This window comes from Neorhizobium sp. T7_12, assembly GCF_002968535.1.
Lineage (GTDB): Bacteria > Pseudomonadota > Alphaproteobacteria > Rhizobiales > Rhizobiaceae > Neorhizobium > Neorhizobium tomejilense.
Map to the genome: position 1 here is coordinate 777,055 of NZ_PVBK01000001.1, position 56,680 is coordinate 833,734.

Annotated in this window: 55 protein-coding genes, 1 tRNA gene and 1 riboswitch (1 of these 57 cut by a window edge); of the genes, 25 read left to right on the forward strand and 31 right to left on the reverse strand. The window is 62.0% G+C overall.

The genetic code is table 11. The features are described 5' to 3' along the window. Positions 1-155: 155 nt before the first annotated feature. The 3 genes from C5J26_RS32520 to C5J26_RS03970 all read right to left on the reverse strand — a co-directional run bounded on the left by C5J26_RS32520 (position 156) and on the right by C5J26_RS03970 (position 3,113). Positions 156-629, reverse strand: a complete 474-nt coding sequence (locus C5J26_RS32520) for a hypothetical protein (protein ID WP_172745743.1) — start codon at positions 627-629, stop codon at positions 156-158. A 350-nt stretch (positions 630-979) separates the two neighbouring features. Further along, a tRNA-Gln gene (locus tag C5J26_RS03965) sits at positions 980-1,053 on the reverse strand. Between the two features lie 167 nt (positions 1,054-1,220). Continuing rightward, positions 1,221-3,113, reverse strand: a complete 1,893-nt coding sequence (locus C5J26_RS03970; RefSeq protein WP_105400943.1) for a PBP1A family penicillin-binding protein — start codon at positions 3,111-3,113, stop codon at positions 1,221-1,223. A gap of 651 nt (positions 3,114-3,764) precedes the next feature. On the opposite strand from C5J26_RS03970, the gene C5J26_RS03975 reads away from it, so the two are divergent. Continuing rightward, entirely contained in the window at positions 3,765-4,019 is a 255-nt protein-coding gene (locus tag C5J26_RS03975) for a DUF982 domain-containing protein (RefSeq protein ID WP_105400585.1), read from the forward strand. A gap of 49 nt (positions 4,020-4,068) precedes the next feature. On the opposite strand, the gene C5J26_RS03980 is transcribed toward C5J26_RS03975, so the two are convergent. Both C5J26_RS03980 and C5J26_RS03985 read right to left on the reverse strand, forming a co-directional pair. Further along, on the reverse strand, positions 4,069-5,154 hold the full coding sequence (locus C5J26_RS03980) for an ornithine cyclodeaminase (RefSeq protein WP_105400586.1): 1,086 nt from the start codon (positions 5,152-5,154) through the stop codon (positions 4,069-4,071). 87 nt (positions 5,155-5,241) lie between these two features. Next, positions 5,242-5,478, reverse strand: coding sequence for a BrnA antitoxin family protein (locus C5J26_RS03985; RefSeq protein WP_105400587.1), 237 nt, complete (start codon positions 5,476-5,478; stop codon positions 5,242-5,244). Between the two features lie 139 nt (positions 5,479-5,617). Here C5J26_RS03985 and C5J26_RS03990 point away from each other — a divergent pair, with 139 nt between their 5' ends. The 19 genes from C5J26_RS03990 to C5J26_RS04080 all read left to right on the forward strand — a co-directional run bounded on the left by C5J26_RS03990 (position 5,618) and on the right by C5J26_RS04080 (position 26,017). Beyond that, positions 5,618-6,148 (forward strand): RidA family protein, encoded by a 531-nt coding sequence (locus tag C5J26_RS03990; RefSeq protein WP_245441046.1) that lies wholly within the window; start codon positions 5,618-5,620, stop codon positions 6,146-6,148. A gap of 148 nt (positions 6,149-6,296) precedes the next feature. Next, entirely contained in the window at positions 6,297-6,443 is a 147-nt protein-coding gene (locus C5J26_RS03995) for a DUF1127 domain-containing protein (RefSeq protein ID WP_080951260.1), read from the forward strand. A 742-nt stretch (positions 6,444-7,185) separates the two neighbouring features. Next, positions 7,186-7,914 carry a septum site-determining protein MinC gene (minC, locus tag C5J26_RS04000; RefSeq protein ID WP_046668565.1) on the forward strand — a complete coding sequence of 243 codons (729 nt, stop codon included), beginning with the start codon at positions 7,186-7,188 and terminating at the stop codon, positions 7,912-7,914. Between the two features lie 31 nt (positions 7,915-7,945). Continuing rightward, on the forward strand, positions 7,946-8,761 hold the full coding sequence (gene minD, locus C5J26_RS04005) for a septum site-determining protein MinD (protein WP_038543948.1): 816 nt from the start codon (positions 7,946-7,948) through the stop codon (positions 8,759-8,761). Continuing rightward, positions 8,758-9,018: a cell division topological specificity factor MinE gene (minE, locus tag C5J26_RS04010; RefSeq protein ID WP_007759331.1), complete on the forward strand. Its 261-nt coding sequence runs from the start codon at positions 8,758-8,760 to the stop codon at positions 9,016-9,018. The genes minD and minE overlap by 4 nt, the downstream gene beginning before the upstream one ends. A 151-nt stretch (positions 9,019-9,169) precedes the next feature. After that, on the forward strand, positions 9,170-10,153 hold the full coding sequence (locus C5J26_RS04015) for a LysR family transcriptional regulator (protein WP_172745744.1): 984 nt from the start codon (positions 9,170-9,172) through the stop codon (positions 10,151-10,153). 141 nt (positions 10,154-10,294) lie between these two features. Then, complete coding sequence (locus tag C5J26_RS04020; protein ID WP_105400589.1) at positions 10,295-11,809, forward strand: class I adenylate-forming enzyme family protein; 1,515 nt, start codon at positions 10,295-10,297, stop codon at positions 11,807-11,809. Between the two features lie 22 nt (positions 11,810-11,831). Beyond that, complete coding sequence (locus tag C5J26_RS04025; RefSeq protein WP_105400945.1) at positions 11,832-12,647, forward strand: creatininase family protein; 816 nt, start codon at positions 11,832-11,834, stop codon at positions 12,645-12,647. Positions 12,648-12,651: 4 nt separating this feature from the next. After that, positions 12,652-14,283 (forward strand): CocE/NonD family hydrolase, encoded by a 1,632-nt coding sequence (locus C5J26_RS04030; RefSeq protein ID WP_206051151.1) that lies wholly within the window; start codon positions 12,652-12,654, stop codon positions 14,281-14,283. After that, entirely contained in the window at positions 14,273-15,298 is a 1,026-nt protein-coding gene (locus tag C5J26_RS04035; protein ID WP_105400590.1) for an ABC transporter ATP-binding protein, read from the forward strand. The genes C5J26_RS04030 and C5J26_RS04035 overlap by 11 nt, the downstream gene beginning before the upstream one ends. 21 nt (positions 15,299-15,319) lie before the next feature. After that, on the forward strand, positions 15,320-16,369 hold the full coding sequence (locus C5J26_RS04040; RefSeq protein WP_105400591.1) for a PotD/PotF family extracellular solute-binding protein: 1,050 nt from the start codon (positions 15,320-15,322) through the stop codon (positions 16,367-16,369). Further along, positions 16,366-18,054 carry an ABC transporter permease subunit gene (locus C5J26_RS04045; RefSeq protein ID WP_105400592.1) on the forward strand — a complete coding sequence of 563 codons (1,689 nt, stop codon included), beginning with the start codon at positions 16,366-16,368 and terminating at the stop codon, positions 18,052-18,054. Before C5J26_RS04040 ends, C5J26_RS04045 begins: the two co-directional genes overlap by 4 nt. A 67-nt stretch (positions 18,055-18,121) precedes the next feature. Next, positions 18,122-18,225, forward strand: a riboswitch (TPP riboswitch). 135 nt (positions 18,226-18,360) lie between these two features. Beyond that, positions 18,361-19,155: an ABC transporter permease gene (locus tag C5J26_RS04050; RefSeq protein ID WP_105400593.1), complete on the forward strand. Its 795-nt coding sequence runs from the start codon at positions 18,361-18,363 to the stop codon at positions 19,153-19,155. Next, positions 19,152-20,096, forward strand: a complete 945-nt coding sequence (locus tag C5J26_RS04055) for an ABC transporter substrate-binding protein (protein WP_172745745.1) — start codon at positions 19,152-19,154, stop codon at positions 20,094-20,096. Before C5J26_RS04050 ends, C5J26_RS04055 begins: the two co-directional genes overlap by 4 nt. A 98-nt stretch (positions 20,097-20,194) precedes the next feature. Continuing rightward, positions 20,195-21,097, forward strand: a complete 903-nt coding sequence (locus C5J26_RS04060) for a hypothetical protein (RefSeq protein WP_105400594.1) — start codon at positions 20,195-20,197, stop codon at positions 21,095-21,097. 68 nt (positions 21,098-21,165) lie between these two features. After that, entirely contained in the window at positions 21,166-22,137 is a 972-nt protein-coding gene (gene nadA / locus C5J26_RS04065; protein ID WP_105400595.1) for a quinolinate synthase NadA, read from the forward strand. Continuing rightward, on the forward strand, positions 22,134-23,675 hold the full coding sequence (locus C5J26_RS04070; protein ID WP_105400596.1) for an L-aspartate oxidase: 1,542 nt from the start codon (positions 22,134-22,136) through the stop codon (positions 23,673-23,675). Before nadA ends, C5J26_RS04070 begins: the two co-directional genes overlap by 4 nt. A gap of 1 nt (position 23,676) precedes the next feature. Next, positions 23,677-24,534 carry a carboxylating nicotinate-nucleotide diphosphorylase gene (gene nadC, locus C5J26_RS04075; RefSeq protein ID WP_105400597.1) on the forward strand — a complete coding sequence of 286 codons (858 nt, stop codon included), beginning with the start codon at positions 23,677-23,679 and terminating at the stop codon, positions 24,532-24,534. Positions 24,535-24,619: 85 nt separating this feature from the next. Continuing rightward, complete coding sequence (locus tag C5J26_RS04080) at positions 24,620-26,017, forward strand: dipeptidase (RefSeq protein WP_105400598.1); 1,398 nt, start codon at positions 24,620-24,622, stop codon at positions 26,015-26,017. Between the two features lie 25 nt (positions 26,018-26,042). Here the strand turns inward: C5J26_RS04080 and C5J26_RS04085 are convergent, their stop codons facing one another. After that, on the reverse strand, positions 26,043-27,845 hold the full coding sequence (locus C5J26_RS04085; protein WP_105400599.1) for an adenine deaminase: 1,803 nt from the start codon (positions 27,843-27,845) through the stop codon (positions 26,043-26,045). 196 nt (positions 27,846-28,041) lie between these two features. Here C5J26_RS04085 and fdxA point away from each other — a divergent pair, with 196 nt between their 5' ends. Next, a complete protein-coding gene (gene fdxA, locus C5J26_RS04090; protein ID WP_105400600.1) occupies positions 28,042-28,380 on the forward strand; it encodes a ferredoxin in 339 nt (112 codons plus the stop codon). On the opposite strand, the gene C5J26_RS04095 is transcribed toward fdxA, so the two are convergent. From C5J26_RS04095 to C5J26_RS04130, 8 genes are read right to left on the reverse strand one after another with little or no spacing between them, the layout of a single operon-like run. Continuing rightward, positions 28,377-29,780: an amidohydrolase family protein gene (locus tag C5J26_RS04095; RefSeq protein ID WP_245441051.1), complete on the reverse strand. Its 1,404-nt coding sequence runs from the start codon at positions 29,778-29,780 to the stop codon at positions 28,377-28,379. The genes fdxA and C5J26_RS04095 overlap by 4 nt on opposite strands. Then, positions 29,777-30,700 (reverse strand): LysR family transcriptional regulator, encoded by a 924-nt coding sequence (locus tag C5J26_RS04100; protein WP_105400949.1) that lies wholly within the window; start codon positions 30,698-30,700, stop codon positions 29,777-29,779. The genes C5J26_RS04095 and C5J26_RS04100 overlap by 4 nt, the downstream gene beginning before the upstream one ends. Positions 30,701-30,735: 35 nt before the next feature. Continuing rightward, positions 30,736-31,512, reverse strand: coding sequence for an enoyl-CoA hydratase-related protein (locus C5J26_RS04105; protein ID WP_105400601.1), 777 nt, complete (start codon positions 31,510-31,512; stop codon positions 30,736-30,738). Then, a complete protein-coding gene (locus C5J26_RS04110) occupies positions 31,509-32,666 on the reverse strand; it encodes a CaiB/BaiF CoA-transferase family protein (protein ID WP_105400602.1) in 1,158 nt (385 codons plus the stop codon). The genes C5J26_RS04105 and C5J26_RS04110 overlap by 4 nt, the downstream gene beginning before the upstream one ends. After that, positions 32,663-34,021 (reverse strand): FAD-dependent oxidoreductase, encoded by a 1,359-nt coding sequence (locus C5J26_RS04115; protein WP_105400603.1) that lies wholly within the window; start codon positions 34,019-34,021, stop codon positions 32,663-32,665. The genes C5J26_RS04110 and C5J26_RS04115 overlap by 4 nt, the downstream gene beginning before the upstream one ends. 54 nt (positions 34,022-34,075) lie before the next feature. Beyond that, entirely contained in the window at positions 34,076-34,909 is an 834-nt protein-coding gene (locus C5J26_RS04120; protein ID WP_206051152.1) for an ABC transporter permease, read from the reverse strand. Beyond that, on the reverse strand, positions 34,906-35,700 hold the full coding sequence (locus C5J26_RS04125; protein ID WP_245441070.1) for an ABC transporter ATP-binding protein: 795 nt from the start codon (positions 35,698-35,700) through the stop codon (positions 34,906-34,908). Before C5J26_RS04125 ends, C5J26_RS04120 begins: the two co-directional genes overlap by 4 nt. A 26-nt stretch (positions 35,701-35,726) precedes the next feature. Then, on the reverse strand, positions 35,727-36,761 hold the full coding sequence (locus C5J26_RS04130) for an ABC transporter substrate-binding protein (protein ID WP_046603970.1): 1,035 nt from the start codon (positions 36,759-36,761) through the stop codon (positions 35,727-35,729). A 364-nt stretch (positions 36,762-37,125) separates the two neighbouring features. On the opposite strand from C5J26_RS04130, the gene C5J26_RS04140 reads away from it, so the two are divergent. Then, positions 37,126-37,554, forward strand: a complete 429-nt coding sequence (locus C5J26_RS04140) for a helix-turn-helix domain-containing protein (RefSeq protein WP_046633205.1) — start codon at positions 37,126-37,128, stop codon at positions 37,552-37,554. 15 nt (positions 37,555-37,569) lie between these two features. On the opposite strand, the gene C5J26_RS04145 is transcribed toward C5J26_RS04140, so the two are convergent. From C5J26_RS04145 to C5J26_RS04200, 15 genes are all read right to left on the reverse strand, one after another. After that, positions 37,570-37,818, reverse strand: a complete 249-nt coding sequence (locus tag C5J26_RS04145; protein WP_046633207.1) for a hypothetical protein — start codon at positions 37,816-37,818, stop codon at positions 37,570-37,572. Beyond that, positions 37,815-38,555, reverse strand: a complete 741-nt coding sequence (locus C5J26_RS04150) for a TfuA-like protein (protein WP_105400607.1) — start codon at positions 38,553-38,555, stop codon at positions 37,815-37,817. Before C5J26_RS04150 ends, C5J26_RS04145 begins: the two co-directional genes overlap by 4 nt. Next, entirely contained in the window at positions 38,552-39,823 is a 1,272-nt protein-coding gene (locus tag C5J26_RS04155) for a YcaO-like family protein (RefSeq protein ID WP_172745746.1), read from the reverse strand. The genes C5J26_RS04150 and C5J26_RS04155 overlap by 4 nt, the downstream gene beginning before the upstream one ends. 271 nt (positions 39,824-40,094) lie before the next feature. After that, the gene (locus tag C5J26_RS32525; RefSeq protein WP_172723825.1) at positions 40,095-40,250 is read right to left on the reverse strand and encodes a hypothetical protein; all 156 of its coding nucleotides are present in this window, start codon (positions 40,248-40,250) and stop codon (positions 40,095-40,097) included. A gap of 94 nt (positions 40,251-40,344) precedes the next feature. After that, positions 40,345-42,285 (reverse strand): BTAD domain-containing putative transcriptional regulator, encoded by a 1,941-nt coding sequence (locus C5J26_RS04160; RefSeq protein ID WP_105400609.1) that lies wholly within the window; start codon positions 42,283-42,285, stop codon positions 40,345-40,347. A 250-nt stretch (positions 42,286-42,535) separates the two neighbouring features. Next, positions 42,536-42,685 (reverse strand): hypothetical protein, encoded by a 150-nt coding sequence (locus C5J26_RS32530; protein WP_172723826.1) that lies wholly within the window; start codon positions 42,683-42,685, stop codon positions 42,536-42,538. Positions 42,686-42,861: 176 nt separating this feature from the next. Further along, complete coding sequence (locus C5J26_RS04165) at positions 42,862-43,725, reverse strand: carbohydrate ABC transporter permease (protein WP_105400610.1); 864 nt, start codon at positions 43,723-43,725, stop codon at positions 42,862-42,864. Further along, on the reverse strand, positions 43,722-44,642 hold the full coding sequence (locus C5J26_RS04170; RefSeq protein WP_105400611.1) for a carbohydrate ABC transporter permease: 921 nt from the start codon (positions 44,640-44,642) through the stop codon (positions 43,722-43,724). Before C5J26_RS04170 ends, C5J26_RS04165 begins: the two co-directional genes overlap by 4 nt. Before the next feature lie 61 nt (positions 44,643-44,703). After that, the gene (locus C5J26_RS04175) at positions 44,704-45,942 is read right to left on the reverse strand and encodes an extracellular solute-binding protein (RefSeq protein ID WP_105400612.1); all 1,239 of its coding nucleotides are present in this window, start codon (positions 45,940-45,942) and stop codon (positions 44,704-44,706) included. Positions 45,943-45,985: 43 nt separating this feature from the next. Next, a complete protein-coding gene (locus C5J26_RS04180) occupies positions 45,986-47,056 on the reverse strand; it encodes an ABC transporter ATP-binding protein (protein WP_105400613.1) in 1,071 nt (356 codons plus the stop codon). 18 nt (positions 47,057-47,074) lie between these two features. Continuing rightward, positions 47,075-47,692, reverse strand: coding sequence for an HAD-IA family hydrolase (locus C5J26_RS04185; protein WP_105400614.1), 618 nt, complete (start codon positions 47,690-47,692; stop codon positions 47,075-47,077). Between the two features lie 85 nt (positions 47,693-47,777). After that, on the reverse strand, positions 47,778-48,074 hold the full coding sequence (locus C5J26_RS32535; protein WP_172745747.1) for a hypothetical protein: 297 nt from the start codon (positions 48,072-48,074) through the stop codon (positions 47,778-47,780). Between the two features lie 325 nt (positions 48,075-48,399). After that, the gene (locus tag C5J26_RS04190) at positions 48,400-49,179 is read right to left on the reverse strand and encodes an ATP-binding cassette domain-containing protein (protein WP_046633225.1); all 780 of its coding nucleotides are present in this window, start codon (positions 49,177-49,179) and stop codon (positions 48,400-48,402) included. Between the two features lie 2 nt (positions 49,180-49,181). After that, positions 49,182-50,246 (reverse strand): ABC transporter permease, encoded by a 1,065-nt coding sequence (locus tag C5J26_RS04195; protein ID WP_046668591.1) that lies wholly within the window; start codon positions 50,244-50,246, stop codon positions 49,182-49,184. 142 nt (positions 50,247-50,388) lie between these two features. Beyond that, the gene (locus C5J26_RS04200) at positions 50,389-51,414 is read right to left on the reverse strand and encodes a sugar ABC transporter substrate-binding protein (protein WP_046603982.1); all 1,026 of its coding nucleotides are present in this window, start codon (positions 51,412-51,414) and stop codon (positions 50,389-50,391) included. A gap of 316 nt (positions 51,415-51,730) precedes the next feature. Here C5J26_RS04200 and C5J26_RS04205 point away from each other — a divergent pair, with 316 nt between their 5' ends. Then, on the forward strand, positions 51,731-52,975 hold the full coding sequence (locus C5J26_RS04205; protein ID WP_105400615.1) for an ROK family transcriptional regulator: 1,245 nt from the start codon (positions 51,731-51,733) through the stop codon (positions 52,973-52,975). 26 nt (positions 52,976-53,001) lie between these two features. Here the strand turns inward: C5J26_RS04205 and C5J26_RS04210 are convergent, their stop codons facing one another. Together C5J26_RS04210 and araD are read right to left on the reverse strand one after the other, a co-directional pair. After that, the gene (locus C5J26_RS04210; RefSeq protein ID WP_105400616.1) at positions 53,002-53,727 is read right to left on the reverse strand and encodes a ribonuclease activity regulator RraA; all 726 of its coding nucleotides are present in this window, start codon (positions 53,725-53,727) and stop codon (positions 53,002-53,004) included. A gap of 26 nt (positions 53,728-53,753) precedes the next feature. Then, complete coding sequence (gene araD, locus C5J26_RS04215) at positions 53,754-55,484, reverse strand: L-arabinonate dehydratase (protein WP_105400617.1); 1,731 nt, start codon at positions 55,482-55,484, stop codon at positions 53,754-53,756. 164 nt (positions 55,485-55,648) lie between these two features. On the opposite strand from araD, the gene C5J26_RS04220 reads away from it, so the two are divergent. Then, positions 55,649-56,326, forward strand: a complete 678-nt coding sequence (locus tag C5J26_RS04220) for a GntR family transcriptional regulator (RefSeq protein WP_105400618.1) — start codon at positions 55,649-55,651, stop codon at positions 56,324-56,326. A 187-nt stretch (positions 56,327-56,513) separates the two neighbouring features. Beyond that, positions 56,514-56,680 carry the 5' end (the start) of an ABC transporter substrate-binding protein gene (locus tag C5J26_RS04225; RefSeq protein ID WP_105400619.1) on the forward strand. It continues 745 nt past the right edge of the window, so the window shows 167 of its 912 coding nt (coding positions 1-167); it begins with the start codon at positions 56,514-56,516; the stop codon falls past the right edge of the window.

A 56,680-nucleotide genomic window follows, 5' to 3' on the forward strand; every position in this document is an offset into this window, starting at 1 on the left:
TTTCCTCTTACTCTGGCAATCCGGGCGGGCTTTACGAATAGTCGGTCCAAAAGATCAACTGTAAGGTCTTCAAGCGCCTCAGATTCTTGCCCGGTATATGGGTCTTCATCATGCGCGGCGTCATTTCCGTCGATCAGGGCGACATCAGCTAGCTCTCAGATATCTTCATCAATAATTTTGAGATTTTTCAATCCCTCGACCCGAGAGCGAGGCGCAGTTGCGGGCTGTTTACCGGCAAGGCGCAAATCTGTGCTGTAGATTAGCTTGGTAGCAACATCGATAGTTTTTCGAAACATTGCTCCCGCAGCATCATGCAGCGCTAACTTGCGGCATAGCGCAGCTTGATGGAATATTGCTCTAGCTCTTTCGGGAATATCATCCGATAGCTTCGGCATTTCGGGAATGGCAACGATAGGTTCGCTGCCATACCAGCGACCCGTATCGTCAAGATTGCCGCTTAGATCAGACAATCGGCCATGAGGTTGCCCCGGATAGATACTGCTTTGCTTACAAGCGGTGCACACGAAGAATATTTCTGAATTGGTGCCGTCTCTGTTCCACGCGATGCTTTGGGCGTCTAACTGTGCCGTAACAGAGCAGCGAACACATTTCCGAACTATGAAACTCATGGCAGCCTCGAATCGCAAATAACGAGCAATGATAGCTCCACCTGCAACCGAAACCCCTATGGATATTTTGCATACCGTCACAAAATATACCGCCGTCACAATGTCACAATTTAGCCGCATCTAATTTTAATTTTGTTACTTTTTTTCAAATGCTTAGATTGCCGGACGATGAGAGTTTCGAGTTTTCGAGTCTCTCATCGGCATACCAGCCTGCTCAAAGCACTCAGGCAGGTAGACAACTCCAATAAGCCATGAGCAGCCGGTGAGCCGTTTTTATGCACCGGGAGAGTGTTCCGGTTTCGCAGATGCTAATGTAGGTAAGTCTTTGAAAATCTTCAATAAAAATGCAGTGGCTGGGGCGCCTGGATTCGAACCAGGGATGACGGTACCAAAAACCGTTGCCTTACCGCTTGGCGACGCCCCACCATGATGGCGGCGATGGTGCCGCTCAGGGAATGCGAGTTGCTCTAGCAAAGCTTCATTCGCCGAGCAATCACAGAGCGGTCGTTTTTTGTTAAATCTCATACTTTCATTCGGCTCTGGAAATTTACTCGAGGGCGATGTGCCGCCGCTCGTGCCCCGAGTGCCGGTTTACCTTTCGCAAAGCCTGCGCTCGCCGCGAAAAGGTTGATAAGTGCAGTCGGAGGCCCGGAAAGATCGGTAGCTTCGGGAGCAGGCAGTGATGTTGCAGGAGGGCGCGGTCCCCGGTTCGCCTGTCGCCAGCCCCTTGTCCAGATCGAAATCAGGAGCGGGCTCGGCCATCGCCGCGCGGACGAATTCCCGCCAGATCCGAGCCGGAAGCGAGCCGCCCGTCACGCCTTTCATCGGCGTGTCGTCGTCATTCCCGACCCAGACGCCGACGACCAGCGGCTCGGTGAAACCGACAAACCAGGCATCGCGATTGTTCTGGCTGGTGCCTGTCTTGCCGGCGGCGAACGTGCCGGGATCCGCGTCGCGGCCCGTGCCGCGTTCGACGACGAGCTGCAACAGGCCAAGGAGGTCGGACTGGTAGGGCGACAGATCGATCGAGGGCGCTGTCTTTTCGCCCACCCTGAAGGCCTGCGATTGGCCCGCCGCCTGAAAATCGATAATCCCCCAAGGTTCGACCGGCGCTTTCCCGAGGCGAACCGATGCATAGGCGCTGGTGAGATCGAGCAGATTGGTCTCCGAAGTGCCGAGCGCGAGGGATGGCGTCTGCGCGAGCGGCGTGTCGATGCCGAGTTCCTTGGCAGCCGCGATGACGTTGTCGAGCCCGACTTCCTGCGCCAGGGCGGCGGTTGCGGCATTCAACGACCGGGCGAAAGCTTCCGCCAATGTGACCCAGCCGCGGTAACCGCCGCCGGAGTTTTCGGGCGACCAGCCGTCGATCTCGATCGGGGCGTCGAGGACGCGGTCGGAAAGGGTCAGTCCCTTTTTCAAGGCCGCGTAATAGACGAACAGCTTGAAGGTGGAGCCCGGTTGCCGCATCGCCGTAACGGCGCGATTGAACTGGCTCGTCTTGTAGTCATGACCGCCGACCATGGCGACGACCGCGCCTTCGGGTGTCATCGCCACCAGCGCCGCCTGGCTTGCGCCGAGCGTCTTTCCGTCCTCGTCCAGAGCCTGTGCAACAACCCTTTCGGCAATGCGCTGCAGGCGGGGCACGAGCGTTGTGCGGACCGTCGTCGATCCCGGCGAGGTGCCGGCGATCTCGCTTGCCTGCGGCGATATCCAATCGGCGAACCAGCTTCCCGAGCGGGGCGTCGGTGTTGTCGGCCGAAGTTTGCCGAACTTCGCCTTGGCGGCCGCGGCTTCGTCGGGCGTCAGCTTGCCATTGGCGACCATTGCGGTGAGCACCGTCGCGGTTCGCTGGCGGGCGCCTTCGAAATTGGCGATGGGGTTCAGCTGGCTCGGCGCCTTCAGGAGGCCGGCGAGCATGGCAGATTCGGAGACGTCGAGGTCTCCGATATCCTTGTTGAAGTAGATCCGTGCGGCGGCCGGCATTCCGGTAGCACCGGAGCCGAGGTAAGCCGCGTTCAGATACCGGGTCAGGATTTCCCGCTTGCCGAGCTTCCATTCCAGCCAGAATGCGATGACCACCTCCTGGATTTTCCGCTTCAGCGTTCGGTCGCTTTCCAGATATTGCACCTTGATCAGTTGCTGCGTGATTGTGCTTCCGCCCTGGGCGACCGAGCCCGCCTGGAAATTCCGGATCAGCGCACGGCCGATACCTTTCGGATCGATGCCGTAGTGGCTCATGAACCGCCTGTCCTCGATCGACAGGACGGCCTCGATGAGAGACGGCGGAAACTGGTCGTAAGCGGCATACGGCCCCTGATAGGGACCCTGCCGGACAAGCGGGGCGCCATCTGCCGTTTCCAGCACGATGACCGGCTTCAGCGTGCCGGCGGCAATCTCCCGCCATGGCACGTCCTTCAATGCCCACGTCAGGACGCCCGCCAGGAGAAGGACGCAGGCGAATGATGCGAGGGCGGCAACGGTTATCCACGACCACCGCCTTGAGGGCCGGTCCTGCGGTGAAGAGCGCTGCCGATGCCGCCAGGCCTTTATCTGGAAAAGAACTTTACTGCGGAAGGCTGAAAAGCGCTCGGCCGTTCCGGATGTCGGATTTGGTTCCTGCTCTTTCGGCCGTGCGTATTTCTCCCGAAGAGCGGCAGCGGCGTTGCTTATCCAGAGGGAGCCCGATTGCCACGACGTTCCGAGATCATGGCGGAGCGCTGCCAGCAATTCACGGATGGCCCGTCCGCTTTGCCCGAAAGCCGGAGCGGACTTGTCGCCCGCTTTCGGTTCGTCCGGAGGTGTGCCCGGATGCGAGCGTTTGTCGCGAAGCCCATCTGTTTCAGGCGCGCCTTCCGGTACCGCCTCTCTGTCAGTCACGCGCGCAGGCTCGCTGGGGGCATGTTCATCCGGGTTCTTGGAGCTGTCCTCAGGGCGGGTCATTCACTGCGTGGCTGTTGGATTTTGAATAAGGGAACTAGTGCATCATAGCGCAAAAGGAAGATGCTGTGGCGCCTGTCGGTGATCACAAGCAGTGACGTTCTACTCCCAATGAGGTAAGTCAGGTCAAATAGATAGGCGGCGGAAGCCGTGCCACACTCCGATCTGCAAGGTTTGGCCTGCAGGCGGAGGAAACGCATGAAAAAACGGGTGAAAAGCGATCCGAACTGGCCGGAGCCGGTGGTCGTGGCGGTCGGGCGGCGGTCTCCGGAGATTATTCGAACGCCCGCAGAGGCCTTGATCTATCTCACCAACAAATGGCCCGCGGCGCGCAACGAACGCTACAGAGCGGCGACCGAGGTCTGTTCCGCCGCGCTGCGCAGGCAGATAGACGCGGCGGCTGCACGTGAGACGTTTCTATGCGCCGCACTCGAGGCGGGAATGCTCCAATAAGCCTGCTGGGCGTGAACGGCATGAAATCCGATGCGCCCACGTCGCACGGTTACCCGTTCGGGATCGAGTTCCGCATCGTGGCCTTCCGCGAGACTTCCCGCCGGAGCAGCATGCCGAAGAGGTCGCGCGGCTCGTCGGGGTCTGCCAGGAGGTCGAGATTTTCGTAAAGCCCGGTGCCGGCGAGCTTGTCGCGGATATAACGAAGCGCCGAAAAATCCTCGGTCGCAAAACCGACGCTGTCGAACAGCGTCACCTGAGCGCTGCTCGTCCTGCCTGTCGTCAGACCGGAAATCACCTGCCAGAGTTCGGTGACCGGATAGTCCGCCGGCATTTGCTGGATTTCGCCTTCGACACGGGTCTGCGGCGGATATTCAACGAAGATGTCCGAGCGCAGTAGGATATCCTTGTGAAGCTCGGTCTTGCCGGGGCAATCGCCTCCGACGGCATTGATATGGACACCCAGTCCGACCATGTTGTCGGTGAGGATGGTGGCGTTCTGCTTGTCTGCCGTCGCGGTGGTGATCACATGGGCACCCTCGATGGCCTCCTGGGAGGACTGGCATCGGATGATCTCAAAGCCCATCCCGGAAAGATTTTTGGCGCATCGTTCGGTAGCATGCGGGTCTATGTCGTAGAGCCGCAGTTTCTTGATACCGACCAGTGCCTTGAAGGCGATCGCCTGGAACTCGCTCTGCGCGCCATTGCCGATGATCGCCATGCAATCGGCGCCTTCCGGCACCAGATATTTGGCCGCCACGGCCGAGGTCGCCGCGGTGCGCAGTGCCGTCAGGATGGTCATTTCGGAAATGAGGAGCGGATAGCCGCTGTCGACATCGGAAAGCACCCCGAAGGCCGTCACGGTCTGGCGGCCGGTGCGGGTATTCTTGGGGTGACCGTTGACGTATTTGAAGCCATAGAGCGCGCCGTCGCTGGTCGGCATCAGTTCGATCACGCCTTCCTGCGAGTGGGAGGCGATACGCGGCACCTTGTCGAACGCCTCCCAACGGCGGAAATCCGCCTCGATATAGGCTGAAAGCTCCGTGAGGAAATTTTCCACGCCGACGTTCAGGACGAGATCCATCATGTTCTCGACGCTGATGAACGGCACGATGTTCAGGTTGGGCAAAGCTGGCATGGTTGGCTCCTTAGAAGGGATCATATCCTTTTCAGGCAACGCACGCCATGCATGCCGAAGCAGCTCCCGTCGTTCAGCCCCTGTCGTTCACCCCTTGTCGTTCATCGCTTCACGGAGCGCATCGTTGATGCGATCCTGCCAGCCGGGGCCATCCTCCTGAAAATAGGCGAGCACGTCGCTGTCGAGCTTCAGGGACACAAGTTCCTTGACGTTCGGCGGCGCGCGCCGCTCGACCGCGGGAGCCGGGGTGGTCTTCTTGGCCGGCGCAAACAGAGCCTCTGCGGCCTCGAGCGGATTGACGGGCCGGCGCGGGGGACGTGTCATGATCATCTCCGTAGAAAGGGAAGGGGTCCGTCGCAGTTGTTTCTGTCTGCAGACGCGGCTCCCGCCTCGAACTATCAGCAAGCGCGGCGAAATAGCAATCGCCGAGCAGGGGGGGCTACCCGACCAGTGCTGGATCCCGATGCCGGCCGAGACCTTGACGATCGAACCGGGTGGCGTCTATCCCACTCCGAAAGCTCATTCCCGTCGTTCGAAGACATCGGGGGAGGACACGCTTCATATCCTGACCATCTCGTTTACCGTTCAAAACCAGTACAGGCTTGTCATGATCCAGGACTTCTCTTCCATCATCCAGCGTTTCGGTGTCGGCAGCCGTGGAAGTTCGGCTGTCGTGCACCAAGGCACCGGCTATTTCGCGGTGACGCCCCAGTCGCCCTATGACGGGGATCTGAGTGTTGCGGAGCAGACCCGGCAATTGTTGGCCAAGGCTGAGGCGCGGCTTGCCGAAATCGGCAGCGCCAAGCAGGGCCTGATCTTCTGTGCCATCATGCTTGCCGACATGGACGGTTATGCCGAAATGAACGAGGTCTGGGACGCCTGGGTTTCGGGCATGGCCCCGCCCGCCCGAGCCTGTTTCGAGGCGCGGCTTGCCAATCCCGTCCTCAAGGTCGAGATGATCATGGTGTGCGCTGCGGCATCGGCCGAGGCTTAGTCTCAGGATCGATGCACGTTATGCATGGGTGACCTGAGGTATTGTTGCTTTTCCAGGCAGTTCCGAGCGCCTATATCATCGTCATCGAACGACGCCGGAGCCAAGAACGGATGCTGACGTCAGACAGTCTCAGGAAAGGGACCTGATCATGAACGTAGCACGCTCTTTCAATAACTGGCGCAAGTATCGCCAGACCGTCTCCGAACTCGGCCGCATGACCAGCCGCGAACTGCAGGACCTCGGCATCGACCGCGCCGACATCCGTAACGTCGCCCGCGCAGCCAGCGCTCGCTGACCTCAATATCTCTGCCGGAATTTGCATGACGCCCGCCATTGCCGCGGGCGTTTTTGCGTCGGGCGCCTGCTCTGGTCCGGACTTCCTTCGAGTTCCGTGTGCCGGTATGCGTTTTTCGTATAGCTGCACTGCAACATAATGGGTATCAATCGAGCCTGACGGGTGTATAGTCATACTTATCGAAGCGATGCACCTCCTCCCGCAGAGCTTCGTGTTATCAGACGGCCCACTCCTCCTCCCAGGGACGTCTGTAGGAACGGCGGCACTCCTCCTCCCAGCCGCTGTTCGGTTCTTTTCGGAAAGCCTGCCGCACCTCCTCCCGCGGCAGGCTTTTTCGTTTTGGGGCTGAGGGTTTTCCGAACATCAAGTTGCGCGTCTTTGGCCGTGTCCGCCCGGTGCGGGTATCCGGCGATCTCGATTCGTGCCTAGCGGCGCCTTCGAGTGGGAGGAAGCCGCGTGCGGACCCTCATGGCGAGACAGAATCCCCTTTGGCGGCCAGAATCATAGCCGTCACCGAACCGCCAGAAGAGATGGCTCGTGTGCTGGCGCTGTCGTTTCAGTGTGCCCTTTTTTCTCCTTGCGCCCGGTATTTTCTTCATCGTGAAGCCAATGTCCTACGAGACGAGCTCGATGGAGAGGAAGATCGTAACGATCGGTTAAAACCAGGCTCTTTGCGAGGCTTACGTTTACCATTTGTTAACCATGTCGGCGCTAGAAATCAGTCAACGATTTCTTTACGCAGATGACCAAAATGCTAACAGACGCTCGCTCTATCCGCATCAAGGGCCGCTCTTTTCTGGCGGTCGTCCTTGCCCCTGATCTTCCCTTCGACGACTGGCTCATCCGGCTGGATGACCTTGCGGCACGTTCCGCGGGTTTCTTTCTGGGCCGGCCTGTCGTGCTCGACGTGACCGATCTGCCGATCGACCGCGCCCAGCTGAAGGATCTGATCACCGAATTGGCCGGACGCAACGTCAATATCATGGGCATCGAGGGCGGTCGCCCTTCGATCCTAGGTCCCGGCATGCCTCCGGCACTTAAAGGTGGCCGGCCGGTCTCCGACGAGGCCGTCGCCAAGGAGCCGATCATCGAGCTGCGCAACGGCGAGCAGAAGCCGGTCGCGCCGGAGGTTCGGTCCGCGTTGCAGTCAATTGTCATCCGCGAGCCGGTCCGTTCCGGCCAGTCGGTCATCTTTCCGGAAGGCGACGTGACGATCATAGGCTCGGTCGCTTCAGGTGCCGAAATCATCGCCGGCGGATCGGTGCATATCTACGGGACCCTGCGTGGCCGGGCCATGGCGGGATCGCTTGGAAACGCGTCGGCGCGCATCTTCTGCCGCAAGCTCGAAGCCGAGCTGGTGGCAATCGACGGCATCTACAAGATGGCGGAAGACATGGCCCCGGGCCTTCGCGGACAGTCAGTCCAGCTTTGGCTCGAAGGGGATTCGATCATTGCAGAGAAACTTATTTGAGCCGAAGCCGGCCAGCAAACAGGAGAGCAAGATGGGGAAAGTCATCGTAGTCACTTCAGGCAAGGGCGGGGTTGGCAAGACGACCTCGACTGCCGCATTGGGAGCGGCTCTGGCGCAGCGAAACGAACGGGTTGTCGTCGTCGATTTTGACGTCGGGCTGCGCAACCTCGACCTGGTGATGGGCGCCGAGCGCCGGGTCGTTTACGACCTGATCAACGTCATTCAGGGCGAAGCCAAGCTTTCGCAGGCACTGATCCGTGACAAGCGGCTGGAGACGCTGTTCCTGCTGCCGGCCTCGCAGACGCGCGACAAGGACAACCTGACACCCGAGGGTGTGGAGCGGGTCATTACCGAGCTGAAGCGGGTCTTCGACTGGGTCATCTGCGACAGCCCGGCCGGGATCGAAAGCGGCGCCACGCTCGCCATGCGCCACGCCGACATGGCGGTGGTGGTCACCAATCCGGAAGTCTCGTCGGTTCGCGACTCGGACCGCATCATCGGCTTGCTCGACTCGAAGACGATGAAGGCTGAGCGCGGCGAGCGCATGGAAAAGCACCTGCTGCTGACGCGCTACGACGCCAACCGCGCGGAGCGGGGCGACATGCTGAAGGTCGAGGACGTGCTAGAGATCCTCTCCATCCCGCTCATCGGCATCATCCCGGAAAGCATGGATGTCCTGCGCGCATCGAACATCGGCGCGCCGGTCACCCTGGCGGACGCACGCAGCGCACCGGCCATGGCCTATTTCGATGCCGCACGCCGGCTTGCAGGAGAAGTTCTGCCGATCACGATCCCCGGGGAAAAGCGGGGGATATTCGGCAAGATCTTCGCACGGAGGGCCGCATGACTATATTCAACCTTTTCCGCAAACAGCGCTCCGCACCCACGGCCCGCGAACGCCTGCAGGTGCTTCTCGCCCACGAACGCTCGTCGAACGGCTCGGACCTCGTATCCTTGCTTCGCGAGGAGATTCTTGCGGTAATTGCCAAACACGTGCAGGTCGACAGCGACAAGGTGCAGGTCAAGATGGACCGTGACGAGAACGTCACGATCCTCGAGATCGACGTCGAGATCCCGTTGGGTGCCGTCAGCCAGGCTGCCTGAGCCGGCAGACTCAGCAGGGTCATGAGTTTCGAAACGCGGACAATCCGGTTGTCCGCGTTTCGTGTTTCGCGCCTGCTTGCGCGAACGAAGACGGCATGCCTGGCACGTCGCTTGCTTCGTAAAACGGTTGCCCCTGCAAAAGGAAACGGCCGTGTACGCGAACATAAATCCCTCCATCGACGTCAGGTTGCTGCGCACCACCTATCTGCTGCTCAGGGAGCGCAATGTCTCCAAAGTCGCGGTGCTGCTCGGACACAGCCAGCCGGCGGTCAGTGCCTGCCTCAAGAAGGCACGGGAAATCTTCTCCGATCCGCTTCTGGTGCGCAGCGGCCAGAAACTGGTGCTCACCGAGCGCGGTGAAGAGGTGATGACCTCGATCGCGGCGATGCTCGAAGGCCTGCTGGACACGCTGAACCGCAGCAGCCAGTTCGATCCCGGCATGGTCCACAGCCGGATGCGGATCGCCGCGGTCAATTGTTTCGGCACCTTCCTCATTCCGCCGATCGCCACCAGCATCCGGCGCGAAGCGCCCGGCATATCGGTCGACTTTTTTGCGCCCTCCGAGCAGAGCGATCTCATCGAGGATCTGGGGTCTGGCCGGGTGGACATGGTGATCGGCAACTGGCCGGCTCCGCAGCAGAGCCTGAAGTCGAGCACGCTCCTGCATTGCGAAATTGCCTGCGTGGTCCAGAAGTCGAACCCCCTGGCGAAGCGCGGCCGCCTTCTTCTCGACGACTATCTCGATGCCGACCACGTCTCGCCGACGCCGGGCTCGAATGCGGTCTACAGCCCGATCGATGGGCGGCTCGCGCAGCTCGGGATGCGCCGCCGCATCGCCATGTCTGTTCCCGAATACGCGCTGATCCCGGCAATCCTTGCCGAAACCGACCTGATCTTCACGACGGCGCGTCCGTATGCCGAATATATCGTCGCAAACGCTCCGGCCAACCATCTGCAACTCGTCGAGGCACCGCGGGAATTCGACCAGATGAACCTCTACCTTCTATGGCACGAACGGGCCCATAACAGCGGCGCCAACCGGTGGCTGCGCAATGTCATCCGCACCGTCGCGCGGCGCTTCGACCAGACGCTTCATCCGGTTCCGTCCGAAATGCCTCTGCGGGCGGTGTCCTGAAGTCGCCGAGTATAAGCAAACGGATATACCCGCTATCGACGGCCGTGGCATTCACCCGCGGACAAAATTTGCCCATGCTGCAGGCAGGATTTACATCTGCCAAAGAATTGAGCAGGCAGATTTGGCGCCGGGGAATTTCGAATGCTGATGCACACCCTTATCGTGGATGGCGCCAATCGCGATCCCGACCACGCCTGTTTCCATTGGGTCGATCGCGACAGGAGCCTGACCTATGCCGGGGCTGTCGAAGCGATGGAGCGCGCCGCGGGCGCGTTGCATAGTCTCGGGGTCAGGCCGGGCGACCGGGTGACGATCTTTGCCCACAATGGCATGGACTATCTGACGACGATGCTGGGCTGCTGGCGGCTTGGGGCGATTTCAGCCCTCGTAAACGTCAAATTCGCCGACGAACTTGCCTATTATTTCGGCGATCACCAGCCGACTGCGGTCGTTTATACCCATGACAAACATGAACAGGTGAGCGCTGCAGCCGCCGGCGTGCCGACAATCCGGGCATTGATCTGCATGGACGGGCCGCAATCGGGCGCTCACTCTCTGCCGGAGTTGATGGCGGCTGCCCTGCCGGTGCCCGCCGATCCGGGCAACGAAGATGCGATTGCCCATCTTTCCTATACGTCCGGGACCACCGGCAAACCGAAGGGCGCCTGCCTCAAGCATGAGCCGACGGTGCGCGCGACCCGCTGCATCGCCGAGCGGCTGCAGATCACGGCGGACGACGTTTCGTTCGGCCCAAGCGCCTTGTCGAGCTCTTATCAACTAGTCGGAAATCTTCTGCCGCAGCTGTCGCGCGGCGCGGCGATCAACGTGATGGGCCGCTGGACGCAGGAGACCGGTTTCGATGCTCTGGAGGCCCGCGGAGCGACCATGCTGATCGCCAACCCTCCGATCCTGACCGATCTCCTCAACGAGGCCGCGATCCGCGGCCATGCGCCGGCGAAGCTGCGCATGAGCATGTCCGGCGGCGGTCCGGTTCCGCCGGTCCTCAAGGCCGGCTGGCTGGAAAAGCTGAAGCTGCCGCTGGTCGAAAGCTATGGTCAGTCGGAACTAGGCGGTTTCGTGGCGCTCGGTTTCCCGAAGCTCGATAGCGCCGACATCGAGACCCGTCGTGCTGGCATGCCGCTGCCGGACAAGGAAGTCCGCATCCTCAATTCCGACGGTTCCGAACTTCCCTGTGGTTCGGTCGGCGAGATCGCGCTTCGCGGCGGTTTCATGTGGGGTTACTGGGGCAAGCCCGAAAAGACCGCCGAGACGTTGCGTGACGGCTGGCTGTGGACCGGTGATATCGGCACGATCGACCGGCACGGCTTTGTCACCATGATGGGACGTCGCTCCGAGCTTCTCGAAGTCGGCGGCAAGACCTGGTATCCGCGCGATGTGGAAGAGGCGCTATCGACGGTCGCCGGCATCGAGCAGGCGGCAGTGGTCGGCGTCCCGGATCCGACCATGAAGACGCGGCCGGTCGCCTTCGTGCAGGCCGCCGCACCGGTTGACGGCGAGGCCGCCAAGGCGCAGATCGCAGCGACACTTCCCTACGACCTCTCCGTAATGACGGTGATCTCGCTTGCAGAGCTGCCCATGACCCCCACCGGCAAGATCGCCAAGGCGGAGCTGGCGGCACGCGCCGCCGCGGCCTGACAATGAAACCGAGGATATGTCGATGAAGCTGAAATCGCATTGGTGGTGGGATCATACCGCAAAGGACTTCTCCGAGTTCGAGATGGAGAAGTTCGTGGCGATCCTGCCGATCGCCGCCATCGAGCAGCACGGGCCACACCTTCCGGTCCGCGTCGATGCCGCGATCAATGCCGGCATCGTCGCCCGCACGGTCGAGCTGATGGAAGACGACCTGCCGGTTCTGGTGCTGCCGATGATGCCTGTCGGCAAGTCGGTCGAGCATACTGCCTATCCGGGGACGCTGACCTTCAACTACGACACGCTGGCCAAGATGTGGTTCGAGCTCGGCGAGAGCGTCAACCGGGCCGGCTGCCGCAAGATCATCTTCGTCAATTCGCATGGCGGCCAGCCGCAAGTGATGGACATCGTCTGCCGCGAGCTGCGCATCAAGCTCGACATGTTCGCCGTCAGCGCCTGGGCGAGTGCCGGCGGCGATTTCTCCGACCTGTTCAGTGCCCATGAGATGAAGCACGGCATTCACGGTGGCGAAGCGGAGACCAGCGTGATGCTGCATCTGCATCGCGAGCTGATCGACATGCAATATGCTGAGGATTTCGTGCCGGTCTCCGTCGAGCTCGAAGCGGCCGGCGGGTTGCTGATGCCGGAAGGCCGGATCGGTTATGGCTGGCAGACCCAGGACGTGCAGCCCTCCGGCGCCTGCGGCAATGCGGCTGCCGGCGATGCCGAACGCGGTCGTCTCTATGTCGAGCGCAGCGCCGTCAACCTCCTGAAGCTGATCAAGGAAGTCCTGGATTTCCCGCTCGCCCGGATCACCTCCAAAACCATGTACAAGGGGTGATGGCTTGACGACCCCACGCGCACCATATGGCGTAGCAGGCCCCGAAAGGGGCGAGCTTCTGCTCGATGATGGCGTCGTGCTGGCGTCGGATATCTATCGTCCTCTGGGGGAGGGCAGGTTCCCGGTGCTGCTGATGCGCCAGCCTTATGGACGTGCCATCGCCTCGACATTGGTACTCGCGCACCCCTCCTGGTACGCCGCGCATGGTTATATCGTGGTCATCCAGGATGTGCGCGGCTGCGGCGATTCCAGTGGTGTCTTCGAGGCCTTCGTCAGCGAGATCGCGGATGGCGCGCACACTCTGGAATGGGCTGTCGCATTGCCTGGAAGCAACGGCAAGCTCGGCCTCTATGGCTTCAGTTACCAGGCGGTGACACAGTATTTTGCCATTGCCGGCAAGGGAAGCGTGCGGCCGGATGCGATTGCGCCTGCGATGGGCTCCTGGATGCCCGGTGACGACTGGGCCTATGAGGGCAATGCCTTCCGGCTCGGGCTCAATGCCGGCTGGGCGGCGCAGATGGCTCGGCTGACCGCGGCGCGGCGGGAGGATGCCGGGACCTTTTCTGCCCTCGGCGGCGCGGCAGATGATGCGGCCCTTCGGGACCTGCTCGTCTCCCGGTCCGACATATCGCATCTCGCCAAATGGGTGGCGGACGAGAGCGACTATTGGGACGCGGTTTCGCCCGGCGTGCTGCTGGCCGACGATCCCCTCGATATTCCGGTTCTTCATACAGGCGGCTGGGCCGACTTCCTGCTTCAGGGAACCTGGGCCGCCGATGCAGCCTTTCGGCGGAAGCATCCGGAGAGCTCACATCTGGTGATCGGCTCTTGGGCGCATGCGCCGTGGAACCGGGCATGCGGTGCCACCGACATGGGGCAGGCGGCGGAATTCTCGGTCGATCGCGCCCAGCTCGCCTTCTTCGATTTCTATCTCAAGGGGCTCGGCGAACGACCGCAGCCGGTGCGGCTGTTCGACATGGGTCGGCGCTGCTGGCTCCACCTCCCTGGTCGGCCCGAGGCATCGGACGCAGACTTCTTTCTCTCTTCGTCGGGTCTCGGCGCGGCCATGGTCAGCGATGGTAGGCTGTCGAGGGGGAGCGGTGCTGAGGGGCGGGACACGTTCGTCCACGATCCCACGCGCCCGACAGTGCTTGTAGGCGGTCATCTCGGCACACCTGCCGGTTTTGCGGATCGCAGTGGCCACGACAACCGCGCCGACGTTGCCGTCTACACAAGCGCGCCCTTCGACGCGGCGAAGTCCTATATCGGGGAAGCCTTTGCCGAGATTGAGGTCGAGACGCAGTCCCAAGGTTTCGATCTCTGCGCGACGCTGTCGCTCGTTGGCCCATCGGGAGAGGCGAGGGTGCTCAGCACCGGTTATGCGCGACTCGCAGGCGGCCGGCAGATTTTGGCACGCATCAGCCTTCGCCCGATCTGCATCACCGTCCTGGAGGGTTTCGCGTTGCGGCTTTCGCTGCAGGGCGCCGGCGTGCCGGTCTTCGAAGTTCATCCCGGCGACGGGCCGTTCGCGTCCGTGTCTGAGATGGCGCGGCGACCGATCACGATTTCCATCTGCCATGGCGGAACGACGCGTTCCCGCCTGATCATGCCCGAGGCTCTCGACCATGTCGCATAAGCATTACCTGACGCTCGACAACATCACGGCCACCTACGGCGATTCCGTCGCCGTCAGCGGCCTCACGATCGAGGTCGCCAAGGGCGAACTTCTGTCGCTGCTCGGGCCTTCCGGCTGCGGCAAGACGACGACGCTGCGGATGATCGCCGGTTTCGTGCAGCCGTCGGAAGGTCGCGTCATCCTCAACGGCGAGGATATCAGCAAGCGGCCCGTCCATACCCGCAATATCGGCGTCGTCTTCCAGTCCTACGCTCTGTTCCCGCACCTGACTGCGCTCGACAATGTCGGTTTCGGCCTGCGCATGCGCCATGTCGGCAAGGCGGAATGCCGCGCCCGGGCCGCTGCCGCCCTCGATACGGTCGGGCTTGGCGGCTATTACGATCGGTATCCCGGCCAGCTTTCCGGCGGCCAGCAGCAGCGCGTGGCGCTTGCCCGCGCGCTGGTGATCGAACCGGACGTGCTCCTCCTCGACGAGCCGCTGTCCAATCTCGACGCTCATCTTCGTGCCGACATGCGTACCGAAATCCGCACGCTGCAGCAGCGGCTTGGCATCACCACCGTCTTCGTCACGCACGACCAGCAGGAAGCGCTTGCCATGTCGGATCGCGTCGCGGTGATGAACAAGGGGTTGCTCGCCGAGATCGGCACGCCGGTCGGGCTCTGCGACCGGCCGCATTCGCCGTTCACCGCCTCCTTCCTCGGCGCCCGCACGGTGATCGAGGGGAAGACCGAGAACGGCCTGTTCTCCGCGCCGGGGCTCACCTGCGAGGGCGCACCTTCCGGCGCTACCCGCCTCGTTCTGCGTGCGTCGCGGCTCAGGCTCTCGGACGGGCCGGGGCCGCTCAATGTCGCCGGCACGCTCGTCAATGCAGCCTTCCTCGGCGACACCTACGAAGCCGATATCCAATCCGCATGCGGCATGATCCGCCTGATCGTGCCTTCGGATATGCCGCCTCCGCCCCTCGGGACGCCGTGCAGCATCCAGACCCAGCCGGGTGGCGCCACATTCATCTGACCGAAAAAGGGGAACCAAGACATGAACGTCTCGCGTCGTACATTCAACAAGCTCATCGCCGGTGCCGGTCTCGCCGCACCGTTCCACATCATCCGTCCCGCCTCCGCCCAGGAGCCCAAGAAGGGCGACGAACTGGTCGTCGGCATCTGGGGCGGCGCGCAGGAAAAGATCGTCAGGGAACATGTCGAGAAGCCGCTCGTCGAGAAATACGGCTGCAAGGTCAGCTACGTTCTTGGCGGCACCGGCGACCGCCGTGCCCGCGCCTATGCCGAGCGCGGTCGCCCGAGCTTCGACGTCCTCTACCTGAACATCTTCGAAAGCCGCCAGGCCGTGAAGGACGGCGTGACCCAGGCGCCGACGCCTGCCGTCAAGAACTTCGAGGCGCTCTATCCGAGTGCGCGAAAGGGTGGTTACGGAGTCGCCTTCAACCCCTGCACGATCGTCTATGACAAAACCAAGGCGTCGAAGCCGATCACCTCGTGGAAGGACATGTGGAACCCGGAATGGAAGGGCCGTATCGCCTGGCCGGATGGTCTGGGCGCCGAAGGCATTTCCGCGCTGATGATGGCCGCCCGCGTCTGGGGCGGAGACGAGAAGAACGCCGACATCGGCTTCGAAAAGGTCAAGGAACTGAAGCCGTTCGCAGCGATCCAGGGCAGCCAGGCCCAGCTCTTCGAAATGTTCGACCAGAAACTCGCCGATCTTTCGGTCGAGTTCGGCAGCTTCACCCAGTCTTATGTCGAAACGCGCAATCCCAATATAGCGATCGCCAAGCCGGTCGAGGGGCAGGCGCTTTCGATGAACGTTGCCTGCATCACCGAAGGCACGAAGAACCAGAAGCTCGCCGAGGAATGGATCAACCTGCACCTCTCCGAACCCTGCATGCTCGCCTACGCGCGCCAGATCTACTATTCACCGACCGTCAGCAACATCACGGTCCCGGACGACATCAAGTCGAAGCTCGTGCTCGGCGATGCCGATGTCGCCAAGCTCGTCGATTTCGATTGGGACGTGATCAATGCCAGCCGGGCCAAATGGCAGGCAAAATACGATCGGGAGATCGCAGGATGAACCGTTGGATCGGGCCGGCGCTTGCAGCGCCGGTCACCCTTTGGCTGCTTCTGTCCTTCGCGGCGCCGATGTTCGTGGTACTCGTGCTCTCCTTGCACGAGTATCCCGATCCTTTCGGCCCGCTGTTCATAACGCCGTCGATCGCGCAGTTCCGGGATATCGTCTCCGACGGCTTCTATTTCGGCGTCGTCTCCGAAACCATCCTGCTTGGCCTCGGCGTGACCGTCATCACCGCGCTTCTCGGTTACCCGCTTGCCCACTGGCTGGCACGGATGCCGGTGAAATACCGCGCGGCCGCATTCGCCGTCATCCTCATTCCGCTGCTGACCAATGTCGTGGTGCGCTCGCTCGGCATCATTCTCCTGCTGGCACCCGAAGGGCTGATCAATTCGGTCACCGGGCTGATCGGCATTCCGCCGGCCCGGTACATGCTGTTCACGCACGGCGCGGTCGCGGTCGCGCTGGCGCAGGTCTTCCTGCCCTTCATGGTGCTGGCGCTCTACGATAACCTGCAGAACACTTCGCCGCGCGTGCATGAAGCGGCCCAGAGCCTCGGCGCCTCTCCCGCGGTCCGGTTTCTCACCGTCGACCTGCCGCTTTCGCTGCCCGGCCTGCGCTCCGGCACTGTGATCGTTTTCCTGATGGCGACCACGGCTTACGTTTCCGCCTCCCTGCTCGGCGGAAAGAAGGTCTGGACCACGGGCATGCTGGTGCTGCAGGAAGCGATCAAGAACCTCAATGCGCCGCTTGCCGCAGCACTTGCTATCATCATGACCGTCACCGGTCTCGCGTTTGCGGCGCTCTGCGCCTATTCGCTCAACCGCCTGATGCCGTGGCTGAAGGGCAAGCCCAGCAATCCCTGGAGCATACCGCGCTGGTTGGTGCCGATCATCAACATCCTCGGGCCGATCGTCTCGAAACTGCTGCTCGCCATCTCGCTGCTGCTCCTGCTGCTGCCGCTGGTGCTGGTCTGCATCCAGAGTTTCAACGACGTGCCGCAGGCGACCGCTTCCGGCTTCCGCGGTTTCACCCTCAAATGGTACGAGGCGGTGTTTTTTGCCGGAACCTACGCGGATGCCTTTTGGGTGTCGGTGCGGCTTGCCGTCACCTCGATGCTGGTGGCGCTTTCGCTTTCGCTGCCGGCGGCCTTCGCGCTCGCCCGTTATCCGTTCAAGGGTCGCTCCGCGCTCCTGGCTTTCTGGCTGCTGCCGATGTCGCTGCCCCACGTGGCGATCGGGGTCGGAATGCTGCGGCTCTTGCAGATCTACCTGATCATTCCGCCCTTCCTCGGCCTCGTGGCGATCCACGTGATCGTCATTCTGCCGTTTGCGATCACGCTTCTGACCACCTCGGTCATGGGGCTCGACCGGGCGCAGGAGGAGGCGGCGGCGAGCCTCGGCGCAAGCCCGGTGCGGCGCTTCTTCCTGATCATCATGCCAGGCCTGGCGCCGGGGCTGTTCGCAGCCGGCATCGTCGGCTTCCTGCTGAGCTTCGGCGAGGTGACGGTGACGAGCTTCCTCACCACCGCCCGACTGACGACGCTGCCGGTCCGCATCTACGCGGAATCGACCTTCAGCCTGGAGCCGACCGCGCATGCCATCTCGGCCGTCCTGATCCTCTTCACCGTCATCGCGCTGGCCCTGCTGGGCAGGGTGGTCCGCCTCGACCGTCTCTACGCGCGGTGAGTTGGAAACGATAGCGGGCGGACCGTCCGGTCCGCTTGACAGACATAGCGAAAACCGACAGTTATCGTGTTCTTCCGAGGGGGGCATCTTGACGATGCTGAGATGGCGGTGAGCCGGACCCTTGAACCTGATCCGGGTCATGCCGGCGTAGGAACGGAAATAAGCGTCATTCGACGATACTTTCTCTTCTCCGCTTTACCTGGATCTCCGTGATTGACTGATCTGGAGATCGACCGATGACATCCATTCTTCCCGTTGTCCCGAAAGGGCATCCGGTCCCGGCGTGCAGGTTCGGCGCGTAGCATCATGCGCGCGTCCCATGCGGTCATCGGCCTCGTCCTGCTTGTCGCCCTCTGGCAAGCGGGCGTCTGGCTGTTTGCTCCGCCCCGCTACATTCTGCCGTCTCCGATTGCCGTCGCTTCCGCCTTCGGGCGGCAGCCGGGTTTCCTGCTGCAGAACGGCCTCGTCACGCTGACGGAAATCGCGCTGGGCCTCGCGATCGGCGCAGGCCTCGGCATCGCCACGGCATTCGGGGTCGCCGCGTTGCCGCGGCTTGGCCGTCTCGTCTGGCCGATGGTGCTGATCCTGCAGGCCTTTCCCGTCTTCGTGCTGGCGCCGATCCTGGTTCTCTGGCTGGGTTTCGGGCTCGCCTCGAAGGTGGCGATGACGACGATCATCATCTTCTTTCCGGTCGCCTCCGCCTTTGCCGACGGTCTTCGCCGCACCGATCAGGAAATCCTTGACGCCGTCTCGCTGGAGGGCGCGAACCACTGGCAGACGCTGGTGTCGATGCGCGTGCCGCTGGCGATCCCGAGCCTCGTCTCCGGTCTTCGGGTCGCTGCCCCGCTTGCGCCGCTTGGAGCCGTGGTCGGCGAATGGGTGGGCGCGTCCGGCGGGCTCGGCTTCGTGATGGTCCAGGCCAATGCCCGCATGCAGACCGACACCGTGTTCGCGGCGATGACCATACTGGCAATCCTTACCCTCATTCTAAGGCTTCTCATCGACCGGCTGACCGCCGGGCTCGCCCCGTGGGCCAGCGAAGCCGACCTCTCATCTTCATCCTCATCCCAGTTCGCATCAAGGAGTTCCGTCCGATCATGATCCGTATCCTCACCGCGTCCTTCATCGCGCTAGCCAGCCTTGCCACCCCGATTTCTGCGCAGGCCGCCGACAAGCTCAGCGTGCTGCTCGAATGGTTTGTCAATCCGGACCATGCGCCGATGGTCATCGCCCAGCAACGCGGGCTGTTTGGCGATGCCAATCTCGACGTCGAGCTTATCCCGCCGTCCGATGCCTCCGCGGTGCCGCGCCTCGTCTCCGCAGGGCAGGCGGATATCGGCATCCACTACCAGCCCAATCTCTATCTCGACCACGAGGCAGGCCTGCCGCTCGTGCGGTTCGGCACGCTGGTCGAGACGCCCTTGAACACCGTCACTGTGCTGGCGGACGGTCCGATCAAGAGCCTCAAGGACCTGAAGGGCAAGAAGGTCGGCTTTTCCGTCACCGGCTTCGAGGATGCGATGCTGAAGCGCATGCTGGCCTCCGAAGGGCTTTCGAACGGCGATGTGGAACTGATCAACGTCAATTTTTCGCTCTCACCGTCGCTGATCGGCGGCAAGGTGGATGCGACGCTCGGCGGGTTCCGCAATTTCGAGCTGACCCAGATGAAGCTGGAAGGCCATGCGGGGCGCGCATTTTTCCCGGAGGAGCACGGCGTTCCGGCCTATGACGAGCTGATCTTCGTCACCCGCCGTGATTTTGCCGCGGACAGCCGGCTGCCGCGTTTCCTGCATGCCGTCGAACAGGCTTCGATCTACATCACCAATCATCCGCAGGAGGCCTGGCAGCTGTTCGTCAAGGCCTATCCCAACCTCGACGACGAACTGAACCGCGCCGCGTTTTTCGACACGCTGCCGCGCTTTGCCAAGCGTCCGGCCGCACTCGACCAGGGCCGTTACCAGCGCTTCGCCGCCTTCATGCAGGAAATGGGATTGATCAAGACCGTGCCGCCGATCGGGGACCTCGCGGTCGAAATCAAGTAGGCCAAGCTGCTGATATTGTTTGATTTGAACGCCGGGGTTCGCGTAACGTGATTTCCGTGCCAGATAGGCATCGCACGTTACGTACCCCCGGAGTTTGCTTGACCATCGGACTTGCCCATGCGGAACTGATCGCGGTTCTGTCCGCCGTCACCGGCGACGAGCCGCGCGTGATGACGGTTCGCTCCGGAGATGCGCTGCCGTCCGGCCCCTTCGAACTTGGGCACAGGAGCCTGCAGGCCGGGCTTCGCGAATGGGTCGGGGACCAGACGGGCCATCCGCTCGGTTATCTCGAACAGCTCTATACCTTCGCCGATCGCGACCGGACCCATGAGGATGCCGAGGGGCGGACGATCTCGATCAGCTATCTCGGCCTGGTCCGCGAGCAGGCCGCGCCCGGTGCCGGAAAACCCGGTTGGCACGGCTGGTACGAATATTTCCCCTGGGAAGACCATCGCGGGGGGAGGCCGGAAATCCTGGCCGCCATCACCGGCCGCCTGCAGGATTGGGTTGCGGCGGAAACTGCGCGGCGCGAACACCGCCGGCGCCGCGTCGATTTTGCCTTCGGCCTCGACGGCGCCGCCTGGAACGAGGATCTCGGCCTGCAGCGTTACGAACTGATGTACGAGGCGGGGCTCGTCGCCGAGGCGGGCTGCTCGCCGGCCAAAAGTTTCGGGCGTTCGATGTTTGCCGACCACCGCCGCATCCTGGCGACCGGGATCGCGCGGCTGCGCGCCAAGATCAAGTACCGCCCGGTGGTCTTCGAATTGATGCCGGAGAGTTTTACGCTGTCGCAATTGCAGCGCACTGTCGAGGCGCTGGCTGGCCTGACGCTGCACAAGCCGAATTTCCGCCGGCTGATCGACCAGCAGGAGCTGATCGAGGAAACCGGCGAGACGACCAGCGAAACCGGCGGGAGACCGGCCAAGCTTTTCCGCTACCGCCATGCGGTCCTCGAAGAGCGGGCGCTTTCCGGTTCGAAACTTCCGCTTTCACGTAATTGACATAAACTCGAATCGAGAATATGTCTCTGCGCCGGATATACTCACTTCGAGTATAAAAGGAGCTGCTGATGAATTCTCCGCTTTCGGTTTCCCAGCTTTACGATCGTGTCAGCCGTGTCATCCCCAAGGCCGAGTGGATGAGCTACGAGGCGGATGTCGCAGCGATCCTTGAGTTGAAGCGCACCCGCAACGCCGTGATCCTCGCTCACAATTACCAGACGCCGGAAATCTTCCATGGCGTCGCGGATATCGTTGGCGACAGTCTGGCGCTTGCCCGCAAGGCGATCGAGGTGGATGCGGATGTCATCGTGCTTGCCGGCGTCCACTTCATGGCCGAAACGGCAAAGCTCTTGAACCCGGGAAAGACGGTGCTGATCCCGGACATGGCGGCGGGCTGTTCGCTGGCGGATTCGATCACGCCCGAGGACATCGCGCTGCTGCGGCAGGCGCATCCCGGCGTGCCGATCATCACCTATGTGAACACGTCTGCGGCGGTGAAGGCTGCATCCGACATCTGCTGCACCTCCGGCAATGCCAAGCAGGTGGTGGAATCGCTCGGCGTTCCCAAAGTGCTGATGATCCCGGACGAATACCTGGCGCAGAACGTGGCGCGGGAAACCAATGTGGAGATCATCGCCTGGCACGGCCATTGCGAAGTGCACGAGTTGTTCAATGCGCAGGATGTCCGCGATCTGCGCGAAGCACATCCGGGCGTGGTGGTGCTGGCGCATCCGGAATGCCCGCCGGAAGTGGTGGCCGAGGCCGACTTTGCGGGCTCGACGGCCGTGATGTCGGATTATGTCGGCCAAAAGAAGCCGGCCCGTGTCGTGCTTCTGACCGAGTGCTCGATGAGCGACAATGTCGCCGTGCATCATCCGGATGTGGAATTCGTGCGGCCCTGCAATCTCTGCCCGCACATGAAGCGGATCACGCTTGCCAACATCCGCAAGGCGCTGGAGGAAAACCGGCACGAGGTGACTGTCGATCCGTCGATCGCGGTTGCCGCCCGCCGTGCGGTCGAGAGGATGCTCGCCATATGACCGAAATCCTCGACCATCTTGCCGGCCGCATCGCGATCGTCGGCAGCGGTCTGGCGGGGCTGGTGACGGCGCTGACATTGGCGCCTCAGCCCGTCGTGCTGATCACCCGCGCCGCCTTGGGTGCGGAAACGTCGAGCGCCTGGGCGCAGGGCGGCATTGCGGCGAGCCTCGGCACCGACGACAGCGCGGACCTGCATCTGGCTGATACGCTTGCAGCCGGCGACGGACTTTGTGATCCGGCCGTCGCCGCTTCGATCCTGAGGCAAGCTCCGAACGCCATCGCCATCCTGGAAAAATTCGGCGTGCGTTTCGACCGGGCCGCTGAAGGTTCGCTTTCGCTCGGCCTGGAGGCTGCCCATTCGCGCCGCCGTATCGTGCATGCGGCGGGCGACGGATCGGGTGCGGCGATCGTCCGGGCTCTGGTCGAAGCCGTTTCCAGAACCCAGTCGGTCACGGTGCTTGACGGTGTCGAGGTTCGTCGGCTTTTGACGGATGGCGGCGCAGTGTCTGGCCTGCTCTGCGCGGTGGGCAAGGGCGCGATCATCCTGCCGACCTCGCGGGTGGTTCTGGCGACCGGCGGTCTCGGCGGGCTGTATGACGCGACCACCAATCCCACCGGCAATTTCGGGCAGGGCGTGATGCTTGCGGCACGGGCCGGTGCGCTGCTTGCGGATATGGAATTCGTCCAGTTCCACCCCACCGCGCTGGACTCGCAGCGACGGCCGCTGGCGCTGGTGAGCGAGGCCGTACGCGGCGAGGGCGCGGTGCTGGTCAACGAAAGGGGCGAGCGTTTTCTCGCCCGCGAACCGGGTGCCGAACTGGCGCCGCGGGATATCGTGGCCCGTGCGATCAGCGCCGAGATCGCCCGCGGCGGACGCGTCTTCCTCGATGCCCGGCCGGCGCTCGGAAGAGGGTTCTCCAGACGGTTTCCGGCGATTGACGCGCTCTGCCGGGAGGCGAGCGTCGATCCCAATTCCGACCTCATCCCGGTCCGGCCTGCCGTTCACTACCACATGGGCGGGGTAGCGACGGACGCGAATGGCCGCAGCTCATTGCCCGGTCTCTGGGTGGTCGGCGAGGCGGCTTCCACCGGTCTCCACGGCGCCAACCGGCTGGCCAGCAACTCGCTTCTGGAAGCGGCCGTCATGGGCATGCGGGCCGCGCAGGACCTTTTGGCAACGTCCTCTGGAACGCCTTATCAGGTCACCGATGCCGAACTGCCGGTGCCGGCGGATATTTCCGCCGTACGGCCGATCGTATCGCGGCATCTCGGCGTCCTCAGAAACGCCGGCGCCATTCATGGTGCGATCGCCGGTCTATTGCCGCTCGTCGAAAGCGAAGGACCGGTCGCCGATCCGGCAATCGTCGCGCTGCTGATCGCAGTCTTCGCGTCGCTGCGAAAGGAATCCCGCGGCGCGCATGCCCGCACCGATTTCCCGCTGAAGCTTGGCTATGCGGAGCGGCGGCAGATGCGTCTTGCCGATGCGCTGGAGATCGCCCGTGCGACCGCTTCCCATCCCCTTGCCCGGAGTGCCTGACATGATCCTTGCAGCCCTTCCGCGACTTCTCGTCGAACCGCCTGTGCGCCTAGCACTTCTGGAAGATCTCGGCCTTGCCGGCGACGTCACGTCGACGGCGGTCATTCCGGCTGGTCATCGCTCGACGGTCGTCATGGCGGCCCGCAAACCGGGTGTCATCGCCGGGCTCGACGCGGCCGAGCTCGCCTTCCAGCTCGTCGATCCGAAGATCGTCATGACACGCCACGTCGAAGATGGCGGCGTGGTGAAGCCCGGCGACGTGATCGCCACGATCGAAGGTCCGTCCCGCGGGCTTCTGACCGGCGAACGGACGGCACTCAATTTTCTTGGCCATCTCTCCGGCATCGCCAGCGTCACGGCCGGCATCGTTGCGGCGATCGCGGGCACCAGGGCCTCCGTCGTCTGCACCCGCAAGACGACGCCCGGACTTCGGGCGCTTGAAAAATACGCGGTGCGTGCCGGCGGCGGCATGAACCATCGTTTCGCGCTCTATGACGCCGCGCTGATCAAGGACAATCATGTGGCGATTGCCGGCGGCATCGCCGAATCCATCCGCCGCGCCAAGGCGGGCGTCGGGCATATGGTGAAGATCGAGGTGGAGGTGGATACGCTCGACCAGCTTCACGAAGCCATGGAAGTGGGTGTCGATGCGGTGCTGCTCGACAACATGACGCCGGAGCAGCTTCGCGAGGCGGTCGATATCGTCGCCGGCCGGGCGATCACCGAAGCGTCAGGCGGGATCACGCCGGTGACGGCCGCCGCCGTGGCCGCCTCGGGCGTCGATCTGCTCTCCGTCGGCTGGATCACCCACAGCGCGCCGACGCTGGATATCGGGCTCGATTTTCGCTCGGCAAGTTAGGGTGGGCGGCGCCAGAGGCTTCCGGTGTCGTTGAAAACAATGGTACATCCTTGATCCGGAACACTGAACGGGCAAGGAGCGCAAGATGCCGAGAATAGCCGAAGACCAGATCGACACCGTGCTGGCTCTCGTCGATGCCGATATCGACAAGAGCCTCCGGCGCCTCTTTGATCTGATCCGTATTCCGAGCATTTCGACAGACCCCGGCTATCGCGACCAGTGCAAGGCGGCGGCCGAGTGGCTGAGCCGCGATCTCGCGTCGATCGGCTTCGAGGCCTCCGTCCGGCCGACCACGGGCCATCCAATGGTCGTCGCGCACCAGAAGGATGCAGCCGGACCGCATCTGCTGTTCTATGGGCATTACGACGTCCAGCCCGTCGATCCGCTGGCGCTCTGGACGAGCGATCCGTTCGAGCCGCGGCTGGAGCCGTTGCCGAACGGCGATACCGCGATCGTCGCGCGCGGTGCCTCAGACGACAAGGGGCAGATGATGACCTTCGTCGAAGCCTGCCGCGCCTGGAAGGCGGTGACCGGCAAGCTGCCGGTGCAGGTCAGCATCCTTTTCGAGGGCGAGGAGGAGGCAGGCAGCCCGAGCCTTGCGCCGTTCCTCGATGCGACCGCGGAAGAGCTGAAGGCCGACATGGTCTATGTCTGCGACACCGACATGTGGGACCGGGAGACGCCGGCCGTCACCACCATGCTGCGCGGGCTCTACAGCACCGAGGTCGAGATTACCTGCGCCGACCGGGATCTGCATTCCGGCATGTTCGGCAATGCCGCCCGCAACGCGCTCCAGGTTCTCGCGGACGTGGTCGCGAGCCTCAGGACGCCGGATGGCGGCGTGGCGGTCGAAGGCTTTTACAATGGCGTCACGGAACTGCCGGAAGCCATCGAGGCGCAGTGGCAGCGGCTGCCGTTCGACGAGAAGGGTTTTCTCGCCGATATCGGGCTCGCGATCCCGGCGGGCGAGGCGGGCCGGTCCATCCTGGAACAGGTCTGGGCGCGGCCGAGCTGCGAGATTAATGGCATCAGCGGCGGTTATACGGGCGAGGGCTTCAAGACCGTGATCCCCGCCAAGGCGATGGCGAAGATCTCGTTCCGGCTGGTCGACGGACAAGTTCCGGAAAAGATCCGCGACGCCTTCAAGGCGCATGTCGCGGCGCGCATTCCGCTCGACTGCTCGGTAACGTTCAAGGATTTTGGCCTGGCGCCGGCGACCGTGATGCCGATCGAAAGCCCGTTCCTGACGAAGACGCTCGCAGCGCTTTCGACCGAGTGGGAATGCGAGGCGGCGCTCGCCGGAACCGGCGGCTCGATCCCGATCATCGGTGAGTTCAAGCGCCGGCTCGGCTGCGACGCGCTGCTCGTCGGCTTTGCCCGCTTCGACAACCGCGTTCACAGCCCGAACGAGAAATACGACCTGTCGAGCTTCCACAAGGGCATCCGCTCCTGGGTCCGCATTCTCGCCGAACTTGCCGAGTGAACTAGCCGACTGATCCTGCCGCCGCTCAGGCTTTTTCGAAGAGCGGCGAGATAACCATTTCCGGCACCAACACAAGTCCCTTGTCGGTGATACGGATTTCCGGGATGACCGACAGCGGGATGAGGTTGAACCCCATATAGGCGATGGTGCAGCCTGCCTTTTCCCATTCGAGCTTGAGGGCCTTCACCTCGTCGGCCACCTCGTGGACGCGTTTATCGGAGAGCAGCCCGGCGATCGGCAGCGGCACCATCGCCGTGACCTTGCCGTCCATGACAACGCAGACGCCACCCTGTTTTTCCTCGATCGCATCCAGCGCCAACTGCATGTCGAATTCATTCGTGCCGGCGACGATGATGTTGTGGCTGTCATGACCGACGGAGGAGGCGACGGCGCCCTTTTTCAGCCCGAAACCGTTGAGCAGCCCGTGTGCGACATTGCCGGCCGATTTGCCGTGCCGCTCGACGACGGTGACGAAGCAGAGGTCGTGGCGGTCGAAATGCGCCTGCCAGTGGTCGGCGGGTTCGAGCGTCACCGTGACATGGCCGAGCGTGATGCCGGGAAGCTCCGTGCGGATCGTATGGGCAGTGACGGTGTCGACGGGAAGATCGGGCGCCAGTTTCAGGTTTTTCGGCAGCTTGACGGTGTGGTAGGCGGCTTCCGGATAACGATAGGATTTTGAAAGCGCTTCATCCAGGATTGGCGTGATCTTGCGGTTGTCGACCACCAGTTCGCCGCCATACCAGGTGCTGACCGGTTTCAGGTCGTCGGTCAGAAGCACGAGGTCCGCCCTCCGTCCGCCGCCGAGTCCGCCGATCTCGCCTTCCATGCCGAAACGGGTCGCGCCGTGCAGCGAGCCCATCGCCCAGGCCTGTTCCGGCGTCATGCCCGCCTTGACCGCTTCGCGCGTCACCCAGTCGAGCCCGAAGGCGAGTAGGTCCTCGGCGTCGCGATCGTCGGTGCAGACTGCGACGCGTTTATGCGAGGCGCCGAGTTCGGTGATTGTCTTGATCGCATGCGGCAGGGAGTGCCACGGCGTCGTCGGCGGGCCGCCGCGCAGGAAGAGCCAGACGCCGGCTTCGAGCAGATCGTCGGCGATGTCGCGGTCTATTGCCTCATGGGTATCGGTGACGCCGGAAGCGGCATAGGCGGCGACGAATTCCCGGCCGTAGACGTGGCCCGAGACCGGCCGGCCGCGCTGGAGCGCTGCGGCGAGGATCGCATGGCTGCGCTCGTCGCCCATAACGACGGGGACGAAATCCATCTTTTCGCCGAGCGCCACGGCTTCCGGCCATTTGTCGAACAGTGCGGCGATTTTTTCCGGCGTCAGGTCGCCGCCGGCGGTTTCGAGTTCCGGAGACGTCGCAGGCACAGTGCTCGGCACGGTCAGGAAGATCGATAGTGGTGCCAGGCGCGCATCTTCCAGCATCGCCTCGACGCCCGCGACGTCCATGACATTGCCGATCTCGTGGCTGTCGCAGAAGATCGTCGTGGTGCCGTTGAGAAGTGCGGCCTCGGCATAGGCGCAGGCGGTCACCATCGAGGACTCGATGTGGATATGCGGATCGACGAGGCCCGGGGCGATGATGCCGCCCTTGGCATCGTAGAGCTTTGCCGAGCCGTGCCGGTAACTGCCGGCCGGTTTGACGGCAGCGATGCGACCACCCGAAACCCAGACCTCGCGGCCGTCGAGAATGCGCTCCGAATAGGTGGACAGCACACGGGCACCCTGGATGACCAGATCGGGATCGCGACGGGCGGAAGCCACATCGGCGAGACGGCGGGTCATGGTCGAAAGCGGTGGGACGGAGAAGCGGGTGAGGGTGCTCATGAAAATCTCATTTCGAGGACACTGGGAGGGACAGGCAAGGTTGTAGGGAACACCGGCATGGCAAGGAAGCGCCATTAGGAAGGGAACACAATTGGAGCGTTGCCGAAATTCGAACTCTTGCGGCGAAATATGCTGCTTTCCAGCAACGCTCAGGTTTGGGATAGTGCACTCAAGGCAATGAAAGGCAAACGATCCGATGGCCTATATCATCACCGAACCTTGTATCGACGTGAAGGACGGCGCCTGCACCGCGGCATGTCCCGTCGACTGCATCTACGAGGGCGGGCGGATGTTCTATATTCATCCGGACGAATGCATCAATTGCGGCCTCTGTCTCTCCATCTGTCCGGTCGATGCGATTGCCTATGACGAGGAGGCGACCGAGGCCCAGATGGCGTTTATTCCCGTCAACCGGGATTATTTCGGAGCCGAGGTCACCGGGCTGGGATCACCCGGCGGCTGGGACAAAAGCCGGACGCGGAGCATTGATCACCCCGTGGTGACATCGGCGCCCGTGCGCGAGGCAGCTCACTAGGTGTTCGACCAGCTTCCGTAATAGGCGCGGGTGGCCGCAATCAGCTTGCCGCATCTTTCGCGCTCGATGGTGAGGCGCGGCAAGTCCGCCTTTGCCTGCGCCAGCAGTTCCTTGCGAGCCGCATCGAAATCGACATTCACGAGCCTGCCGTCCCGCATGACCGGCCGGCCGGCGACATAGACGGCCTTGGCATGGGCGGCGGACATGCGGTTCAGCAGCACTTCCGCCTCATCGAGATCGTCGAAGACGCTGTCGGCGATTAGGGCCTCGTAGTCGATGACCGTAAAGTCCTCTCCGAGCGGGGCGTTGACGACGGTCGCACCGGTTTTAATCGCGGCCTCAAAGATATCGGCTGCGGTGAAGCTTCGTTCGAGCTCTCGCCCGCCATGCAGGAAATAGAGGAGCCGCATTTCGCGCCAGAGATCCTGGTCGTCGTCGAAGGCGCTGCCGTCCAGCCCGATGCCGAAGCGCAGGCCGCGCTTGACGGCATCCGCGAGCGGCGCGGTGCCGGAGCGCAGGCGCAGGTTGGCGGAAGGATTGGAGACGAGCTGGACGCCGCGTTCGGCCAGTAACTCATACTCGTCCGGCCGGAGTTGGACGCCGTGGGCGACCGCCAGACGCGGCGAGAGGAAGCCGATGTCGTCGAGATAACGGACGACGCCTTGTGGAAAGCGGCGGTCCAGCCATGCCCGCTGCCGCGGGCTTTCGAGCAGGTGCATGTGGATACGGCGATCGTTGGCGGCCGACGCCCCGGCGATCGCTTCGAGCAGGGCGTTCGAGCACCATTGCGGGCCGACCGGGCCGTATTGAACATCGACCAACGAATTGGAATTCGCGGCTGCCACTGCATCGGCCGCGGCGAGCTGATCGCGGAAGGGTGCATAGCGTGGGGCGAGGGGAGAAAGTGCCTCCCAGTCCGCCGGGTTCAGGAACGGTTTCAACTGTTCCGGGCCGCCATCATAGGCCCAGGCGTCGTGGTCGAGCAGCGGGCAGGAGAGGCCGAGCCGGATGCCGACATCCTTTGCGGCGCGGATCACCTCCAGGGCCTCGTCGACCATGCGAGCCGCATTGAGGGAGTTGTGGCAATGGATGGTCGCGGCGACGCCGGTCTTTGCGAGGCGGCCGAAGGCGACGAGGGCCTCGAGATAGGCGTCCGTGCGCGGGCGGAGCCGCATGGTCGGGATCCAGGTTTCCAGCGCATCGTCGAGGCTGCCGAAATCCAGCGTTCGGATGCCGTAGCCATGGTCATGGGCATTGACCGGCATCGGCATGAGAAGATCGCCGGGGACAAGCGGGATGGCGGAGGCCAAGGCGGGAACGGCGCCCAGCACCGCCTCGCCGCGCAAGGCTTTCTGATGGCCGGGATGCTGCAGGAAACGCTTGTCTTCGTTCGATGTCACCGCCTGATGACCTCCGCAATCTGGTTGCTGAATTTTTCGAGATCGACGCTGAGGGCCTCGATGACTGCCTCCGTCGCGTGGGTGAGCTGCCGGTTATGGGGCGCGACGATGCCGACCTCCATGTTCTGCAGGCGGGAGCCGGCGATCGGCAGGGCAACCACGTCGCCGGCCTTCAGCTCCTTCAGGAGACCGAGCGGGGTGAAGAAGGCGACGCCTTCGCCGGAGAGGATCAGCGGTTTCAGCATCATCTGGTTGTTGGTGGCGACAAGCGTGCGGCCGACGCGGTCGAGCGAGGCAAGTTCGACGGCAATCATCGAGCTCATCACCTCGTTGTCGAGCTGCAGCAGCAGCTTGAACTGGGCGCATTCCTGCAGCGTGGCGCTTTTCTGACGGGCCAGCGGATGGTGTTTGGCGACCATCACCATCAGCGGCATCCGCACGCCGTGGACCAGCTTGATATCGTGCGGCCGGGCGAGATCGAAGGTGATGCCGATATCGCAGTCGCCGTCGGCGACGAAATGGAAGATGTTGTTGAAGTTGTCGGCGCGGATGCGGAAATCGACCGCGGGGTTCTTGTGATGGAATCCCATCACGAATTCCGGCATGAACTGCACCGCGAGACTGTCGAGGCAGGCGATGTGGACGCGGCCGGTACGCTTGCCCTGCAGGTCGCCGAGATCCGATTTCATGATCTCATAGTGATGAATAGTCTCCTTGGCGTGCTTCAGCACCACCTTGCCGGCGGAGGTGAGGCGCAGGCCATCGGAGAACCGTTCGAACAGCGGCGTGCCGAGCTCGTCCTCAAGCTTGCGGATTTGACGGCTGACGGCGGAGGTCGCCACATGCAGCTCTTCGGAGGCCTTTCGGATCGAGCCGGCGCGCGCGACTTCGACGAAATATTTCAGGATACTGGCGTGCATATTCATCCCCCAAGATCCTGAAATTCATACCATACCTACCGGCCCTGCCAAACCGGAGCGCGCTTTTCGCGGAAGGCCGTCACGCCTTCGACGGCGTCCTCGCTCTGCAGCGCACGGATGAGCGCGGGGGTGCGCAATCCCTGAGCTTCCGAGGGGCTGAGATGGCCGGTGCGGTTGACCGTCTGCTTGATCGCCTTCAGCGACAGCGGGGCACAGGCGACGATATCACCCACCCATCTGTCGACGGCTGCATCAAGCGCATCGAAGGGCACGGTCTCGTTGACGATGCCGAAGCCCTGCATTTCGGCGGCGGTAAACTGCCGGCCGGTCAGCATCACGGCCATGGCAAGGTTGTACGGGATTTTCCGCTGCAGGAGCACCATGCCACCGTCGAGCGGCATGCGGCCGACGCGCGCTTCCGGCAGCCCGAATTTCGCGGTGTCGGCGGCGATCACGATGTCGCAGCCGAGCACCATCTCGAAGCCGCCGCCGAGCGCGTAGCCGTTGACGCGGGCGATCACCGGCACGTCGAGCGATTTGCGGAAGGCAAGGCCGCCGAACCCGTTGGTACGGCTTTCCGCCCAATATTCGAGGCCACTCTTGGTGGCGCCGCCCTTGAGGTCGGCGCCGGTGCAGAAGGCCTTTTGGCCGCTACCGGTCAGGACCACGCAGGAAATGTCGTCGCGGGATTCGATCTCCGACCAGATCGCGTCGAGTTCCCTTTCGGTCGCGGCATCGACGGCGTTCATGCGGTCCGGACGGTCGAGCGTGACCCGCGCTACCCGGTTCTCGACGGAAAATCCGACGGTCATGCGGCGTCTCCGCGGCGCGCGTCTAAGGAGGCGAGGATTTCAGCATTGTGCTGACCGAGGCTCGGCGGTGCGATGCGCACCGAGACCGGTGCCGCGGACATGTCGATGGGAGACCCGATGAGGCGGATCGGCCCGGCGGCCGTTTCACCCGCTTCGAGGATCATCTTGTTGATGACCGTCTGCGGGTCCTGCAGCGCTTCGGCGAGGTTGCGCACCGGCGCGCAGAGGATATCGACCTCCTCCAGGCGCTTCAGCCAATGGGCATTGCTGTTCCTGGCAAAGTTCGCGCGAAAGATTTCCTGCAGTTCCGGGCGATGCGCCATCTGGGAGTCGAAATCCTTGTAGCGCGGTTGGGCCGAGAGATCCTCGATTTCGAGCGCGTTGCAGATGTCCTGCAACGGGTTCTGCTTGAAGGCGCCGACCATGACGATCGCGCCGTCGGTCGTGTCGAAAACCCCGGTCAGCGGGAAGGCGCCCCAGTTCAAATCCTTCTCGCGCATCATGTGCGCGGCACCTTCCTGCATCTGCATGGCGAGCATGGAATTGTAGAGGCTGACGGCCACCTGCTGGCCTTCGCCGGTCTTTTCCCGGTGCAGGAGCGCCAGCAGGATGCCCTGGACGAGGTGCATGCCGGCGGAATAGTCAGCGAGCGGGGTGGCATAGATCGAGGTCGGATGGGCGCTGTCCGACTTACGGCGCATGACCCCGGAAAGCGCCTGGGCGAGGATATCCTGACCGCCCTTGTGCTGGTAGGGGCCGGTGAGGCCGAAACCGGTGCCGACGGCGTAGATCAGCCGCTTGTTGATCTTCTTCAGGTCGTCGTAACCGAAGCCCATGCGCTCCATCACGCCGGGGCGGAAGTTGTTGACGACGACATCGGCACCCGCGATCAGGGCGAGCACGGCGTCGCGGGCTTCGGTGAGCTTCAGGTCGAGCGCCAGGCTCTTCTTGTTACGGTTGAGCGAGCAGAAGACCGGGTTGTTGAGGCCATCGGGGTCGGAGCCGAGCGACCAGCGCGACAGGTCGCCGATCTTGGCCTTCTCGATCTTGATCACATCGGCACCGTAATCGGCGAGCGTCTGGGTGCAGCAGGGGCCGAGCATGACCTGCGTGAAATCGATCACGCGGACGCCGTCGAGTGGGAGGGAATTCATTCCGCAGCCTCCAGGAATGTTGCATTGTCGGAGGGCACGTCGCCGGGATCGGCACCCTGGGCCCTCATCTGTTTCTGGATCGCACGAATATCGCCTTTCCGAACGGTGGTTCCGGCGTTGAGCGCCACGACGGCGGCAACGCCGGCAGCTTCGCCCATCGCCATGCAGGGCGGGATTTCGCGGCTCGACTTCTGTGCCTGCGGTGTCGCCGAGTAGTGACGTCCGGCGACGATCAGCTGATCGACCTCGCGCGGCAGCATCGAGCGGTAGGGGGTGTAATAGTCGCGGCCGCGGCAGACGGTGTCGGAGAAGTGGATGCGGTTCATCACATCGTCCTTGGTGACCACGTATTCGCCTTCGAGAAGACGCGTCTGGCGCACGCCGGTCTGCGGCGCGAAATCGACCACATAGGCCTTTTCGAAGCCCGGCATCTTTTCACGGGTGAAATCGAGCAGGCGGGCGATACGGTTGCGGCCTTCGATTTCCGCCTTGGTGAGGTCCTCGGTCTTGAGGCCGGAGAGGTTCGGCATATGCGGGCAGTTGAGCCAGACGACGCCCGGCAGCGGGGTCTTCAGCCACCAGAAGGACCAGCAGCCGCCGATCAGGCGTTTTGCCTCATGGTCGATCTTCTTGAAGGCTTCCGGCTCCTCGAATTCGAAGCGCTCGGCCGCATCCGTATCGACGCCGCCCCAGCGGGAGACGGTGGTCAGGATGAAATTGGATTCCACATGCGAGGCGCCGGCGGAGGCCGCGACATCGAGGTCGCCGGTGGTGTCGATGACGACATCGCCGAGGATCGCTTCCATGCCGGACTTGGTCTGGCAGATGACCCCCTTGATGGTCTTGCCTTCCATGATGGCGGAGGAGAACCAGCTATGGGTCCGAAGCTTGACGCCCGCTTCGGTCAGCACGTCGTAGGAGGCGCGCTTGAAACCGTCCGGATCGAAAGCGGCGGAGAAGCAGATGGGGTGCGGCATGGACTGGGTGTGGAAATCGAAGAGGCCCCATCGCGCCCAGCGCCGCCAGGCGTCCGGCGTCTCGCGGATGTCGAGTTCGCGGTCGCGGCCGGTGGGCGTGACGCAGAGGTCCCATTTCTTCATGCGCTCGATCATCTCCATGCAGATGCCCTGCACGGTGATTTCGAGATTGTTGATCATGTCGTCGAGCACCAGCACCATGCCGCCGGCGGCAAGCCCGCCAACGTAGGGGTAGCGTTCGAGGAGGGTCACCTTGGCGCCGTTGCGGGCTGCGGAAACGGCCGCGGAAATGCCCGCCGGTCCTCCGCCGACCACGACCACATCGGAACGGTCGACCACTGCGACGTTGCGCGCCGCCTGAAGAATTGTCTGTTGCATTGGTTCAAACTCCCAAAAAGTTGGGCTGAGGACAGTTGGTTCGGTGCGTTGGGCTCAGTGCGATCCGGCCGGCTTCCAGCGGATCATCCGGGCTTCGATCACCGAGACGATGAAGAAGAGGACGACGGCAAGGACCGCGGCGATCACGACGGTTGCGTAGAGCAGGGGCGAGCGGAAATTGTAGGTCGCCTCGATGATCAGAGCGCCGAGGCCGAAGCTCGAGCCGATCCATTCGGCGACGATGGCGCCCATGACGCTGCTGGTCGCGGCAATCTTCAGCGCCGCAAACAGGAACGGCATCGAACTCGGCAGCCGCACCTTCCAGAGGATTTCCGTGTTGCTGGCAGACAGGACCCGCATCAGGTCGAGCATGGCGGGGCTCGCGGATTTCAGGCCTTGGACCATGTTGACCAAAGTCGGGAAGAAGCAGATCAGCCCGGCGATGATGATCTTCGGTGCAAGCCCGTTGCCGAAGATCAGCACGAGGATCGGGGCGAGCGCAATGATCGGGATCGCCTTGATGAACACGGCGATCGGATAGAAGGCCTTTTCCGCCGTCGCGCTGTGGACGAACCAGATCGCCAGAAGGATGGCGACGAGATTGCCGAAGACGAAGCCGAGGAAGGCTTCGAGGATCGTCGGCAGCATATTGGTCCAGAGGATCCCGGCGTTGTCGCGGAAGGCATAGGCGACATCGACCGGGCTCGGGGCCATGAAGGTCGGGATATTGAAGAACCAGACGACGAACTGCCAGAGGACCACGAGCCCGACGGCGGCTGCGATCGCCGGCATATGTTTGACGAGCACACCGGCCGTCGCATCGAGGAGCGCGATCTTGCGATCGGGGGCGGCGGCGGTCTTGGTGGTGGAGGAAACGACGTGGCTCACAGGCATTCCTCCAGAAGGTGGCGCAGATGCGCGGTGACGCCGATGAACTCGACGGTGTCACGCACGGCAAGCGAACGCGGGAAGGGGAGATCGACCTTCATGAACTCCTTGACGCGGCCCGGATGGGCCTGAAGCATCAGCACGTTCTGGCCGAGGAAGGCCGCTTCCGGGATGGAATGGGTGACGAACAGGATCGTCGTTCCGGTTTCCTGCCAGACGCGCAGCAGTTCCTCGTTCAGACGGTCGCGGGTGATTTCGTCGAGCGCCCCGAAAGGCTCGTCCATCAGCAGGATGCGCGGCCGCGTGATCAGCGCCCGGGCGATTGCCACGCGCTGGCGCATGCCGCCAGAGAGCTCGTGAGGGAGCGAATTTTCGCGCCCCTTCAGCCCGACCATGGCCAGCAGCTCATGCGGGTCCGCATGGTCGCCGGTTTGGGCGTGTTTTCCGACTTCCAGCGGCAGGCGGACATTGTCGAGTACGTTCCGCCAGGGAAGCAGCGTCGCATCCTGGAAAACGAAGGCGAAGTCGCGGCTCTGGCGAGCCTCCTGCGGGCTGCGGCCGAACACGGAAATCGAACCGTCGCTGATGTGGACGAGATCCGCCACACATCTGAGCAGGGTCGATTTTCCGCAGCCCGAGGGCCCAAGCATGGTGACGAAGGCACCTTCCGGTATGTCCACGGAAACATCGGAAAGGGCCGTGAATTCGTTGTTCCTGTCGCCGAACCGGACGGAGAGGTTTCGGATCGAAACCGCCGTGGCTGCCGGTTCTGTCTGGGGAACGCTCGGCATCAACTTCGCCGTTCCTAACATGGCTATCACCCCACCTGTTTGCGGATGTCGCTGGTGGCTTCGAGGATGGAGAAGTTCGCGACGTCGTCGACCGTCGGAACCGTCCCCTTGAACTGCTTGAGATCGGCATAGGCCTTGATCTGCGCCGCCCAGTTTTCACGCGACATGGTACCCCAGCCCGATGCCTTGGTGGTGGCGCCGAAGGAGAAGTCGACGCACGGGACCACGGCCTTCATTTCGCTTGCCTTGTCGAGGATCGGATAGGCCTCGCAGAGCATCTCGACCGCTTCCTTCTGGTTGTTGCGAACATAACCCCAGCCCTTGGCGGCGGCGCGGGTGAAACGTTCGAGAACATCCGAATGTTTGGCGATCTGGTCGTCGGTCGTGTAGTAGACGTTGGCGTAGAGCTGCAGGCCGCTATCCCAGAGCATCATGTCGACGCGGTTGTCGCCGAGCACATCGAGAGCGTTGACATTGGTCAGCCAGCCGGTGACCGCATCGGCCTGGCCGGTAATCAACTGGTTCATGTCCGAACCCATATTGACCATCTTCACCTGGTCCTCGGCGATGCCGTTCTGGGCGAGAAGCGCGCGCAGCAGGATGAAGGCGGTCGGCTGGGTGGCGATCGTCTTGCCGATCATGTCCTTCGGGGTCTTGATCGCCTTGTTCTTCAGCGAGAAATAGGTGAACGGATGCTTCTGGTAGCCGGACAGGAAGGCCTTGACCGGCAGGCCTGCAGAACGCGCCAGCATCACCGATGGGCTGGAGGAAATCTGGCCGGTCGCGGACTGGCCCGATGCCACGCCCGCGACGCCATCGACGCTCGGTCCGCCGGGGACGATCTCAAGCTCTATGCCCTGTTCCTGGAAAAAACCCTTCTTCATGGCGGCGACTTCGCCGAGCACGCCGTTCGAGGCGAGCCAGCCGAGCTGCATGCGCACTTTCGCCACGTCCTTGGCGTTGCCGGCCCGGATGCCGAGGAAGCTGGAGGTGGCGGCAAGGCCGCCCAAGGCCGCGGCATTGGAGATAAAGCGGCGGCGATTCAGTGTGAAATGAGACATAGCGTTCCCCTGTTGGCCTTTTGGCCTGATACATTTTCGCTTGACTTCGCCGGTCTCAGCTGCCGGATTGAGGAGAGGATGGCGCAATGTCGCGTTCTAATAAAGAACAATAATTCGCATATTTGGTTGCCGAAAAGGCAACGCCAGATTCGCGGCGATTCCATGGAATTGGCAATCGTCAAGTATATCGCCCGAGCCGAAGCCTCGATATAGGGCCGAAGACTTCGCGAAGGCCTGATTCCTGGCGGACGTTTACTTAATTATCCACTCAAGATAGAAAATTCTTGAAAGGTACTCGGCAACCTATCGATGATAGGATACAAATAACACCTATGTATCCTAGCGCCGGAAAGATGGTCCTGCAGTGAGCAAAGCACCGAATGCCGCCGACAGAGAGGTTGGAAAGCGGATCCGCCTCTACAGGCGAGAGAAAAAGCTTACCCAGCCGCAACTCGCCCACCACGTGGGCATCACGTCTCAGCAGCTTCAGAAATATGAAAACGGCATCAACCGGATTGCAGTCGGCAAGCTGGTGGAGATCGCAACTGCGCTGAAGGTCGAGATGGTGGCGTTCTTCGACCGCATCCCGACAGTCGAGCCGTCGAACGACAACCAGCTCGAAGACCCGCAATTCGATTTCACGCATGAAGCGCTGCTGATGAGCATGGCATTCATGAGCATTACGAAGCCGGTTCTGCGCAAACGCATCCTGGAACTGGTCCAAGCGGTTGCCACGAAGGAATTCGAGGCGGAAGCGCTTTTCGCCGAGATCGAAAGACAACCGGCCCAGTGATCGGTCCCTGACGGTTTAAGGCCTGGGACCATCGTCGTCGAGGGCCAGCTTGGTCTTGTGGCGGAATATCGCATTCAGTTTCACGCTCCTCTCGTTTTCGGGGCTGACGCCCTCCCAATCGAGCGAGAGTTGAAGGAGTGCCATGTTCGTCAGGTGGACGACCGTGGAGAGCTGAAGGGATTCCGCTTCCTTGTTGACCGCAGAAAGCATGCGGAACAGGCGGGCGTATTCGTCGCTGGCGACGTCGTTTGCGAGATCAATCATTTCATGGATCCTTGCGCCGAGTCGACCTCGTCGCGCAGTTTTTCCCAATGGGCGGTCTGTGCGAACGTCCATTTGGAGTGTTTGTTGGAACTGCTGATGCCGTTTAGCCAGACGAGGACGGCTCTCGCATCCTCACGCTTCAATTCCACCTGGTGGCGTTTGATGTCGTGAAGGATCACTGCACTGCGCTGAGGATCGTTGAAATCGCATCGTTCGAGAATGGCCTGATAGGTCCGCTCGGTGTAGTGCATGAAATTGGCGGCGAGGAAAAATCTCTCCCGTTCGGCAGCTGAGATGAGCCCCATCCGCCCAAGCTTGCGGATTGTCGCCTCGTAATCGACGCGCGGCACCGAGAGAGGCATCCAGCCGAGCTCCTCGGGGCCGTGGATCAGTGCGACGGCTTCGTCATCGATCAACCGGCCGGCGGCATAATCGGAATATATCCTGCCGATGCCGACCATTCCGAATGCCTCGCATTCGGCAGCGCGCAAAGCTCCCATGCTCGAGCCGCCGCCGACGGAGACATCGCAGCTCAGCGCATAAAGAATCTCCTTGTGCCATACGGAGGCGGACTCGCCGAAATAGCCGTCGATCAGCGCGATCGCCTTGGCGCCGTCCTCGACCGCCTTCAGAATGTCGCCGCGCGCCGCAGGCCCGCGGAAGGTCAACGAGGGAAATCGTTGCTTCATCTGGCGGGTCGAAGACCCGAGACTCGGTCCGACAAAAACAACTTTCAATGCCGTGACCTCCTTATGGCGTTTGCAGCGCGGATACCGAGCTGCAAATATTGGCCTGAAAGTTCAACTTCCAAGCCGGGAACGACGACGCGGACGACCGATACAGGGAGCCCGGCATCCTGCATGGGAACGGCAACGACCTGCCTGATGCCGGCCAGCCTGAGACGGGCGAGTATGTGATCGATCGTGCCGTTGATAGAGTGGCGGGTTGCGTCCAGCTCGCGATACTGGACCGGGCGCCTGTCCAGCGACGACAGGGCGACCAGTCGGCTGAGAGCGTTGTCCCCCCGCATATGCTGATAGATCCGTGGCGAAAAGTCGTCGCGGCTGCCGGCAATCGCAGTCAGGCGGCTCTGAGCGGCCTCGGTGATGGCACGCAGCATTGCGCGTACCGGATCGGGATGGCAGCCGCAGCCGCCGCAAATCTGGCTCCAGCGCGGGTCTGACCGCTTGGCCGTGGAGTCCGGGATCAGCACGGCCAGGAATGCCGGAACCTGGAGATCCGTCGTCATGTCGAGGAGGAGGAGCTGTATGCCCGCGTTGCGAAGGCGGCGCACCATGAGGTCGAGCACGGCATCCTCGACGCTGGCCGGATCGACGAGGCAGGCATTCAATTCCTGTTCGGATTTGAGCTGGACAAGGGTCCAGGCGTCTCGCTCGACGAGTTCGCACAGCCCGTGCAGGAGCGCCTCGGCATGGGTGTTTCCGGAAGCAAGGCCATCGCTGGACTGCTCGAACCCGGCCGGCCGCTCGCCCCGGTGGTCCATCCCGGCAAGCCACCAGGGCACCATGACCTGATTGCCGGAGAGGATGTCGAGACCGGTGACCCAGGGTATCTGGCCATCGCCGATTTCGGAGGGCACGCATCGGGCGGTCGAATGAAGGTCGATCATCCCGCTTGCGGAGCCCGCAACGTCGTTAACGGTCGCCCAGGTGAGCGATGCCGGTTCGATTTCCGCGACGCGCGTCTCCAAAGCCTCCATGGCGGCCGAGGTGCGCGCCGCATCGGCATCGACGCCTTTGCCCTGGAAGACGGAAAGAGTGTGGCTGTTCGGCCGCGTCGCGAAGGCGACAGGAATGCCGACCCGGTCGAGGCCGGTCAGGAAGCCGACCCGGGTGATGCCGAGATCCCGGAAAAACGGGCTGATCGCGTCGAAGGTTTCCGCCGGAGAAACGCGCCGGTCATGATACGTGCTGAAACCCTGCTCCCGCTGCGTCAGGGAGGCTGCGAATGTCTGGATCGTCTGTGTCGATGACTGGATCTGCATCATCATTTCCGGCGGCCGAATTTCGAAGGACCCTGACCTCGAACGAGATTGGGCGGGCGACTGCCGGGTCTGCAAAAGCGGTTGCGGTGCCGAACTCATGCCGTCGAATCGTCCTCTCCAAGGGTCTCTAGTGCAGAAGAAACCAAAGGCACCGTGACTTGGGCGTGACAGGCTTGTTTAGGGGGCTTGTGTGGCTACTTGAACGATCTTTTGCTTGCCGGCTGGTGGTCAAGCCCAAGGCAGCCGTCGGCCCCTTGGGCTTCCAGGCTCATTACTGATATCTCATGGCATGCGTGACCTGAGAGAGCGCGTTCGGCGCAATTTCGGTCCGGCCGCCAAGTACGGCTTCGGCAGCGGCGGAAAACCGCAGCGTCGGGGCAGAGGCAGTGGTTTCAACCGGCTTGGAGTTCTTGAACTTCGTTTCCATGCTTTCTCTCCGCTAATAGGCAGCGTGTGCTGCGTGCATCGAGAAAGGACCACATCGGGTGTTATTCCAGCGTGACAGGCATTTTCACGCCTGTTTACGGCAGCCCGGCGAGCCGGAGGCCATGAATGAGAAGCTCGGCATGGGCCGGGTTGCGGTCCGGCACGAAGTAGCGAATGTCCTCGCTGCGGAAGTCCGGGAAATTTTCCCTGACGATCGCGGCATATTTACGCGCGGCGGGCATGTCGCCAGCCATCGCGTGACTGGCGGCAAGCAACCGCGCGGTGGCGTGCTTGGTGCGGACCGGGTCGATAGTATCGATCGCTTTCGAATATTCCTGGCGCACGTAATAGGTGGAGCCGAGGATCCAGTAGTAATGATCCGGCGGCAGCGGGTTCAATTTGAAGGCCGCGAGCCCGAGATCGAGAGCCTTGTCCAGGTCGCCCGCATGCGACAGGGCGTCCGAATAATCGACCAACACGTCCGCATCGCTCGGATTGAGGTTCTGAGCCTCCTGAAAGAGGTCCAGGCTTTCATCGAAACGCCGGCGGTAGAGCGAGATGAAGCCCAGCTCGCGGAAGGCGCGGCCGCTGCCGGGATCGAGATCGCGGGATGCGCGCGCGGATTGATTGGCCACATCCAGCAACTCGTTGTCCTTCATGCCGCGAACCAGCCATTCCATGCCGAGCGACCGTGAAATTCCGGCATGCGCCGGCGAAAAACTGTCACACCGCTTGACCGCCGATTTGAACCATTTGCGCGCCTGGCGCAGATGCTGCAGGTCGGTGCCGGACAGATAGCGCTTTCCTTCGAGATAGAGGCGGTAGGCGGAGGGATCGACGTCATCGAGGGACCTGGCGATTTCATGCCGTTCGATGACATCGGTCAGCGACATCGAAATACGCCGCGCCAGCTGGCTGAACGACGCTCTCATCTGCTGGACGTCGAGCGGCAGGTTGATGGCCCAGAGCACCTCGCCGGTGCCGACCCTCGTCAGCCTGCAGGTCGCAAAAATCTCGTCGCCTTCGCCCTGGATCGTCACGAACACGGAATAGTCGAACTGAAGGTCGCTAAGGGCCGATTGGCCCTGATTTGGATTGGTGGATCGATTGAGCAGTTCAAAGCTCGTATGGGCGGCGATGATCTTGAAGACACGCTGGTGGCTGAGGCCGATCGTGACGTCTTCCAAAAGAGCCCTGCCGAGGCGCTGGACCAGCGCATCCTGAACGATCGTCTCGGGCGGAAGGATCACCACGCGCGGCTGTGCCGGCATGACAGCCTTCGGGCGTTCCTCCGGTTCGGGCGTGCGGTCGGAGCCGGGGCGGCTGAGGATGCCGAGTTCGTGGGCGAGCCCAATCGTCTCCGGTGTCGGCGGCGTACCGTAATCGGCCCTGAGCTGGTCCCTGCATCGGCTATAGGCCTGACGGGCGCCGGCGAAGTCACCATGGGCGACATGATACTTCATCAACGCTCGCGCGGCGCCCTCATGGGAGGCATCCAGTTCGATCAGGCGGTTGGCAAGCAGGGGCAATGACGGGGACTGCTGATGGGACGATATCGCCAGCAGGCTTTCGATGTGGCTCGATCGCCAGTCACCGACCTTGCGCCGTGCGTCCAACAACCAGTCTTCCGCGCCGCCGGTCGGAGCCTCCACGGCTTCGAGCAGTTCGCCTCGAACAAGGTCCCAGTCCTCTTCCCTTAGAGGGCCGGGCTCCATCAGGGCGAGGAGATCGATGTCGGACCGATTGCAATCAAGCCTCAGCGCTTCTTCGTCGGTGACAAGGATGGCCGGGGCATCAGGACCGACAGCCTTGGCGATGCGTGCCAAAAGCTGACGCAGGCTGTTTGCGCGCTTCTCCGCGTCGTGGGAAGGCCAGAGAAGCCGCCGTATCGTTTCGCGGTCGACCGTCAATCTGGGCGCCATCGCAACGACGGCAAAGAGAAAATACGCTTTTTCCGGCAACGCGATGCTCGCGCCGTCCAACTCAAGTGAGGGGCGACCGAGCAACCGGATTTTGAGCGTCGTATTTTCGAGCATTATGTTGTTGTTCGGAACTACGAGTTGTTGTCAGAAATGTGTATCGTTAAGGGAACTATATGTACATGCATTTCTTGAGACTGTTGGACCAGTAGGATACAGCTATCGCGAGCTTCGTCAAAGCGGCTTTTATCGCCATGGTCGAATCGCGTTCCTATTTTCCCTCTTCCGGTTGAAGGTGGCGCGCCGAAAGCAATTCCGCAAACAGGGCGTCCAGGATGCAGGCGCCGGCTCAGCCAGGAAACCGGTATTACGTTGGGTTTCCAAGGAATTGGAAATACGCCCAGGCGAGAACAAGGCACACGATCACGGCTGCAACGACCGCCAACTTGCGCAACAGCGGGTTCGGTTCTCGCGGCGGTGGTTCCGGGCGTCGGAATTTGATGATGTTGTCGTTCATGGATCTGCTTTTACCGCTGAACGTCTTGAACCGCTATGGGGTTGCGATTGTTTTGTGGTGTTGCGGGTGCGATCAGCGTCCGAGACGGGCATAACAGCACGTCGATCCGCGTCAACTTACCATACTCTCGGCAATCCCTTCGTTCACAGGCCATTCCGGCGCGGTCCTTTGCCGGCCTACTTCACCGCGCCCGCCGTCATGCCGTTGATGAACTGGCGCGACAGGATGATGTAGACGATGATGATCGGCGCTGAGGAGAGCAGGAGTCCCGCAAACAGCACGCCCCAATCGGTCGTATATTCGCCCATGAAGGTCGTCAGTCCCTGGGGCAGGGTCTTCAGGTTGTCCTTCTGGATGAAGATCAGCGGGAAGAAGAAGTCGTTCCAGATCGGCACCACGTTCTGGATGCCGGCGATCACCATGGCCGGCCTGACCAGCGGCAGCATGATAGACCACATGATCCGCGGTTCGCTGGCACCGTCCATGCGGGCCGCGTCCTCGAGTTCGTTCGGAAGCGTGGCGATGAAGCCGGTCATGATGAAGACGGTGGTCGGCAGGCCCATCGCCACGTAGATGACGATCAGCGCCAGCTGGGTGTTCAGGATGCCCAGGTCGCGCATCAGGATGAAGAGCGGGATGATCGCGAGCTTCAGGGGAAGCGTCAGCCCGGCCAGGAAGAACATCAGCACGAAACTCGAGCCTCGGAACTTGTAGCGACCGATCGCATAGGCCGCCATCGTCCCGAGCGTCAGGATCACGACGATCGACGCACCGGTGACGATCACCGAATTCAGGAAATAGCGCAGGAAGTTGGTCTGGCTCCAGATCTTGGTGATGTTGGCGAAGTTGGAAAAATCAGGGATTGAGAACGGCGATTGGAAGATCTGTGCATTCGTCTTGAACGCAGCAAACAACATAATGACGATGGGAGCGAGCATCACCACGGTGTTCAGGATCAGGATGATCTGGATCAGCCCATCCTTGCCGAGCGTGGCGAGCATGCCGCGCCGATCGTAATAGTTTTGTGAAGCGGTGCTCATAACTGAATTTCCCTGGCCCGCAGCTTGAAGGTGATGACGCCGGCGACAAGGGCGATGAAGACGAAGATCAGTACGGCAAGCGCGCTGCCGGCGCCGAAATCCTGGCCCGAGCCGGATTGGTCGCCGAAGGCGGTGCGATAGAAATAGAGGCCGAGGACGTCCGTCGCCTTATGTGGCGAGCCGTCGACGCCGACCATGATATAAGGCAGTTCGAACCAGTTGAACGAGCTGACGAAAAGCAGCGTGAAGACGACGGTTGCGCTGGGCGCCACCAGCGGCCAGACGACCTTGCGGATCTTCACCCATTCGCTTTCGGTCTCCATGCGCACGGCATCCAGGATTTCGCTGGGGATTCGCTGCATCCCGGCGAGGAAAACGAGGGTCGGGAAGCCGACCATGTGCCAGGCATTGGCGATGATCAGTGCCCAGAGCGCCGTCGCACCCTGACCGAGCCAGGGCTGGGCAAGTCCACCGAGGCCAGTGCCGCGCAGCGAGATGTTCACGACCCCGAAAAGCGGGTGCAGAAAGAGTTTCCAGAGGAAACCGACGATGATGGTCGACAGTACGACCGGAAGGAAAACTGCGATCCGATGGAAGGCAGCGCCCGGGAGTTCGCGCCACAGGCAGTAGGCGAGCACGAAACCGACGCCGTTCTGCAACACCATCAGCGCGAAGAAAACCAGCACGTTGTGCGTGAATGCATTCAACGTCCAGTCCGCATAGGGCTGGGTGAACAGGACCCTGTAGAAATTTGCGAAGCCGACGAACTCGCCCCGCGCCAACCCGTGCCATTGGAAGAAGGCATAAGCAAATGCGGAGATGATGGGATAGACGACGAACAGGGCGACGAAGGCGAGCGGCGGCACGATCAGCGCCGTGATCCATAGACGTCGCGCCACGAGAGGCGATCCGGGCATCACAATTCTCTTTGGTTGGAAAATATGGGGAACGGCCGCTGTCCGGCCGCTCCCCTTTCGATTATTTCTTGAACGGTGCGTACCAGGCGGCGAGGCCGGTCGTCAGGTTCTTGCCGACCTCTTCCGGGGTCGCCTTGCCGCCGAACAGCTTCTGGATTTCGCCCTGCAGCAGGACGGAACCGGATGGTTCACCGTACCGGAAATGCACCAGCATGATGTAGGGGATGGAGTGCTTGTTGAGTTCGGCGACTTCACCCAGCAGCGGTTCCTTGAAGTTTACGCCCGGCACAGCCGAGATATTGTTCAGGTCGTCGGCGAACATCTGGCCGAATTCCTGGCTGGCGAGGAAGTTGACGAACTTCAGCGCCGCTTCCTTCTTGGTGGTCTTGGCGTTGACCGCATAACCACCATCGAAATATTGGGCGACCAGCTTTTCGTCACCGGCCTTCAGGCCCGGCATCGCGAAGATGCCCATTTTGATCGCGGGGTTCTGCTTCTTGAAGTTCGAAAGCTCGTAGGAACCACCGACGAACATGCCGGCCATGCCGGATGCGAAGAGCTGCTGCGATGAAGCGTAGTCGAGACCGATAAAGCCGTCAGGGAAATATTTGGTGATTTCCTTGAGCTTGGTGAGCGCCTCGATGTAACGCTTGTCTGTGAAATCGGCTTTGCCGGCCATCAGGTCATCATAGAAGCCCCGGCCCATCACGGTGGAGGCGATGCCGCCGACCATGACCTCGTTCTGCCAGGCCGTCGCCGTGCCGTTGCCGAACGGCATAATGCCGGCCGCCTTCAGCTTTTCGGAAGCCTTGACGAGTTCGTCAAAGGTTTCCGGCTCCTTCAGACCGTTCTTGTCGAAGATGTCCTTGTTATAGATCACTAGCATCGTCTGGCTGGCGAAGGGCACCGCGTAGGTGATCTTGCTCGAGCGGGCGGTTTCAGCGGCGACGGCGGCCGGTGCGAATTTCTCGAGCGCAGGAACGTTGGTCTTGTCGAGCGGCAGCAGATAGCCGGCGTTCGCGACGTTTTCCAGGCCGCCATAGGCACGGGCAAACATCAGGTCCGGTCCCGAACCGCCGGCAAGGGCGGTCGACAGGATGGTGTTGTAGTTCGTCGCTTCGAACGTCTCGAACTTGACGGTGATGCCCGGGTTCTTCGTCTCGAAAGCGGAGATAAATTTCTGGTACTGGGCCTTATCTTCCTGGCGCCAGCTCCAGAAGGTCAATTCCTGCGCCATTGCCGGCAAAGCCGTCGCCAGGGCCCCCAGGGCTATTATCGTGCTGCTAACTAGCTTTTTCATCTGGTTCCATCCTCTTGGTATTTATAGGAGACGAAAAGTGCTCTCAGGCCGCCAACCTCTCCCTCGTTGCGCGGCTGAAATAGTGGATTTGCTCCGAAGCGACCGTGATGACGACCGGCGTGTCCGGAGGGAGGTCGACCGAGGCCAAGGACCGGATGCCGACCAGCGTACCGTCGCCGAGGCGGACATATACATACGTGTTCTCGCCCAGATATTCGGTGTAGACGACGCTGCCCTTGAAACCCTCGGTATTCTCGTCCGTGGAGATCGTCATCGCATCCGGCCGGACGCCGATGACCAGATTCCGCTCGTCGGAATGGGGGAGGCGGGAGGCGCTGACCGCGCCTGATCCGGCAAGGGCCAGATGATTGCCGTTTCGCTCGACATCGAGAAGCGACATGCGTGGCGAGCCGATAAAGGTTGCGACGAACGTGTTCGCCGGCCTCTCGTAGAGTTCTCGGGGGCTGCCGAACTGCTCCACGTTGCCATTGTTCATGACGACGATCCGGTCGGCAAGCGTCATGGCTTCGACCTGGTCATGGGTAACGTAGATGGTGGTGCCGCCGATTTCCCGGTGAAGCCTTGCGATTTCCAGGCGCACGTCGGAGCGAAGCGCCGCATCCAAGTTGGAAAGCGGCTCGTCGAGGAGCAGGACTTTAGGCTTCCTGACCAGCGCGCGGCCGATCGCGACGCGCTGGCGCTGGCCGCCGGAGAGCTCTCGCGGCTTGCGCTTTAACAGCGGGTCCAGCCGCAGCATCTTGGAGGCTTCGTCGATGCGCTTTTCGACCTCGCCCTTTTCGAGGCCCATCAGCCGTGCGCCAAAGGCCATGTTCTCGTAGACATCCATATGCGGATAGAGCGCATAGGACTGGAAGACCATAGCGATGCCGCGGCGCGACGGGGCGACATCGTTCATCCGACGGTCGTCGACGTGAAACTCACCCGAGCTAATCGTGTCGAGGCCGGCGATCAATCGCAGCAGCGTGGATTTTCCGCATCCCGACGGGCCGACGAAAACGACGAACTCCCTGTCGGAAATCTCGAGGTCGATCCCGTGCAGCACGTCGACGGATTTGAAGCTTTTCTTGATGCCGCTGAGGGTCATTCGAGCCATGCCGAAACTCCGTACTCGTCAATTCAAAGTCTGCTCGACGGCAAGCGCCGCGAGCAATTTAGCCGTTTCAACCGAATCGCGATGGACGATGCAATGCTGCCATCCGACTTCGCGAGCCGACAGAACATTTTCCTCGATGTCGTCGATGAAGAAGACGTCCTTTTCCGAACATCCCTCCGCCTGCGATACTGCCTCAAAAATCACGCGGTCCGGTTTCTCAAGGCCCATTTCATGGGAAAGGTATTCGCGATCGAAATAACCGGCGCCCAGAAGGTTCTCGCTGATATGGCGCCAATGGATCGCCTGATTGTTGCTGAGGCAAACGACGCGATGGTTTTCCCGGAGCCTGCGAACAAACGCGATGAACTCATGAAAACCTTTGGCAACATAGGCATGCTCGGCTTCGTAGATGCTTTCGTGCGGCACATCGAATACCCTGGTCAGCGCCTGCACGTAGTCGACTTCCGTGGACCGCCCAAGGCGGAAATCGCGGAAGATCGCTTCCGGAACGTCGCCGTACCGCATGGACGGGCCTGCACCGCCGGCCTTCGATACCGCGCGGTCGCGGGAAGCCGGATCGAGCTTCACGAATACTCCGCCAATATCAAAAATGAAGAGTTTTTCGCGTTTCTTCATCAGCCGGTTCCAGCACCACTCCCCACCCCTTAAGTGTTAACAACCTATTAGATAATTCCGTCCTGTCAATTAAGTATGGAATTTTTTATTCGTATCGAATGTTTTCAACAGGCTGGTGCCGCCGTCGCTTCATTTCGACGGCGGATCTACTATGGGGATTGGTGCGGGATCTAATGAGCTGCAGGCGATAAGGCCTTAGAAATACGCCTGATTTGCGGGTGGCACGGTCATCCGGCGACGGCAATGCCGCGTAGCGGAATGGAATATAAAATTCTTTATGTTTTTCATGATAGGAATTTTCTATCGTAATCATTTTGGTCACAAGTACCGCCGATCGAACGATCGGCGGGAAGACCGATATCGTCCGGGTGATCGGCGTCATCCTTCGATGCATTCAAGAATGGCAGGAGATTTATTGTGTTGAGGACGCGCGCTGCTCGGATATTACCGGCAGGAAGGTCGCCTGGTGTTCGTGGCAGACGTCGGGGTTGAGAATGCCTATACCATGCCCGCACCCAGTACAGTCGGGCCGGCCGGGGGGAACGGCTGCTCCTCAAGGTCCGCAGCACAATGCCGCCGTCCTCTCCCGCGAGCGGGCCGCGGTGGGAGAGGGCGACGGGATATTATCGTGAGGTACCCGATCGCCTGTATCTCTTGGAACAGGCGATCGGAGGACGGCTCCGACAGGAGCTTGGTCGGGGCGACCGTTACGCCGCGACGGGCTGGGCGGGGGCCTTGGCGCCGGTCATGAAGGCGACCGCGTCGGACATCGTGTACTCTTTGGGATCGATCACGGTCAGCCGTCGTCCAAGCCGATGAATATGAATGCGGTCGGCTACTTCGAACACATGCGGCATGTTGTGCGAGATGAGCACGATCGGGATGCCGCGCGAGCGCACGTCGAGGATGAGCTCCAGAACCTTCCGGCTTTCCTTGACGCCGAGTGCGGCGGTTGGTTCGTCGAGAATGATAACCTTGGAGCCGAACGCTGCGGCACGTGCCACGGCGACGCCTTGACGCTGGCCGCCCGACAGGGTCTCGACGGCTTGGTTGATGTTCTGGATCGTCATCAGCCCGAGTTCCGTGAGCTTGTCGCGCGCCTGCTTTTCCATCGTCGGCCGGTCGAGCATGCGGAACCACTGTCCGAGCACGCCGCGCTTGCGGATTTCGCGACCGAGAAACATGTTGTCGGCGATCGACAGGGCGGGGGAGAGCGCCAGGTTCTGGTAGACGGTTTCGATGCCCGCGTCGCGGGCTTCCAGCGGCGACTTGAAATGCACCGGCCGGCCTTCGAGCGTGATTTCGCCCTCGTCGGGCCGTACCGCGCCGGAGATCGCCTTGATTAGCGAGGACTTGCCGGCGCCGTTGTCGCCGATGACGGCGAGGATTTCGCCGGGGTAGAGATCGAAATCGGCGTTGTCGAGAGCAGTGACGCGTCCGTAACGCTTGACCAGGCCGCGGGCTGTGAGAATGGGTTCGACGCTCATGATTACACCGAGACCTTTCTGATCCACTGATCGATTGCGACGGCGGCGATGATGAGCCAGCCGGTCAGCATGACTTTCCATTGGGGATCGGCGCCGAGCATGTTGAGACCCATCGACATGACGCCGACGAGCATGGCGCCAAACAGCGTGCCGAGGATGGAACCGCGGCCGCCGAACAGCGAGATGCCGCCGATCACCGTCGCGGTGATCGCTTGGAGGTTGAAGTCGGTCACTGCCGAGGAAGGCGAGATCGAGCCGTTGCGGCCGATCGACACCCAGGCGGCGAAGGCGGCGATGACCCCCGCGATCGTGTAGACGCTGAGCAGAACCTTGCGGGTCTGGATGCCGGAGAGTTTTGCAGCTTCCGGGTCGTCACCGACGGCGTAGACATGCCTTCCCCAGGCCGTATGGTTGAGGATGTACCAGAGCACCGCCACGAGCAGGACCATGGCGATGACGCCAAGCGTCAGGATGGCGCTGCCGATCCTGAAATTGAGCGCGAAGAGATGGAGGAGCGGGGCCTTTTCGTCCACGTCGGTATCGCGGATCGTCTCGTTGGCGGAATAGATGAAATTCGTCGCCATGATGATGTTCCAGGAGCCGAGCGTCACGATGAACGGCGGCAACCGCATGACCGCGACGAGGAACCCGTTGAAAAAGCCGCAGGCGCCGCCGGTGATCAGGCCGACGAGGATCGCGATGCCGGTGGGCATGCCGTAGGTCACGGCGAAATTGCCCATGATGACAGCCGATATCACCATCACCACCCCTATCGAGAGATCGATGCCGGCGGTGAGGATGATCAGCGTCTGGGCAGCGCCGAGAATGCCGACCACCGCGATCTGCTGGAGGATCAGCGTCAGCGTGTAGGACGAGAAGAACCGCCCACCGATGGCGACGCCGAAGATGATGATCGACAGGATCAGCACGATCAGCGGCACGGCAGCGGGTGTCGAGTGCAGAAAATGCTGCGCGCGTTTTAAGAGAGAGACGTCCTGGCTCTCGAACGAGGCAACGCTCTTGTCGCTGCCGTCGAGAACACGCTCGAATTCCTGGGTTTCGCTCATGTTTCCTCCTCCGCGCGCCGAATGCGCAGGAACCGTCCGTTGAGTATGACCGGTCTTCGCCGGTTGCTCCCCAGCGGTGTATCATTGGTCCAAAATGGCCGGGGACATTAACCCCCGGCCGGGATGGGCTATATGGTGGGGATCAACCCCAGCACTTGGCCGTACCTTCCTTGACGTCGATCGACTTGACGCCGGGGACCGGCTTGTCGGTGACGAGCGCAACGCCGGTGTCGAAGAAGGACTTGCCTTCGGTCGGCTTCGGCTTTTCCTTGGTGTCGGCGAACTTCTTGATCGCTTCGATGCCGAGCGATGCCATCAGCAGCGGATATTGCTGCGAGGTGGCGCCGATCACGCCTTCCTTGACCGACTTGACGCCCGGGCAACCGCCGTCCACCGAAACGATCAACACGTTCTTTTCCATGCCGACGGCCTTCAGGGCCTGGTAGGCGCCGACGGCAGAGGGTTCGTTGATCGTGTGGATGACGTTGATGCCGGAATTTTTCTGGAGAAGGTTTTCCATGGCCTTGCGGCCGCCTTCCTCGTTGCCGTTGGTCACGTCGTGGCCGACGATGCGCTTGTCGGTTTCGTCGCCGATCTTGTCCGGGTTCTTGGGATCGATGCCAAAGCCGATCATGAAGCCCTGGTCGCGCAGCACGTCGACCGTCGGCTGGTCCGGGGTCAGGTCAAGGAAGCCGACCTTGGCATCCTTGGCCTTGTCGCCCATGGTTTCCTTTGCCCACTGGCCGATCAGCTTGCCGGCGAGAAGGTTGTCGGTCGCGAACGTGGCATCGGCGGCACTGATCGGATCGAGCGGAGTGTCGAGCGCGATGACCAGGACGCCGGCGTCGCGGGCCTTCTTGACGGTCGGCACGATGCCCTTGGTGTCGGATGCGGTGATCAGAATGCCCTTGGCGCCGTCGGCGACGCAGCTTTCGATGGCGGCAACCTGGCTTTCGCTGTCACCATCGATCTTGCCGGCATAGGATTTCAGCGTCACGCCGAGTTCCTTGGCCTTGGCCGTCGCACCTTCCTTCATCTTGACGAAGAAGGGGTTGGTGTCGGTCTTGGTGATCAGGCAGGCGGATACGCCTGCGGCCTCCGCGGGAGCGGAAAACGCAACGCCCAGGACAAGGGCGCCGAATGCGGCGGACAATACGGATTTCTTCATGGTCTCCTCCCAGAGTTAAGACTTGTCCGCCATGCGGACCAACGTTCGGACACCGGTGCCACCGAGTTCGACAGGCGTCTCCTCCAAGCCGTCCTGTGCCCTTACACCCTAATTAAGAACGAGTTGAAATAGCCTGTCAATAATTAATTCCGATTGAATTATTTATTTCTCGTGCCATAGTTTGCCGAAGTGGAGGTTCAGAATCTGGCGATCTGTGCGCGGCGTACCTTGGGATTTAATTCAGGATATCAGAAGGATACCCTGCATTCCCGAATGAGGTGCTTCCGTCGATTCCACGCTTCTGGGAGGAAGAGCCATGTCAGTTTCAGATAGCGTGGCGCAAGGCCATGCGCTGCTGGGCAATTTCACCGGCGGTTCAAATCAGGTGCGGGTGAGGGCTTATAACGAGAGGCTCGTGCTTTCGCTGGTGCGGCTGAACGGCTCCATGTCGAAGGCGGACATCACCCGGCGCAGCGGGCTTTCGGCCCAGACCGTTTCGGTCATCATGCGGGCGCTCGAAAAGGACGGCCTTCTGTTGCGCGGTGAACCGGTGCGTGGCCGGGTTGGGCAGCCTTCGGTGCCGATGCGCCTCAATCCAGATGCGGTCTATTCGTTCGGCGTGAAGATCGGCCGGCGTAGCGCCGACTTGGTCCTGATGGATTTTGTCGGGCGCATCCGGCTGCAATATCACGAATCCTACGCCTATCCGCTTCCCGGAAAGATCATCGAGATCATCACATCCGGCATTGCGCGGCTCGAAGGCCAGCTGAACGAGGTGCAGCGCGGCCGCATCGCCGGGATCGGCATCGCTGCGCCATTCGAACTCTGGAACTGGGCCGACGAGGTGGGTGCGCCGCAAGGGGCGATGGAGGTCTGGCGCGGGTTCGATCTGCAGGCTGAAATTGCGAGCAAGGTCCAGCACGCGGTCTACCTGCAGAACGACGCGACAAGCGCCTGCGGTGCAGAACTGGTGTTCGGCGTCGGCCCCTCCTATCCGGATTTCGTGTATTTCTTCATTGGATCGTTCATTGGCGGCGGGATCGTTCTGAATTCGGCGATCTTTTCCGGTCGGACCGGGACCGCGGGCGCTGTCGGGCCGCTTCCCGTGCGCAGCGGCGATGGCGAGACGCGCCAGTTGCTCGACATTGCCTCGATCTTCGTTCTCGAGAATCTCCTGAAGGAGCGGAACGTCGATCCGCAGCCGCTCTGGTATTCCGCCGACGACTGGATCGATTTCGGAGAGCCGCTCGATCTGTGGATCCGGCAAACCGCGGACGCGCTTGCCCAGGCGATCGTTGCGGCAGCCTCGATCATCGATTTCGGCGCGGCCGTGATCGACGGCGGTTTTCCGGGCTGGGTCAGGCAACGGATCGTCGCCTCGACCATCGAAGCGGTGACGCGGCTCGACCTTCAGGGCGTCATCATCCCCGATATCATCGAGGGAATGGTCGGCTCTCAGGCGCGGGCGATCGGCGGGGCCAGCCTGCCGATCTTTGCCAAATACCTCTCCGACCAGAACGTGCTTTTCAAGGACCTGCGCGAAACGGCGGCAGGTTCATAGCGGTTGGATATCGGCCAGTCGTCGCCTCAGCGGCCCTTGGCCTGACGCCAGCGGGCGAAGTCGGCTTTGCTCTCTTCCTTCGTCGCCGGGTAGAGGCCGATGATCGAGCGGCCGTTCAGGACTTCCTCGGTCACGAAATCCTCAAACGCAGTCATTTCGATCACCTCATCGGCGATTTCGTCGGCGATATGCGCCGGGATGATGACCACTCCCTCGTTGTCGCCGACCACCACGTCGCCCGGCCAGACGGCGACGTCGCCGCAGCCGATGGGCACGTTGATGTCGAGTGCCTGGTGCAGGGTGAGGTTGGTCGGGGCCGAGGGGCGGTTGTGGTAGGCACGGATGCCGAGTTCGGCGATCTCCGGACTATCGCGAAAACCGCCATCGGTGACGACGCCGGCGACACCGCGCACCATCAGGCGCGATACGAGGATAGAGCCGGCGGAGGCCGCGCGGGGATCCTTGCGGCTGTCCATGACCATGACATGGCCGGGTGGGCACTGCTCGACGGCGGCGCGCTGCGGATGCTCCGGGTTCTGAAACACCGAGAGCGGGTTCAGGTCTTCGCGTGCCGGGATGTAGCGCAACGTGAAGGCCTGGCCGACCATGTTCTTAGGCTTCTGGGAAAGCGGCCGGACATCCTGGATGAACTGATTGCGCAGGCCGCGCTTGAAGAGCGCGGTGCAGATCGTCGCGCAGCTGACGCCCTCGTATTTCTGGCGTGTGGCGTCGGAAAGAACGTAGTCGGTCATGGTGCTCCACTCAAAGAAATGTCGGGTCAGAAGATCTCGGGCTCGCCGGCGGTGGCGCCGAATTCCCGTTCGAGGAAGTCGAAGTCGCAGCCTTCGTTGGCCTGCTTGATGTGCTTGGTAAACATCCAGCCGTAGCCGCGGCCGTACTTGTCGGCAGGCGCCACCCATTCGGCGCGGCGTTTGGCGAGCGTTGCTTCGTCCACCAGGATGTCGATCGAGCGGTTCGGCAGGTCGACGCGGATGATGTCGCCGGTGCGCACCAGCGATAGCGGGCCGCCGATATGGGCTTCAGGCGCCACGTGCAGGATACAGGCGCCGTAGCTCGTGCCGGACATGCGGGCATCGGAAACGCGCAGCATGTCGCGGAAACCCTGTTTCAGGATCTTCTTCGGGATCGGCAGCATGCCCCATTCCGGCATGCCGGGACCGCCTTTGGGTCCGGCGTTGCGCAGGATCAGCACGTGATCGGCGGTGACGTCGAGGTCTTCGCGGTCGATCATCGCCTTCATTTCCGGATAACTGTCGAAGACGAGGGCAGGGCCTTCGTGGACCCGCAGCCGCGGCTCGCAGGCGGAAGGCTTCATGACGCAGCCGTCGGGCGCGAGGTTGCCCTTGAGGACCGCCAGCGAGCCCTCATGATAGATCGGGTTCGACAAGGGGCGGATGACGTCGCTGTTGTAGACTTCGGCGCCTTTCAGCGTCTCGCCGAGCGGGAAACCGCTGACGGTCATGGCGTCGAGTTTCAGGAGATCCTTGATCTCCGACATCAGGGCGCGCAGGCCTCCGGCGTAATAGAAGTCTTCCATCAGATATTTGTCGCCGGATGGACGGATGTTGGCGACAACAGGCGTCGTGCGTCCCGCCTTGTCGAGATCGTCCAGCGTCAGCGGCACACCGGCGCGGCGGGCCATCGACAGCAGATGCACGACCGCGTTGGTGGAACAGCCTGTCGCCATGGCGACCGTCGTCGCATTGTGGACTGCATCCGCCGTGATGATCTTGTCAGGCGTCAGTTCGTCCCAGACCATTTCGACGATCCGCCGGCCGCAGCGGGTGCTCATCCGTATGTGGTTGACGTCGGCCGCGGGAATGGAACTGGCACCGGGGAGGGTAAGGCCGAGCGCTTCGGCGATGGCGGTCATGGTGCTTGCGGTGCCGAAGGTCATGCAATGGCCGTAGGAGCGGGCAATGCCCTCTTCGACGCCAGTCCATTGTTCTTCCGAAATCGTGCCGGCGCGGCGCTCGTCCCAGTATTTCCAGGCATCCGAGCCGGAGCCCAGCCATTCGCCCTTGTAGTTGCCGCGCAGCATCGGGCCGGCGGGCAGGAAGATCATCGGGAAACCGGCGCTGATGGCGCCCATGACAAGAGCTGGCGTGGTCTTGTCGCAGCCGCCCATCAGCACTGCCCCGTCGACCGGATGGGCGCGCAAAAGTTCCTCGGCCTCCATGGCGAGGAAGTTGCGATAAAGCATCGATGTCGGCTTCAGCGCGCTTTCGGACAGCGACTGGACCGGCAGTTCGACCGGGAAGCCGCCGGCCTGTAGCACGCCGCGCTTCACGTGTTCGACGCGATCCTTGAAATGGGCGTGGCAGGCGTTGAGGTCGGACCAGGTATTGAGGATGGCGATGATCGGCCTCTTGCCCCAATCCTTCTCGTCATACCCCATCTGCATCATGCGGGAGCGGTGTCCCGACGAACGGAGATCATCCGGTGCGAACCAACGGGCGCTACGGAGATCGGCTGCTTCCTTAGTCATGCTTGCTCTTCCAGAAATCCTGCCATCGTTCCGGGATCGATTCTGTTGCGATCCCAGGGACGGAGCTCCTCCCGCCCGACGCCAACTTAAACACGCTCGTTTTAAATTGATATATCAAATTTCAGGTGCTAGATCGGCGAAAGGGACAAAGGTGGAGGACGCGGATGGGAAGCGACAACGCGCTTCTGCCAGTGGCGCCGGTTTTTCTGAAAAGCCTGCGCGACCACGTTTACGGGCTGGTACGCGATGCCATACTTTCCGGGCGGCTGAAGAGCGGCGAGAAGCTGAACGAGCGCCATCTGGCCGGCCAGCTCGGCATAAGCACGACACCGCTGAAGGAGGCTTTGCGCGTGCTTGAGGCCGAAGGGCTGGTACGGTCGGAGCCTCGCCGCGGGATTTATGTCACCTTCAATGCCGGCCAAGCGGAAGAGATGATGCTTGCGCGTGCAGCACTCGAGAGCATGATTGCTCGCCAGGCCGCCAAGCGGGCGAAGGATGAGGACGTGGCCCTGATGCGCGAGCTCATCGTCGAGATGCGGGCGGGCCTCAAGACAGTGGACGTGCTGCAGCTCATCGCTCTCAACGAGCGCTTCCACAACGTCATCCATGAAGCATCCGGCTGCGGCTATCTTCGTCGCCTGCAGGGCGGCCAGAGCATCTACACCCACGCAGCCCGTCTCAGCGTGCTGTCGGAGGAGCGGGAGCGCTTTCTGGCGGTCGAGGAGCATGAGGCCATCGCCAATACGATCGCCGACCGCGATCCCGATCTTGCCGAGCGCCTGATGCGAGATCACGTCATTCGCTCGGGCGAGAAACATCTGATCCGCGTGCCTCAAGCGTGAAGTCAGCGGCGGCCAATCTTATGAGCTAGGTCGATCGGCGTGTAAAAATGCACCGCACAAAATATTGCCCGGCGCGCCCTTCCAGAACTCGCACATTCCATAAGTCGCCCTACATAAGGTTGGCTTTTATGTGTTCCAGGCCAAGTCAAACGAGGTGGTGACTGGCGATCCGGAGGGAAATTCTGTCATGTCTTTGAAAAAGAAGCTTTTAGGCATTGCTTTCGCGCTTGGCGTTTCGGCCACCATGGCGAATGCCCAGGTCGTCGTCTCGTCCAAGATCGATACGGAAGGCGGCGTGCTGGGCAATATCATCCTTGCCATGCTGAAGGCGAACAACATCCAGGCCACCGACCG

Bases quoted from the DNA above. Each gene is read 5' to 3' on its own strand.
- C5J26_RS04165 (WP_105400610.1), bottom strand. From the start codon at position 43,725: ATGAGCACCGCTTCACAAAACTATTACGATCGGCGCGGCATGCTCGCC.
- nadC (WP_105400597.1), top strand. From the start codon at position 23,677: ATGATCCTTGCAGCCCTTCCGCGACTTCTCGTCGAACCGCCTGTGCGC.
- C5J26_RS04055 (WP_172745745.1), top strand. From the start codon at position 19,152: ATGATCCGTATCCTCACCGCGTCCTTCATCGCGCTAGCCAGCCTTGCC.
- C5J26_RS04105 (WP_105400601.1), bottom strand. From the start codon at position 31,512: ATGACCGTCGGATTTTCCGTCGAGAACCGGGTAGCGCGGGTCACGCTC.
- C5J26_RS04110 (WP_105400602.1), bottom strand. From the start codon at position 32,666: ATGAATTCCCTCCCACTCGACGGCGTCCGCGTGATCGATTTCACGCAG.
- C5J26_RS04195 (WP_046668591.1), bottom strand. From the start codon at position 50,246: ATGAGCGAAACCCAGGAATTCGAGCGTGTTCTCGACGGCAGCGACAAG.
- nadA (WP_105400595.1), top strand. From the start codon at position 21,166: ATGAATTCTCCGCTTTCGGTTTCCCAGCTTTACGATCGTGTCAGCCGT.
- C5J26_RS04200 (WP_046603982.1), bottom strand. From the start codon at position 51,414: ATGAAGAAATCCGTATTGTCCGCCGCATTCGGCGCCCTTGTCCTGGGC.
- minC (WP_046668565.1), top strand. From the start codon at position 7,186: ATGACCAAAATGCTAACAGACGCTCGCTCTATCCGCATCAAGGGCCGC.
- fdxA (WP_105400600.1), top strand. From the start codon at position 28,042: ATGGCCTATATCATCACCGAACCTTGTATCGACGTGAAGGACGGCGCC.
- C5J26_RS04050 (WP_105400593.1), top strand. From the start codon at position 18,361: ATGCGCGCGTCCCATGCGGTCATCGGCCTCGTCCTGCTTGTCGCCCTC.
- C5J26_RS04185 (WP_105400614.1), bottom strand. From the start codon at position 47,692: ATGAAGAAACGCGAAAAACTCTTCATTTTTGATATTGGCGGAGTATTC.
- C5J26_RS32525 (WP_172723825.1), bottom strand. From the start codon at position 40,250: ATGGAAACGAAGTTCAAGAACTCCAAGCCGGTTGAAACCACTGCCTCT.
- C5J26_RS04115 (WP_105400603.1), bottom strand. From the start codon at position 34,021: ATGCAACAGACAATTCTTCAGGCGGCGCGCAACGTCGCAGTGGTCGAC.
- C5J26_RS03975 (WP_105400585.1), top strand. From the start codon at position 3,765: ATGAAAAAACGGGTGAAAAGCGATCCGAACTGGCCGGAGCCGGTGGTC.
- C5J26_RS04020 (WP_105400589.1), top strand. From the start codon at position 10,295: ATGCTGATGCACACCCTTATCGTGGATGGCGCCAATCGCGATCCCGAC.
- minE (WP_007759331.1), top strand. From the start codon at position 8,758: ATGACTATATTCAACCTTTTCCGCAAACAGCGCTCCGCACCCACGGCC.
- minD (WP_038543948.1), top strand. From the start codon at position 7,946: ATGGGGAAAGTCATCGTAGTCACTTCAGGCAAGGGCGGGGTTGGCAAG.
- C5J26_RS04160 (WP_105400609.1), bottom strand. From the start codon at position 42,285: ATGCTCGAAAATACGACGCTCAAAATCCGGTTGCTCGGTCGCCCCTCA.
- C5J26_RS32530 (WP_172723826.1), bottom strand. From the start codon at position 42,685: ATGAACGACAACATCATCAAATTCCGACGCCCGGAACCACCGCCGCGA.
- C5J26_RS32520 (WP_172745743.1), bottom strand. From the start codon at position 629: ATGAGTTTCATAGTTCGGAAATGTGTTCGCTGCTCTGTTACGGCACAG.
- C5J26_RS32535 (WP_172745747.1), bottom strand. From the start codon at position 48,074: ATGACGCCGATCACCCGGACGATATCGGTCTTCCCGCCGATCGTTCGA.
- C5J26_RS04080 (WP_105400598.1), top strand. From the start codon at position 24,620: ATGCCGAGAATAGCCGAAGACCAGATCGACACCGTGCTGGCTCTCGTC.
- araD (WP_105400617.1), bottom strand. From the start codon at position 55,484: ATGACTAAGGAAGCAGCCGATCTCCGTAGCGCCCGTTGGTTCGCACCG.
- C5J26_RS04145 (WP_046633207.1), bottom strand. From the start codon at position 37,818: ATGATTGATCTCGCAAACGACGTCGCCAGCGACGAATACGCCCGCCTG.
- C5J26_RS04175 (WP_105400612.1), bottom strand. From the start codon at position 45,942: ATGAAAAAGCTAGTTAGCAGCACGATAATAGCCCTGGGGGCCCTGGCG.
- C5J26_RS04035 (WP_105400590.1), top strand. From the start codon at position 14,273: ATGTCGCATAAGCATTACCTGACGCTCGACAACATCACGGCCACCTAC.
- C5J26_RS04180 (WP_105400613.1), bottom strand. From the start codon at position 47,056: ATGGCTCGAATGACCCTCAGCGGCATCAAGAAAAGCTTCAAATCCGTC.
- C5J26_RS04220 (WP_105400618.1), top strand. From the start codon at position 55,649: ATGGGAAGCGACAACGCGCTTCTGCCAGTGGCGCCGGTTTTTCTGAAA.
- C5J26_RS04130 (WP_046603970.1), bottom strand. From the start codon at position 36,761: ATGTCTCATTTCACACTGAATCGCCGCCGCTTTATCTCCAATGCCGCG.
- C5J26_RS04100 (WP_105400949.1), bottom strand. From the start codon at position 30,700: ATGCACGCCAGTATCCTGAAATATTTCGTCGAAGTCGCGCGCGCCGGC.
- C5J26_RS03990 (WP_245441046.1), top strand. From the start codon at position 5,618: ATGCCGGCCGAGACCTTGACGATCGAACCGGGTGGCGTCTATCCCACT.
- C5J26_RS03980 (WP_105400586.1), bottom strand. From the start codon at position 5,154: ATGCCAGCTTTGCCCAACCTGAACATCGTGCCGTTCATCAGCGTCGAG.
- C5J26_RS04210 (WP_105400616.1), bottom strand. From the start codon at position 53,727: ATGACCGACTACGTTCTTTCCGACGCCACACGCCAGAAATACGAGGGC.
- C5J26_RS04155 (WP_172745746.1), bottom strand. From the start codon at position 39,823: ATGCAGATCCAGTCATCGACACAGACGATCCAGACATTCGCAGCCTCC.
- C5J26_RS04085 (WP_105400599.1), bottom strand. From the start codon at position 27,845: ATGAGCACCCTCACCCGCTTCTCCGTCCCACCGCTTTCGACCATGACC.
- C5J26_RS04040 (WP_105400591.1), top strand. From the start codon at position 15,320: ATGAACGTCTCGCGTCGTACATTCAACAAGCTCATCGCCGGTGCCGGT.
- C5J26_RS04125 (WP_245441070.1), bottom strand. From the start codon at position 35,700: ATGCCGAGCGTTCCCCAGACAGAACCGGCAGCCACGGCGGTTTCGATC.
- C5J26_RS03995 (WP_080951260.1), top strand. From the start codon at position 6,297: ATGAACGTAGCACGCTCTTTCAATAACTGGCGCAAGTATCGCCAGACC.
- C5J26_RS04070 (WP_105400596.1), top strand. From the start codon at position 22,134: ATGACCGAAATCCTCGACCATCTTGCCGGCCGCATCGCGATCGTCGGC.
- C5J26_RS04045 (WP_105400592.1), top strand. From the start codon at position 16,366: ATGAACCGTTGGATCGGGCCGGCGCTTGCAGCGCCGGTCACCCTTTGG.
- C5J26_RS04025 (WP_105400945.1), top strand. From the start codon at position 11,832: ATGAAGCTGAAATCGCATTGGTGGTGGGATCATACCGCAAAGGACTTC.
- C5J26_RS04205 (WP_105400615.1), top strand. From the start codon at position 51,731: ATGTCAGTTTCAGATAGCGTGGCGCAAGGCCATGCGCTGCTGGGCAAT.
- C5J26_RS03985 (WP_105400587.1), bottom strand. From the start codon at position 5,478: ATGACACGTCCCCCGCGCCGGCCCGTCAATCCGCTCGAGGCCGCAGAG.
- C5J26_RS04170 (WP_105400611.1), bottom strand. From the start codon at position 44,642: ATGCCCGGATCGCCTCTCGTGGCGCGACGTCTATGGATCACGGCGCTG.
- C5J26_RS04190 (WP_046633225.1), bottom strand. From the start codon at position 49,179: ATGAGCGTCGAACCCATTCTCACAGCCCGCGGCCTGGTCAAGCGTTAC.